Origin of the sequence: Salmonella sp. 3C, from assembly GCF_025426275.1 — a bacterium.
Classification (GTDB): Bacteria; Pseudomonadota; Gammaproteobacteria; order Enterobacterales; family Enterobacteriaceae; genus Salmonella; species Salmonella enterica.
The window spans coordinates 1,556,752-1,614,422 of the sequence record NZ_CP104858.1; the positions used below are offsets into that span (position 1 = coordinate 1,556,752).

The 57,671-nt window shown below is 53.3% G+C and carries 50 protein-coding genes (1 of these 50 running past the window's edge); 33 read left to right on the forward strand and 17 right to left on the reverse strand.

Translation table 11 applies throughout. The features are described from left to right. Together N7E69_RS07415 and avtA are read left to right on the forward strand one after the other, a co-directional pair. Positions 1–1,225, forward strand: partial view of an alpha-amylase gene (locus N7E69_RS07415; RefSeq protein ID WP_000761308.1) — the 3' portion only. The gene continues 803 nt to the left of window position 1, outside the view; the window shows 1,225 of its 2,028 coding nt (coding positions 804–2,028); the start codon falls outside the window, past its left edge; its stop codon occupies positions 1,223–1,225. 173 nt (positions 1,226–1,398) lie between these two features. Further along, positions 1,399–2,649: a valine--pyruvate transaminase gene (gene avtA, locus N7E69_RS07420; protein ID WP_000144381.1), complete on the forward strand. Its 1,251-nt coding sequence runs from the start codon at positions 1,399–1,401 to the stop codon at positions 2,647–2,649. Between the two features lie 36 nt (positions 2,650–2,685). On the opposite strand, the gene N7E69_RS07425 is transcribed toward avtA, so the two are convergent. Together N7E69_RS07425 and yiaJ are read right to left on the reverse strand one after the other, a co-directional pair. Next, the gene (locus N7E69_RS07425) at positions 2,686–3,159 is read right to left on the reverse strand and encodes a 4Fe-4S dicluster domain-containing protein (protein WP_001078822.1); all 474 of its coding nucleotides are present in this window, start codon (positions 3,157–3,159) and stop codon (positions 2,686–2,688) included. Positions 3,160–3,275: 116 nt separating this feature from the next. Further along, positions 3,276–4,076 (reverse strand): IclR family transcriptional regulator YiaJ, encoded by an 801-nt coding sequence (gene yiaJ / locus N7E69_RS07430; RefSeq protein WP_000081338.1) that lies wholly within the window; start codon positions 4,074–4,076, stop codon positions 3,276–3,278. Positions 4,077–4,305: 229 nt separating this feature from the next. Between yiaJ and yiaK the strand changes: the two genes are divergently transcribed. The 10 genes from yiaK (at position 4,306) to araD (ending at position 13,327) form a co-directional block, all read left to right on the forward strand. Beyond that, the gene (gene yiaK, locus N7E69_RS07435) at positions 4,306–5,304 is read left to right on the forward strand and encodes a 3-dehydro-L-gulonate 2-dehydrogenase (RefSeq protein ID WP_000869008.1); all 999 of its coding nucleotides are present in this window, start codon (positions 4,306–4,308) and stop codon (positions 5,302–5,304) included. An 11-nt stretch (positions 5,305–5,315) separates the two neighbouring features. Then, entirely contained in the window at positions 5,316–5,780 is a 465-nt protein-coding gene (locus tag N7E69_RS07440; protein ID WP_000576102.1) for a YhcH/YjgK/YiaL family protein, read from the forward strand. A gap of 23 nt (positions 5,781–5,803) precedes the next feature. Continuing rightward, positions 5,804–6,736, forward strand: coding sequence for a DUF4862 family protein (locus N7E69_RS07445; protein WP_000794979.1), 933 nt, complete (start codon positions 5,804–5,806; stop codon positions 6,734–6,736). A 138-nt stretch (positions 6,737–6,874) separates the two neighbouring features. Next, positions 6,875–7,348, forward strand: coding sequence for a 2,3-diketo-L-gulonate TRAP transporter small permease YiaM (gene yiaM, locus N7E69_RS07450; protein WP_000832316.1), 474 nt, complete (start codon positions 6,875–6,877; stop codon positions 7,346–7,348). 2 nt (positions 7,349–7,350) lie between these two features. Next, complete coding sequence (yiaN, locus tag N7E69_RS07455) at positions 7,351–8,628, forward strand: 2,3-diketo-L-gulonate TRAP transporter large permease YiaN (protein ID WP_000301822.1); 1,278 nt, start codon at positions 7,351–7,353, stop codon at positions 8,626–8,628. 11 nt (positions 8,629–8,639) lie between these two features. Beyond that, complete coding sequence (gene yiaO / locus N7E69_RS07460; RefSeq protein WP_000766337.1) at positions 8,640–9,626, forward strand: 2,3-diketo-L-gulonate TRAP transporter substrate-binding protein YiaO; 987 nt, start codon at positions 8,640–8,642, stop codon at positions 9,624–9,626. Between the two features lie 3 nt (positions 9,627–9,629). Next, positions 9,630–11,126 (forward strand): FGGY-family carbohydrate kinase, encoded by a 1,497-nt coding sequence (locus N7E69_RS07465; protein ID WP_000074096.1) that lies wholly within the window; start codon positions 9,630–9,632, stop codon positions 11,124–11,126. Further along, entirely contained in the window at positions 11,123–11,785 is a 663-nt protein-coding gene (gene ulaD / locus N7E69_RS07470) for a 3-keto-L-gulonate-6-phosphate decarboxylase UlaD (RefSeq protein ID WP_000089527.1), read from the forward strand. Before N7E69_RS07465 ends, ulaD begins: the two co-directional genes overlap by 4 nt. Next, entirely contained in the window at positions 11,778–12,638 is an 861-nt protein-coding gene (locus N7E69_RS07475) for an L-ribulose-5-phosphate 3-epimerase (RefSeq protein ID WP_001244035.1), read from the forward strand. Before ulaD ends, N7E69_RS07475 begins: the two co-directional genes overlap by 8 nt. Next, the gene (gene araD, locus N7E69_RS07480) at positions 12,632–13,327 is read left to right on the forward strand and encodes an L-ribulose-5-phosphate 4-epimerase (RefSeq protein ID WP_000893174.1); all 696 of its coding nucleotides are present in this window, start codon (positions 12,632–12,634) and stop codon (positions 13,325–13,327) included. Before N7E69_RS07475 ends, araD begins: the two co-directional genes overlap by 7 nt. Positions 13,328–13,487: 160 nt before the next feature. Here araD and N7E69_RS07485 read toward each other — a convergent pair whose 3' ends face one another. Next, entirely contained in the window at positions 13,488–14,303 is an 816-nt protein-coding gene (locus N7E69_RS07485; RefSeq protein WP_000891818.1) for a helix-turn-helix domain-containing protein, read from the reverse strand. 263 nt (positions 14,304–14,566) lie between these two features. Here N7E69_RS07485 and N7E69_RS07490 point away from each other — a divergent pair, with 263 nt between their 5' ends. Next, complete coding sequence (locus N7E69_RS07490) at positions 14,567–16,522, forward strand: glycoside hydrolase family 127 protein (RefSeq protein ID WP_001101501.1); 1,956 nt, start codon at positions 14,567–14,569, stop codon at positions 16,520–16,522. A gap of 117 nt (positions 16,523–16,639) precedes the next feature. Here the strand turns inward: N7E69_RS07490 and aldB are convergent, their stop codons facing one another. Further along, complete coding sequence (gene aldB, locus N7E69_RS07495; RefSeq protein ID WP_000183988.1) at positions 16,640–18,178, reverse strand: aldehyde dehydrogenase AldB; 1,539 nt, start codon at positions 18,176–18,178, stop codon at positions 16,640–16,642. Between the two features lie 168 nt (positions 18,179–18,346). Here aldB and N7E69_RS07500 point away from each other — a divergent pair, with 168 nt between their 5' ends. Then, positions 18,347–19,228, forward strand: coding sequence for an ROK family protein (locus N7E69_RS07500; RefSeq protein WP_001188275.1), 882 nt, complete (start codon positions 18,347–18,349; stop codon positions 19,226–19,228). Between the two features lie 284 nt (positions 19,229–19,512). On the opposite strand, the gene selB is transcribed toward N7E69_RS07500, so the two are convergent. From selB to N7E69_RS07515, 3 genes are all read right to left on the reverse strand, one after another. Then, positions 19,513–21,363, reverse strand: a complete 1,851-nt coding sequence (selB, locus tag N7E69_RS07505) for a selenocysteine-specific translation elongation factor (RefSeq protein WP_000582391.1) — start codon at positions 21,361–21,363, stop codon at positions 19,513–19,515. Further along, complete coding sequence (gene selA / locus N7E69_RS07510; protein ID WP_000200194.1) at positions 21,360–22,751, reverse strand: L-seryl-tRNA(Sec) selenium transferase; 1,392 nt, start codon at positions 22,749–22,751, stop codon at positions 21,360–21,362. The genes selB and selA overlap by 4 nt, the downstream gene beginning before the upstream one ends. 98 nt (positions 22,752–22,849) lie before the next feature. After that, complete coding sequence (locus N7E69_RS07515) at positions 22,850–23,458, reverse strand: glutathione S-transferase (RefSeq protein WP_000766688.1); 609 nt, start codon at positions 23,456–23,458, stop codon at positions 22,850–22,852. 475 nt (positions 23,459–23,933) lie between these two features. Between N7E69_RS07515 and mtlA the strand changes: the two genes are divergently transcribed. From mtlA to mtlR, 3 genes are all read left to right on the forward strand, one after another. Next, on the forward strand, positions 23,934–25,850 hold the full coding sequence (mtlA, locus tag N7E69_RS07520; RefSeq protein ID WP_000093287.1) for a PTS mannitol transporter subunit IICBA: 1,917 nt from the start codon (positions 23,934–23,936) through the stop codon (positions 25,848–25,850). A gap of 230 nt (positions 25,851–26,080) precedes the next feature. Then, positions 26,081–27,229, forward strand: a complete 1,149-nt coding sequence (gene mtlD, locus N7E69_RS07525; protein WP_000645383.1) for a mannitol-1-phosphate 5-dehydrogenase — start codon at positions 26,081–26,083, stop codon at positions 27,227–27,229. Continuing rightward, positions 27,226–27,816: a mannitol operon repressor MtlR gene (gene mtlR / locus N7E69_RS07530; protein ID WP_000193201.1), complete on the forward strand. Its 591-nt coding sequence runs from the start codon at positions 27,226–27,228 to the stop codon at positions 27,814–27,816. Before mtlD ends, mtlR begins: the two co-directional genes overlap by 4 nt. 9 nt (positions 27,817–27,825) lie before the next feature. Here mtlR and N7E69_RS07535 read toward each other — a convergent pair whose 3' ends face one another. Next, on the reverse strand, positions 27,826–28,035 hold the full coding sequence (locus N7E69_RS07535; protein ID WP_001062554.1) for a hypothetical protein: 210 nt from the start codon (positions 28,033–28,035) through the stop codon (positions 27,826–27,828). A gap of 290 nt (positions 28,036–28,325) precedes the next feature. On the opposite strand from N7E69_RS07535, the gene N7E69_RS07540 reads away from it, so the two are divergent. The 7 genes from N7E69_RS07540 to trmL all read left to right on the forward strand — a co-directional run bounded on the left by N7E69_RS07540 (position 28,326) and on the right by trmL (position 38,382). Further along, a complete protein-coding gene (locus tag N7E69_RS07540) occupies positions 28,326–28,688 on the forward strand; it encodes a YibL family ribosome-associated protein (RefSeq protein ID WP_000665687.1) in 363 nt (120 codons plus the stop codon). A 487-nt stretch (positions 28,689–29,175) separates the two neighbouring features. Then, positions 29,176–29,859: a DUF3251 domain-containing protein gene (locus N7E69_RS07545; RefSeq protein WP_000549460.1), complete on the forward strand. Its 684-nt coding sequence runs from the start codon at positions 29,176–29,178 to the stop codon at positions 29,857–29,859. Between the two features lie 43 nt (positions 29,860–29,902). Then, on the forward strand, positions 29,903–33,931 hold the full coding sequence (gene sadA / locus N7E69_RS07550) for a trimeric autotransporter adhesin SadA (protein ID WP_001675591.1): 4,029 nt from the start codon (positions 29,903–29,905) through the stop codon (positions 33,929–33,931). Between the two features lie 298 nt (positions 33,932–34,229). Next, positions 34,230–35,885 carry an L-lactate permease gene (gene lldP / locus N7E69_RS07555; RefSeq protein WP_001055305.1) on the forward strand — a complete coding sequence of 552 codons (1,656 nt, stop codon included), beginning with the start codon at positions 34,230–34,232 and terminating at the stop codon, positions 35,883–35,885. After that, positions 35,882–36,658, forward strand: a complete 777-nt coding sequence (gene lldR / locus N7E69_RS07560; protein WP_000636696.1) for a transcriptional regulator LldR — start codon at positions 35,882–35,884, stop codon at positions 36,656–36,658. The genes lldP and lldR overlap by 4 nt, the downstream gene beginning before the upstream one ends. Next, complete coding sequence (gene lldD / locus N7E69_RS07565; protein WP_000586988.1) at positions 36,655–37,845, forward strand: quinone-dependent L-lactate dehydrogenase; 1,191 nt, start codon at positions 36,655–36,657, stop codon at positions 37,843–37,845. The genes lldR and lldD overlap by 4 nt, the downstream gene beginning before the upstream one ends. 63 nt (positions 37,846–37,908) lie before the next feature. Then, positions 37,909–38,382: a tRNA (uridine(34)/cytosine(34)/5-carboxymethylaminomethyluridine(34)-2'-O)-methyltransferase TrmL gene (gene trmL / locus N7E69_RS07570; protein ID WP_000932336.1), complete on the forward strand. Its 474-nt coding sequence runs from the start codon at positions 37,909–37,911 to the stop codon at positions 38,380–38,382. Between the two features lie 67 nt (positions 38,383–38,449). Here the strand turns inward: trmL and N7E69_RS07575 are convergent, their stop codons facing one another. After that, on the reverse strand, positions 38,450–39,454 hold the full coding sequence (locus N7E69_RS07575; RefSeq protein ID WP_001537635.1) for a LacI family DNA-binding transcriptional regulator: 1,005 nt from the start codon (positions 39,452–39,454) through the stop codon (positions 38,450–38,452). Between the two features lie 318 nt (positions 39,455–39,772). Here N7E69_RS07575 and N7E69_RS07580 point away from each other — a divergent pair, with 318 nt between their 5' ends. Together N7E69_RS07580 and N7E69_RS07585 are read left to right on the forward strand one after the other, a co-directional pair. Next, the gene (locus N7E69_RS07580; protein ID WP_001218249.1) at positions 39,773–40,969 is read left to right on the forward strand and encodes an L-talarate/galactarate dehydratase; all 1,197 of its coding nucleotides are present in this window, start codon (positions 39,773–39,775) and stop codon (positions 40,967–40,969) included. A 73-nt stretch (positions 40,970–41,042) separates the two neighbouring features. Beyond that, positions 41,043–42,353 (forward strand): MFS transporter, encoded by a 1,311-nt coding sequence (locus tag N7E69_RS07585; RefSeq protein ID WP_001092098.1) that lies wholly within the window; start codon positions 41,043–41,045, stop codon positions 42,351–42,353. 82 nt (positions 42,354–42,435) lie between these two features. On the opposite strand, the gene cysE is transcribed toward N7E69_RS07585, so the two are convergent. From cysE to N7E69_RS07610, 5 genes are all read right to left on the reverse strand, one after another. Further along, positions 42,436–43,257, reverse strand: a complete 822-nt coding sequence (gene cysE, locus N7E69_RS07590; protein ID WP_001112114.1) for a serine O-acetyltransferase — start codon at positions 43,255–43,257, stop codon at positions 42,436–42,438. A gap of 77 nt (positions 43,258–43,334) precedes the next feature. Next, positions 43,335–44,354, reverse strand: a complete 1,020-nt coding sequence (gene gpsA, locus N7E69_RS07595) for an NAD(P)H-dependent glycerol-3-phosphate dehydrogenase (protein WP_001076596.1) — start codon at positions 44,352–44,354, stop codon at positions 43,335–43,337. Then, positions 44,354–44,821, reverse strand: a complete 468-nt coding sequence (secB, locus tag N7E69_RS07600; protein WP_000003370.1) for a protein-export chaperone SecB — start codon at positions 44,819–44,821, stop codon at positions 44,354–44,356. The genes gpsA and secB overlap by 1 nt, the downstream gene beginning before the upstream one ends. Positions 44,822–44,864: 43 nt before the next feature. Further along, the gene (gene grxC, locus N7E69_RS07605; protein ID WP_001273795.1) at positions 44,865–45,116 is read right to left on the reverse strand and encodes a glutaredoxin 3; all 252 of its coding nucleotides are present in this window, start codon (positions 45,114–45,116) and stop codon (positions 44,865–44,867) included. Positions 45,117–45,202: 86 nt separating this feature from the next. Then, positions 45,203–45,634 carry a rhodanese-like domain-containing protein gene (locus N7E69_RS07610; protein ID WP_001156179.1) on the reverse strand — a complete coding sequence of 144 codons (432 nt, stop codon included), beginning with the start codon at positions 45,632–45,634 and terminating at the stop codon, positions 45,203–45,205. Positions 45,635–45,881: 247 nt separating this feature from the next. Here N7E69_RS07610 and gpmM point away from each other — a divergent pair, with 247 nt between their 5' ends. From gpmM to N7E69_RS07625, 3 genes are read left to right on the forward strand one after another with little or no spacing between them, the layout of a single operon-like run. Then, positions 45,882–47,426, forward strand: coding sequence for a 2,3-bisphosphoglycerate-independent phosphoglycerate mutase (gpmM, locus tag N7E69_RS07615; RefSeq protein ID WP_000116582.1), 1,545 nt, complete (start codon positions 45,882–45,884; stop codon positions 47,424–47,426). Between the two features lie 33 nt (positions 47,427–47,459). Next, entirely contained in the window at positions 47,460–48,719 is a 1,260-nt protein-coding gene (envC, locus tag N7E69_RS07620; RefSeq protein WP_228770042.1) for a murein hydrolase activator EnvC, read from the forward strand. Positions 48,720–48,722: 3 nt separating this feature from the next. Next, a complete protein-coding gene (locus tag N7E69_RS07625) occupies positions 48,723–49,685 on the forward strand; it encodes a divergent polysaccharide deacetylase family protein (RefSeq protein WP_001135519.1) in 963 nt (320 codons plus the stop codon). Here N7E69_RS07625 and N7E69_RS07630 read toward each other — a convergent pair. The 3 genes from N7E69_RS07630 to kbl form a co-directional block, all read right to left on the reverse strand. Then, positions 49,672–50,706: a glycosyltransferase gene (locus N7E69_RS07630; RefSeq protein WP_000798209.1), complete on the reverse strand. Its 1,035-nt coding sequence runs from the start codon at positions 50,704–50,706 to the stop codon at positions 49,672–49,674. The two genes, N7E69_RS07625 and N7E69_RS07630, sit on opposite strands and share 14 nt — an antisense overlap. Positions 50,707–50,999: 293 nt before the next feature. Beyond that, entirely contained in the window at positions 51,000–52,025 is a 1,026-nt protein-coding gene (gene tdh, locus N7E69_RS07635; RefSeq protein ID WP_000645990.1) for an L-threonine 3-dehydrogenase, read from the reverse strand. A 9-nt stretch (positions 52,026–52,034) separates the two neighbouring features. Next, entirely contained in the window at positions 52,035–53,231 is a 1,197-nt protein-coding gene (gene kbl, locus N7E69_RS07640; protein WP_001213790.1) for a glycine C-acetyltransferase, read from the reverse strand. A gap of 202 nt (positions 53,232–53,433) precedes the next feature. Here kbl and rfaD point away from each other — a divergent pair, with 202 nt between their 5' ends. The 4 genes from rfaD to rfaL are packed head-to-tail and all read left to right on the forward strand — an operon-like array spanning position 53,434 to position 57,622. After that, positions 53,434–54,366 (forward strand): ADP-glyceromanno-heptose 6-epimerase, encoded by a 933-nt coding sequence (gene rfaD, locus N7E69_RS07645; protein ID WP_000587775.1) that lies wholly within the window; start codon positions 53,434–53,436, stop codon positions 54,364–54,366. 2 nt (positions 54,367–54,368) lie between these two features. Then, positions 54,369–55,415: an ADP-heptose--LPS heptosyltransferase RfaF gene (gene rfaF / locus N7E69_RS07650; RefSeq protein ID WP_000699201.1), complete on the forward strand. Its 1,047-nt coding sequence runs from the start codon at positions 54,369–54,371 to the stop codon at positions 55,413–55,415. Continuing rightward, positions 55,415–56,368, forward strand: a complete 954-nt coding sequence (rfaC, locus tag N7E69_RS07655) for a lipopolysaccharide heptosyltransferase RfaC (RefSeq protein ID WP_001264616.1) — start codon at positions 55,415–55,417, stop codon at positions 56,366–56,368. Before rfaF ends, rfaC begins: the two co-directional genes overlap by 1 nt. A gap of 39 nt (positions 56,369–56,407) precedes the next feature. Further along, positions 56,408–57,622 carry an O-antigen ligase RfaL gene (gene rfaL / locus N7E69_RS07660; RefSeq protein ID WP_000958457.1) on the forward strand — a complete coding sequence of 405 codons (1,215 nt, stop codon included), beginning with the start codon at positions 56,408–56,410 and terminating at the stop codon, positions 57,620–57,622. Positions 57,623–57,671 lie beyond the last annotated feature (49 nt).

Genomic DNA, 57,671 nt, shown 5'->3' on the forward strand with positions numbered 1-57,671 from the left:
TTACGCCTATCACGGCTATTACACTCAGGACTGGACGACGCTGGATGCCAATATGGGCAACGAAGCCGATCTCCGCGCGCTGGTCGACGGCGCGCACCAGCGCGGCATCCGTATTTTATTTGACGTAGTAATGAATCATGCCGGTTACGCTACGCTGGAGGATATGCAGGAGTATCAGTTTGGCGCGCTCTATTTATCCGGCGCGGAACGGCAAAAAATTCTCGGCGATCGCTGGACAAACTGGCGACCCGCCGCCGGACAAAGCTGGCACAGCTTTAACGACTACATCAACTTCAGCGACAGCGCCGCCTGGGAAAAATGGTGGGGGAAAAAGTGGATTCGTACCGATATTGGCGACTACGACAGTCCGGGATTTGACGATTTAACCCTGTCGCTGGCCTTCCTGCCGGATATAAAAACGGAATCTACCACGCCTTCCGGTCTACCCGCGTTCTATGCCAACAAACCCGATACTAAAGCAAAGTTCATTGAAGGCTATACGCCACGGGATTATCTGACTCACTGGTTAAGCCAGTGGGTGCATGATTACGGCATTGACGGGTTCCGGGTCGATACTGCCAAAAACGTTGAGCTTCCTGCCTGGCAACAGCTAAAAACCCAGGCCAGCGCGGCGTTACATGAATGGAAGCAGGCCAATCCGGACAAAGCGCTGGATGATAGCCCGTTCTGGATGACTGGCGAAGCGTGGGGCCACGGCGTCATGAAAAGTGATTATTATCGCTATGGTTTCGACGCGATGATCAATTTTGATTATCAGGAGCAGGCGGCGAAAGCGGTCGATTGCCTGGCGGAAATGGGGCCAGTCTGGCAGCAGATGGCGGATAAAATGCAGGATTTCAACGTATTAAGTTACCTCTCCTCGCATGATACGCGCCTTTTCCGTGAGGGCGGTGATAAGGCGGCGGAACTGCTGCTGCTTTCGCCAGGCGCGGTGCAGATCTTTTACGGCGATGAATCCGCTCGTCCCTTCGGCCCCACCGGCTCCGACCCGCTGCAAGGCACCCGTTCAGATATGAACTGGCAGGACGTGAGCGGAAAGTCAGCCGCAGCCGTCGCGCACTGGCAGCGTATTAGCCAGTTCCGCGCCAGACATCCCGCCATCGGCGCAGGCCAACAAACCACGCTGACGCTAAAACACGGGTACGGTTTTGTACGCCAGTACGGCGACGATACGGTGATGGTCGTCTGGGCGGGCCGCCGCTAATCGTGGCGCTACCGGTCTCCTCGCGTACCGGTAGCCCCTTCAAAATAAAAAACTAACCTGATAAAAATTTGTAGCATAAAACATCAATACTACCGCCTGACCCCCATTTGCGCCCCGCCATTTGTAGCGTTATGGTTATCCACTTTGACAGACAGTTCGATAGATCACCCGTTATGACATTTTCACTTTTCGGCGATAAATTTACCCGCCATTCAGGCATTACCCGCCTGATGGAGGATCTCAACGACGGCTTACGCACGCCAGGCGCCATCATGCTTGGCGGCGGTAACCCGGCACACATCCCTGCAATGCAGGATTATTTCCAGACGCTACTGACAGATATGGTAGAAAGCGGCAAAGCCGCTGATGCGCTTTGTAATTATGACGGTCCCCAGGGAAAAACGGCGCTACTGAATGCACTGGCCGTACTGCTACGTGAAACGCTGGGATGGGATATCGAACCACAGAATATTGCGCTGACAAATGGCAGTCAGAGCGCGTTTTTCTACTTATTTAATCTCTTCGCCGGACGTCGCGCCGACGGCAGTACGAAAAAGGTACTATTCCCGCTTGCGCCGGAATACATCGGCTATGCAGATTCCGGTCTGGAAGACGACCTCTTCGTTTCGGCGCGCCCGAATATTGAGCTGCTGCCGGAAGGCCAGTTTAAGTATCACGTCGATTTTGAGCATCTGCACATCGGCGAAGAAACGGGGATGATTTGCGTCTCGCGCCCGACCAACCCAACCGGTAACGTTATCACCGACGAAGAGCTGATGAAGCTGGACAGACTGGCGAATCAGCACAACATCCCACTGGTGATTGATAACGCTTACGGTGTACCGTTTCCGGGCATTATCTTTAGCGAGGCGCGCCCGCTGTGGAACCCCAATATTATCCTATGCATGAGCCTCTCGAAGCTGGGGCTGCCCGGTTCCCGCTGCGGGATTATCATCGCCAATGATAAGACGATTACCGCCATTGCCAACATGAACGGCATCATCAGCCTTGCGCCCGGGGGCATGGGCCCGGCGATGATGTGCGAAATGATTAAGCGTAACGATCTGCTGCGGCTGTCGGAAACGGTTATCAAACCTTTCTACTATCAGCGCGTTCAACAGACGATCGCGATCATTCGTCGCTATTTATCCGAAGAACGCTGCCTGATTCATAAACCGGAAGGCGCAATATTTTTGTGGCTGTGGTTTAAAGATCTGCCGATTACCACCGAGCTACTCTATCAACGCTTGAAAGCGCGCGGCGTGCTGATGGTGCCAGGCCACTATTTCTTTCCCGGACTGGATAAACCCTGGCCGCACACACACCAGTGTATGCGGATGAACTACGTGCCTGAACCGGACAAAATCGAGGCGGGCGTAAAAATTCTGGCAGAAGAGATTGAACGCGCCTGGCGTGAAGGCTGACGGTTATTCCGGTCATCATGCAGGCCGGAACGACGTTCAGAAAGGTTGAGAATAGAGGCGCTGGCGCTGCACATTTGTTGCGTCAACGCACTGTAACGCACTGGTCGGGCAGGCTTCCACGCACGCCGGCCCCGCTTCCCGATGCCAGCAAAGATCGCATTTAATCGCCTGCGCGCCTGACGCGGACGCCACCACAGTCATCGCGCCAAACGGGCAAGCCAGCATACAGCTTTTACAACCAATGCAGCGCGATGACGTCACGAAGATATGCCCCCGATCACGGCGAATCGCCTGTACCGGGCAGACATTCGCGCACGGCGCGTCCTCACACTGATGGCAGACCGTGGCCGTGGTGAAGCTATCCTCTTTTATCACCCGGATACGCGGCACAAAGTCCGCCGTCGTCACCGCCGCGCTATTCTGCTGTTCCTGGTGCGACACCACGCAGGCGACCTCGCAGGTACGACACCCGATACACGCCGACGCATCCGCCATAATAAACCGGTTCATTGTTCTCCCCCTGCGTTAAAACGCCAGAATGCCAGAGAGCCATTCCCCGCCGCTTTGATCCCACTACGCAAACGGACAAATTTTGTCAGATGCCTGATAAAACCTGGCGAGCTGTCTTATTCGCGAACGGTAAATCCCAGCTCATTAGAGATAGCCTGTGCGGTTTCACGCAACGGTTTGAGCAGATTTTTCTCGCCGATCTGTTTTAGCCGTGACGTCGACAGTGAAATAGAAATGGCGTAAGGCACTCGATGGTGAATATCAAACACAGGCACAGCAATACAGGAAACGCCTAGTTCATTTTCTTCGCGATCCATCGCCATGCTGGTTTCACGAATTTGCGCCAGCTCATCGTACATTGCTGGTAAATCGGTAATGGTATTACGAGTCAGCGGCTGGATCTGATCTTTATGGCTTTCCCAGTAAGACGCCACATAATCCGGCTGACCAAACGCCATATAAATTTTCCCCATCGCCGAGCAGTACAGCGGCATATGCTGGCCAATGTAGGCACGCGTGCGCAGCATACCGGTGGTCGGTTCCAGCTTATAAATCAGGATAGCGTGGTCATCTTCACGGCTGGAAAAATTCACCGTCTCGCCGGTGGCCAGGTTGAGCGCCTCAAGGTGCGGTGCCGCAACGTGGATGATATTCAGCGATGACAGGGCTTTTTGGCCGACGGCAATAAACTTTGTCGTCAGACGGTAGCTTCCGGCCGCCGGCGCTGGCGTCACGTATCCGCAGGATTGAAGCCCCTGCAACAAACGATGGACGGTACTCTTGTTCAACCCCGCCAGCTCCGACAGGTGCGCCAGTGGGCAACCGTTCGGGTAGTTACTCAAAATTTCTATCAACATCAGGCCACGAAACAGGCTCTGACTCCCCGCAGGCTTCTCTTTATCGTTGTTCTGGCTCATCAGAAAACTCTCTCCTTTCTTGGGCGATCAGATGGTAGCTCAAAGTGTGTTGCAGTTCACGATATCAGCATAAAAAACATAACCCGATGATTTTAATCGTTTTTAAAAAGCTTCTCTGGCGTTGCCATGTCAATTTTTGATCTATATATTTGGAACTAAATTTCGCATTATGAAATTTATCGACAAAAAAACATACTAAAATTTCTAACAATCGACCAGGAGAACAGGGATGAAAGTAACTTTCGAAGAGTTAAAAGGGGCCTTCTACCGCGTCTTGCGGTCGCGGAATATTGCGGAAGATACCGCCGACGCCTGCGCGGAAATGTTCGCTCGCACCACCGAGTCCGGTGTCTATTCCCACGGCGTGAACCGCTTTCCCCGCTTCATCCAGCAACTGGATAACGGCGACATTATTCCTGATGCTAAACCGCAGCGAGTTACCAGCCTCGGCGCCATCGAACAGTGGGATGCTCAGCGCGCTATCGGCAACCTGACGGCGAAAAAGATGATGGACCGGGCCATCGAGCTGGCTTCCGATCATGGTATTGGCCTGGTGGCGTTACGTAATGCTAACCACTGGATGCGCGGCGGCAGCTACGGCTGGCAGGCGGCGGAAAAAGGCTATATCGGCATTTGCTGGACCAACTCCATCGCCGTCATGCCGCCGTGGGGGGCGAAAGAGTGCCGTATCGGTACCAATCCGCTGATCGTCGCTATCCCTTCCACGCCGATCACGATGGTGGATATGTCGATGTCGATGTTCTCCTACGGAATGTTAGAAGTTAACCGTCTGGCGGGCCGCGAACTGCCGGTGGATGGCGGTTTCGACGATAACGGTCAGTTGACCAAAGAACCGGGCGTTATCGAGAAAAATCGCCGCATTTTACCAATGGGTTACTGGAAAGGATCTGGTCTGTCGATTGTGCTGGACATGATTGCCACCCTGCTTTCCAACGGCTCTTCCGTTGCCGAAGTGACCCAGGAAAACAGCGATGAGTATGGCGTCTCACAGATTTTCATCGCCATAGAAGTGGATAAGCTGATCGATGGCGCAACCCGCGATGCCAAACTGCAGCGGATTATGGATTTCATCACCACTGCTGAACGCGCCGACGACAACGTCGCGATTCGGCTGCCCGGCCACGAATTTACCAAATTGCTGGATGACAACCGCCGTCACGGTATCACCATTGACGACAGCGTCTGGGCCAAAATTCAGGCGCTGTAAGGAGCCACATCATGATTTTTGGACATATTGCGCAGCCTAATCCGTGCCGGCTACCGTCGGCCATAGAGCAGGCGCTCGATTTCCTGCGCAATACGGACTTTCGCACGCTGGAACCTGGCGTAGTGGAAATCGACGGCAAAAATATCTTCGCGCAGATTATCGATATGACCACCCGCGATGCTGCTGAAAATCGTCCGGAAGTCCATCGCCGCTATCTGGATATTCAGTTTCTGGCATGGGGCGAAGAGACAATTGGGGTTGCCATTGATACCGGTAATAATCAAATCAGCGAGTCATTATTAGAACAGCGCGATATTATTTTTTATCACGACAGTGAACATGAATCATTCATTGAAATGATACCGGGAAGTTATGCCCTGTTTTTCCCGCAGGATGTTCATCGTCCCGGTTGTAATAAAAGCATTGCTACGCCGATACGGAAAATAGTCGTAAAAGTCGCCATAGACGTTTTATAAAATAGAGTTTACTGGAGCACAAAATGAAAAATAATACCGGTTATATTATCGGTGCGTACCCTTGTGCACCCTCATTTCACCAGAAGAGTGAAGAGGAAGAGACGGAATTCTGGCGGCAACTCTCTGATACTCCGGATATCCGGGGGCTGGAGCAGCCTTGTCTTGAACATCTTCACCCGCTCGGCGACGAGTGGTTATTGCGCCATACACCAGGGAACTGGCAAATCGTGGTCACCGCGATAATGGAAACCATGCGCCGCCGTAGCGAAAACGGCGGTTTTGGATTAGCGTCCAGTGACGAGGAACAGCGTAAAGCCTGCGTGGAGTACTATCGTCATCTGCATCAGAAGATCAATAAAATCAATGGGAACAATACCGGCAAAGTCATAGCCCTTGAGCTTCATGCCGCCCCGCTGGGGGGCAATCCGAACGTGGCGCAGGCAACCGACGCCTTTGCGCGCTCATTAAAAGAGATTGCCAACTGGGACTGGTCCTGCGACCTGGTGCTTGAACACTGCGACGCGATGACCGGCCCCGCACCGCGCAAAGGATTCTTACCGTTAGTAAACGTACTGGAAACTATTGCCGACTATGACATAAGCGTCTGCATTAACTGGGCGCGCTCGGCTATTGAAGGGCGGGATACCTCTCTACCGCTGATCCATACGCAGCAGGCCAAACAGGCTGGAAAACTCGGGGCACTGATGTTCTCCGGTACAACGCTGGATGGAGAATACGGCGAATGGCAGGACCTCCATGCTCCGTTTGCACCTTTCTGTCCACAAAGCCTGATGACGGAGAAACATGTTCAAGAACTCATTACCGCCGCCGCTCCCGAACTGTTGCAGTTTACCGGTATTAAATTGTTGGAAATCAATGCCAGTGCCGATATTAATCACCGCATAAATATATTACGCGATGGTATTAACATAATGAAAAAGGCCACACGCCGCTAACCTGAATTAAACATCATCACCTTAATTCTCGGCCTGCAACTCAACGTTGCGCCGACCTAATATAAACCAAACATAAGAAATTAAGTTCCACTATTCAGCATCGAAAGAGATAAGTTTCTATAACCTGATGGAGTCGTTATGAAGCGGGTACTTGAGGGCATACTTGCGGTATTAATTGCCGTACTTTCCTGCATTGTATTTATTAACGTTATTTTACGTTACGGTTTTGAGAGCAGTATTTTGTCGGTAGATGAACTATCACGTTATCTATTTGTATGGCTGACGTTTATTGGCGCCATCGTTGCATTTATGGATAACGCTCACGTTCAGGTCACTTTTGTGGTGGAAAAACTTTCGCCAGCGAATCAGCGTCGACTCTCGCTGCTGACACATTCGCTGATTTTATTGTTATGCCTCGCATTAGGCTGGGGCAGCCTGCAAAAAGCGTTGCAGGACTGGAGCGATCACTCGCCAATCCTCGGTTTACCGATCGGCCTGATGTATATCGCCTGTCTGCCCACAAGCGTTGCCATCGCGTTAATCGAGCTGCGTCGGCTTTATCACTTAATAACGCGTAACGATTCCTTTCAACAACCACAGCAAGGAGCCTAATCATGGCCGTGGTGATATTTCTCTGCTGCCTGCTCGGCGGGATCGCGATAGGTTTACCCATCGCCTGGTCGCTGCTGCTTTGCGGCGCTGCTCTGATGGCATACCTGGATATGTTTGACGTGCAGATTATGGCGCAAACCCTGGTTAACGGCGCGGACAGTTTCTCCCTGCTGGCTATTCCCTTTTTTGTTTTGGCCGGTGAAATCATGAACGCGGGCGGCCTGTCAAAGCGAATTGTCGACCTGCCGATGAAGCTGGTCGGCCATAAACCCGGCGGCCTGGGCTACGTGGGCGTTATTGCGGCAATGATTATGGCCAGCCTTTCCGGCTCTGCGGTAGCAGATACCGCTGCGGTCGCCGCGCTGCTGGTGCCGATGATGCGCTCCGCAAACTACCCGATCAACCGCTCCGTTGGGTTAATCGCTTCCGGCGGGATCATTGCGCCAATTATTCCACCCTCGATTCCTTTTATTATCTTCGGCGTTTCCAGCGGCTTGTCGATCAGCAAGCTGTTTATGGCCGGGATCGCACCGGGCATCATGATGGGCGCGGCGCTTATGCTCACCTGGTGGTGGCAGGCCGGGCGATTAAATCTCCCTTCTCAGCCTAAAGCAACACCGCGTGAAATCTGGCAATCATTGGTTTCAGGTATCTGGGCGCTGTTTTTACCGGTGATTATTATCGGCGGCTTCCGTTCCGGACTTTTCACGCCAACGGAGGCAGGGGCGGTTGCCGCGTTTTACGCCCTCTTTGTCGCCGTTGTTATCTATCGGGAATTAACGTTTTCCAGTCTCTACCACGTGCTGGTCAATGCCGCCAAAACGACGTCAGTCGTCATGTTTCTGGTGGCCGCGGCCCAGGTATCCGCCTGGCTGATTACGATCGCGGAATTACCCATGATGGTGTCAGATTTGCTGCAGCCGCTGGTCGACTCTCCGCGACTCTTATTTATCGTCATTATGATCTCAATTATGGTCGTCGGTATGGTGATGGATTTAACGCCAACGGTGTTAATTCTTACCCCTGTATTATTGCCATTAGTTAAAGAAGCCAATATTGACCCGATTTATTTCGGCGTCATGTTCATTATTAACTGCTCTATTGGATTAATCACACCGCCCGTTGGCAACGTCCTCAACGTTATTTCCGGGGTAGCAAAATTGAAATTTGATGACGCGGTAAGAGGCGTATTCCCTTACGTTGTCGTACTGATGTCGCTGCTGGTTTTATTTATTTTTATTCCCGAGCTAATTATCACACCGCTTAAATGGATTAATTAAAGGATAATATTATGAAATTACACGTTATTGCTCGTTCATTATTGATAGCTGGTCTGACGGTTTTCAGCGTGTCGTCTCTGGCGGCGCAATCTTTACGTTTTGGTTATGAAACACCGCAAACTGACTCCCAACATATTGCCGCGAAAAAATTTAACGAATTATTAAAAGAAAAAACTAACGGCGAATTAACGCTAAAACTCTTTCCTGACAGCACATTAGGTAACGCCCAGGCAATGATCAGCGGGGTGCGCGGCGGAACTATTGATATGGAAATGTCCGGTTCGAACAATTTCACCGGCCTGGCCCCTGTATTCAACTTACTTGATGTCCCCTTCCTGTTTCGCGATACCGCGCATGCGCATAAAACGCTCGACGGCAAAGTCGGCGATGAACTGAAAAAATCACTCGATTCAAAAGGGTTAAAAGTGCTGGCCTACTGGGAAAACGGCTGGCGCGACGTCACCAACTCCCGCGCGCCGGTAAAAACGCCGGGCGATTTGAAAGGCTTAAAAATCCGCACTAACAACAGCCCAATGAATATCGCGGCCTTTAAAATCTTCGGCGCGAACCCTATTCCGATGCCGTTCTCCGAAGTCTATACCGGCCTCGAAACCCGTACGATTGATGCCCAAGAACACCCTATCAACGTCGTGTGGTCAGCGAAATTCTATGAGGTACAGAAATACCTCTCCCTCACTCATCACGCCTATTCGCCTCTGCTGCTGGTGATCAATAAAGCCAAATTCGACGCTTTAAGCCCGCAGTTCCAGGAGGCACTGCTGAGTTCCGCCAAAGAAGCGGGTGACTATCAGCGCAAACTGGTCGCCGAAGATCAGCAAAAAATTATCGATGGCATGAAAGAAGCCGGAGTTGAAGTCCTGACCGATATCGACCGTAAAGCCTTCAGCGATGCGCTGGGCAGCCAGGTGCGCGATATGTTCCTGAAAGACAACCCGCAGGGCGCCGATCTCCTGAAAGCCGTGGACGAGGTGCAATAAGTCATGAGCAACTACTGGCTGGGGTTAGATTGTGGTGGGAGTTGGCTAAAAGCCGGGTTGTACGATGGCGCAGGCCGGGAAGTAGCGGTGCAACGCCTGCCGCTGCACGCTTTAAGCCCGCAGCCAGGCTGGGTTGAACGCGATATGACCGAACTGTGGCAACAGTGCGGCTCGGTCATCAGCAAACTGCTGACGCACACGGGGGTGAGCGGCTCACAAATCCGCGGTCTGGGTATTTCCGCTCAGGGTAAGGGCCTGTTCCTGTTAGATAAAAGCGATCGGCCATTAGGTAAAGCGATACTCTCTTCCGACCGTCGCGCCATGGAAATTGTCCAGCGCTGGCAAAAAGAAGCGGTTCCGCAAAAACTCTACCCGCTGACTCGGCAAACCCTGTGGACCGGGCATCCGGTCTCCCTTTTACGCTGGGTAAAAGAGAATGAGCCGCAGCGCTACTCGCAGATAGGCAGCGTCATGATGACGCATGACTATCTGCGCTGGTGCTTAACCGGCGTGAAAGGCTGTGAGGAGAGCAACATCTCCGAGTCCAACCTCTACAACATGGCGACGGGCCAGTACGACCCGCGTCTGACCGAGTGGCTGGGCATCAGTGAAATCGACAGCGCGCTGCCCCCCGTGGTGGGTTCAGCCGAAATCTGCGGGGAGATCACCGCTCAGGCAGCCGCCATCACCGGTCTGGCGGCGGGCACCCCCGTCGTCGGCGGCCTGTTTGATGTGGTTTCCACCGCCCTTTGCGCCGGTATTGAGGATGAATCAACGCTCAATGCGGTGATGGGCACCTGGGCCGTCACCAGCGGCATCGCTCACGGCCTGAGCGACCATGAGGCCCATCCTTACGTCTATGGCCGCTACGTCAATGACGGGCAGTATATCGTTCACGAAGCCAGCCCGACCTCCTCCGGCAACCTCGAATGGTTTACCGCCCAGTGGGGCGACCTCTCTTTTGACGAGATCAACCAGGCGGTCGCCAGCCTGCCGAAAGCCGGTAGCGACCTCTTTTTTCTGCCGTTTCTCTACGGCAGCAATGCCGGACTGGAGATGACCTGCGGCTTTTACGGCATGCAGGCGCTGCACACCCGCGCCCACCTGCTGCAGGCGATTTATGAAGGCGTGGTCTTCAGCCATATGACCCACCTCAACCGCATGCGTGAACGCTTTACCGACGTTTGCGCCCTGCGCGTTACCGGCGGCCCGGCCCACTCCGACGTCTGGATGCAGATGCTGGCGGACGTCAGCGGTTTACGCATTGAGCTGCCGCAGGTGGAGGAGACCGGCTGCTTCGGCGCGGCGCTGGCTGCCCGCGTCGGCACCGGCGTATATCGCGATTTCCGCGAGGCCCAACGCGACCTGCAGCACCCGGTGCGCACGCTGCTGCCGGACATGACCGCGCACGCCCTCTACCAGCGCAAATACCGCCAATACCAGGATTTGATTGAAGCACTACAGGGCTATCACGCCCGTATTAAGGAGCACGCATTATGAGCCGACCATTACTGCAACTGGCGCTCGACCACACCAGTCTGGAAGCAGCCCAACGCGATGTCGCCCTGCTACAGGATCATGTCGATATCGTTGAGGCCGGAACCATCCTTTGTTTAACCGAAGGCCTTAGCGCGGTGAAAGCCCTGCGAGCGCAGTGCCCGGAAAAAATCATCGTCGCCGACTGGAAAGTGGCCGATGCTGGTGAAACCCTGGCGCAGCAGGCTTTTGGCGCTGGCGCCAACTGGATGACTATCATCTGCGCCGCGCCGCTCGCGACCGTCGAGAAAGGCCACGCCGTCGCGCAATCCTGCGGCGGTGAAATTCAAATGGAGCTGTTCGGCAACTGGACGCTGGACGACGCCCGAGACTGGTATCGCACCGGCGTGCGTCAGGCGATTTATCATCGCGGACGCGATGCGCAGGCCAGCGGGCAACAGTGGGGAGAAGCGGACCTGGCACGCATGAAGGCGTTGTCCGACATCGGCCTTGAACTATCGATTACCGGCGGCATTACCCCAGCGGATCTGCCGCTGTTCCGCGACATTAACGTTAAGGCATTTATCGCCGGACGCGCGCTGGCAGGTGCCGCCCATCCGGCGCAGGTCGCCGCCGAATTCCACGCCCAAATTGACGCCATTTGGGGAGAAAAGCATGCGTAATCATCCATTAGGTATTTACGAGAAAGCACTGGCGAAAGATCTCAGTTGGCCAGAGCGGCTGGTGCTGGCAAAAAGCTGCGGTTTTGATTTTGTTGAGATGTCGGTGGATGAAACCGACGAACGTCTCTCACGCCTGGAGTGGACCTCGGCCCAACGCGCTTCGCTGGTGAACGCGATGCTGGAAAGCGGCGTCGCCATCCCGTCGATGTGCCTCTCCGCCCATCGTCGCTTCCCTTTTGGCAGCCGCGACGAAGCGGTACGCCAGCGGGCGCGTGAAATCATGACCAAAGCCATTCGCCTGGCGCGCGATCTCGGTATCCGCACCATCCAGTTGGCAGGTTACGACGTCTATTACGAAGAGCACGACGAAGGCACCCAGCAACGTTTCGCCGAAGGGCTGGCGTGGGCGGTGGAACAGGCCGCAGCGGCGCAGGTGATGCTGGCGGTGGAGATCATGGATACCGCGTTTATGAACTCCATCAGCAAGTGGAAAAAGTGGGACGAGATGCTTTCGTCACCGTGGTTCACCGTTTATCCAGACGTCGGCAACCTCAGCGCCTGGGGGAACGACGTGACCGCCGAGCTGAAGCTGGGTATCGACCGTATCGCCGCAATTCATCTGAAAGATACGCTGCCGGTGACCGGCGATAGCCCCGGCCAGTTCCGCGACGTGCCGTTTGGCGAAGGATGCGTTGATTTTGTGGGCATTTTTAAAACGCTGCATGAGCTGAATTATCGCGGTTCATTTCTGATTGAGATGTGGACAGAGAAAGCCAGTGAGCCGGTGCTGGAAATTATCCAGGCCCGCCGCTGGATTGAATCACGGATGCAGGAAGGAGGTTTCACATGTTAGAGCAACTGAAAGCCGAGGTGCTGGCGGCCAACCTGGCCCTCCCGGCGCACGGGCTGGTCACCTTTACCTGGGGCAACGTCAGCGCGGTCGATGAGACGCGCAAGCTGATGGTCATTAAGCCTTCCGGCGTCGAATATGAGGTGATGACCGCCGACGATATGGTGGTGGTAGAGATCGCCAGCGGTAAGGTCGTTGAAGGCAACAAAAAACCCTCGTCCGATACCGCGACCCATCTGGCGCTCTATCGCCGCTATCCGCAGATCGGTGGGATCGTGCATACCCATTCCCGCCATGCGACGATCTGGTCGCAGGCCGGGCTCGATCTGCCCGCCTGGGGCACCACCCACGCCGACTATTTCTATGGCGCGATCCCCTGTACCCGACTGATGACCGTTGAGGAGATTAACGGCGAGTACGAGTATCAGACCGGCGAGGTGATTATTAAAACCTTTGAAGAGCGCGGTCTGGATCCGGCGCAAATCCCGGCGGTATTAGTTCATTCACACGGCCCGTTTGCCTGGGGTAAAAATGCCGCCGATGCCGTCCACAACGCCGTGGTGCTTGAGGAGTGCGCCTATATGGGGCTGTTCTCGCGCCAGCTGGCCCCCCAGCTGCCGGATATGCAGCCTGAACTGCTCGATAAGCACTATCTGCGTAAACATGGCGCGAATGCCTATTACGGGCAGTAATACCGGCAGTCACAGCCTGTGTCGGATGGCGGCTGCGCCTTATCCGACCTACAAGATGTGCAATATCAATACGTTGTGATGAACTCTTGTAGGCCCGATAAGCAAAGCGCCATCGGGCATTCAGTTTGCAACCGCGTTGTCAGAGGGCCAAAGATTATACTCAAGAATTAACGTGTTCCTTACTGTAGCGCCGCTTCCAGGCGGTAGGCGTCAGGCCGGTGTGCTTGCGGAAGATCTGGCGAAAGTAACCAACGTCATTAAAACCGCACCGTTCCGCCACCTCTTTTAACGAACGCGCGTCGCTAATCAGCAACTTTTCCGCCTCGCGCACCCGCTGGCGGTGGATGGCTTCCGTTAGCGTAAGGTGAAATACCCGCCGATAAACGCGTCCCAGATAATCCACATTGCAATGCAGTTCTTTCGCCAGAACCGAGCTGGAAAGCGGCAGGTGATAGTGCGTTCGAATCAACTGCTGTACTTTCCAGGCCAGCGACACGCCAGCGGCCTCGGCGTTTTCATTCTGCCGGGCGTCAACGGTGAGCTGCTGCAAAATCAGCAGCACGATGAACTCCAGCGCCGGGCTGCGCTGGTGCTTTTCCTGCTCGTTCATAAACTGGCGAAAAAGCGCAATCAGCGCCTGCGGATCGGCAACCTGGGTATGCTGCGGCACGGAAAGATGCGTCAGCCAGCGCGGGTTGCTGTCCGGCGCTTTGACCTCAAAATGGAGCCAGTAAAATTTAAGATCGGCGGGAAACTCCTCAACGCCAATATGGCGGCGATGCGGCCAAAGCAACAGGCTTTCCCCGGCTTCGACACAGAAAACACATTCTTCTTCCTGAATTTTCAGGCAGCCTTTTTCCACAAATATAATTTCCCACGATTGCAGACGCCTGGCAGGATGACGCCCAATGCCGCGAGAAATAAATAATCCGCCGTTTTGGACTTTAATCGGTAATGTCATGGATAATTCGAGCATTAATATGTCATTTCCCGCTCATTCAGCACCGTATTTCATATTAGCTTTTGATTATTAACTAAAAATAGTCATTTCACTCGATCCATCTCACATTTTTAAATACGGGTCGGAATCGTCATCTTTTTTTACTCTTTTATCGCCTTGTCGCTCACCGCTATCTGGGCAAAATGAATCAGGTCATAACGCGAAAATAAAAATTACTGCCATAAAATACCCCGTCAGCGAGGAATATCTATGACCTCTACAGCCTTAAGGAGCACGAAATGAACGTACTGGAAGTCGATCTGCATAAACTGACGGTCAGCGATCCGTTCCTCGGACAGTATCAACAACTGGTTCGCGATGTGGTTATTCCTTACCAGTGGGATGCGTTAAACGATCGTATTCCAGAGGCTGAACCCAGCCATGCCATTGAAAATTTCCGCATTGCCGCAGGCCAGCAGACGGGCGACTTTTACGGCATGGTCTTTCAGGACAGCGACGTGGCGAAATGGCTGGAAGCGGTTGCCTGGTCACTGTGCCAGAAGCCCGATCCAGCGCTTGAGAAAACCGCCGATGAGGTGATTGAACTGGTGGCCGCCGCGCAGTGTGACGATGGCTATCTCAATACGTACTTTACGGCAAAAGCCCCGCAAGAACGCTGGAGCAACCTGGCGGAGTGCCACGAGCTTTATTGCGCCGGGCACCTGATTGAAGCGGGCGTCGCCTTCTTTCAGGCCACTGGCAAGCGTCGGCTGCTAGACGTCGTTTGTCGCCTGGCCGATCATATCGACAGCACTTTCGGCCCTGGCGAAAATCAGCTGCACGGCTATCCGGGCCACCCGGAAATTGAGCTGGCGCTGATGCGTCTGTATGAGGTAACAGAGCAGCCGCGCTATATGGCGCTGGCAAGCTACTTTATCGGGCAGCGCGGCGTCCAACCGCACTTCTACGACGAAGAGTACGAAAAACGCGGCCAGACCTCGTACTGGCATACCTACGGCCCGGCGTGGATGGTCAAAGACAAAGCCTACAGCCAGGCGCATCTGCCAATTTCGCAGCAGCAGACGGCCATTGGCCACGCGGTACGTTTTGTCTATCTGATGACTGGCGTGGCGCATCTCGCTCGCCTGAGCAACGATGAAGGCAAACGCCAGGACTGCCTGCGCCTGTGGAAAAATATGGCGCAGCGTCAGCTGTATATCACCGGCGGGATTGGCTCGCAGAGCAGCGGCGAAGCCTTTAGCAGCGATTACGATTTACCGAATGATTCGGTCTATGCGGAAAGCTGCGCTTCAATCGGCCTGATGATGTTCGCCCGCCGGATGCTGGAAATGGAAGCCGATAGCCAGTACGCCGACGTGATGGAGCGCGCGCTGTACAACACCGTCCTCGGCGGTATGGCGCTGGATGGCAAGCATTTCTTCTACGTCAACCCGCTGGAAGTGCATCCAAAATCGTTAAAATTCAACCATATTTACGATCACGTTAAGCCCATCCGCCAGCGCTGGTTTGGCTGCGCCTGCTGCCCGCCGAATATCGCCCGCGTGCTCACCTCCCTTGGTCACTACATCTACACGCCGCGTGCGGATGCGCTGTACATCAATATGTACGTGGGTAACAGCATGGAAATACCGGTTGGAAATGGCGCGCTCAAACTGCGGATTGGCGGGAACTACCCGTGGCAAGAGCAGGTGAAGATCGCCATCGACTCTGTGCAGCCGGTACGTCACACGCTGGCGCTACGTCTGCCGGACTGGTGCCCTGAGGCAAAAGTGACGCTCAACGGGCTGGAAGTGGAGCAGGATATTCGCAAAGGTTATCTGCATATCCGTCGGACCTGGCAGGAGGGCGATACGATAACCCTGACGCTGCCGATGCCGGTTCGCCGCGTGTATGGCAATCCGCTGGCGCGTCACGTCGCCGGTAAGGTCGCCATTCAGCGCGGGCCGCTGGTCTATTGCCTTGAGCAGGCCGATAACGGCGAAGAACTGCATAATCTGTGGTTACCGAAAGAGAGTGAGTTCCGGGTCTTTGAGGGCAAAGGGCTTTTTGCGCATAAGATGCTGATTCAGGCTGAAGGCGAGAAGCAAAGCGCCCTAGATGCGCAGCATCAGGCGTTGTGGCACTACGATAACGCGCCGTCATCGCGCCAGCCGCAGACGCTAACGTTCATTCCGTGGTTTAGCTGGGCCAACCGTGGCGAGGGCGAAATGCGGATTTGGGTTAACGAGCGGTAATACTGTGCCGGATGGCGACTGCGCCTTATCCGGCCTACAAGATTTGCAATATCAGTATATTGCGATGAATTTTTGTAGGCCCGATAAGCGCAGCGCCATCGGGCATTACCTCTTGCGTCAGAACAGCCCCAGCGGCTTATCGGAATAGCTCACCAGCAGGCACTTGGTTTGCTGGTAGTGTTCCAGCATCATCTTATGCGTTTCGCGCCCGATGCCCGACTGCTTATAGCCGCCGAACGCAGCATGTGCCGGATAGGCGTGATAGCAGTTGGTCCATACGCGCCCGGCCTGAATGCCGCGCCCCATCTTATAGGCCAGATTGCCGTTGCGGCTCCAGACGCCAGCGCCCAGGCCGTATTGGGTATCGTTAGCGATTTCCAGCGCCTCCTCCATGGTTTTAAAGGTGGTTACCGCCAGCACCGGGCCAAAGATCTCCTCCTGAAAGACGCGCATATTGTTCTTACCAAACAGAATGGTAGGCTCAAGGTAATAGCCCTCTTTAAGTTCGCCATCCAGCTCCTTGCGTCGCCCACCGGTCAGAATATCGGCCCCCTCTTTTTTACCGATATCGATATAATTGAGGATAGTCTCAAGCTGGCCGTGGGAGACCTGCGCCCCCATCTGTGTACCGCTATCTAGCGGGTTCCCGCTGCGAATGCTCTCTACCCGGCGAATAGCGCGCTCCATAAAGCGCTCATAGATGGACTCCTGGACCAGCGCACGGCTTGGACAGGTACACACCTCGCCCTGGTTAAAGGCAAACAGGGCAAATCCCTCCAGCGCTTTATCAAAGAACGCATCTTCCTCATCCATCACGTCAGCAAAGAAGATATTGGGCGATTTACCGCCTAACTCCAGCGTCACAGGAATAATATTCTGCGTGGCGTACTGCATGATCTGTTGACCCACTTCCGTCGAACCGGTAAACGCCACCTTCGCGATACGTTTCGAGGTCGCCAGATATTCGCCAATCTCGCCGCCCGCGCCGTTCACGACGTTGACGACGCCCGGCGGTAACAGATCGCCAATGACTTCCATTAACAGCAGAACGGAAAGCGGCGTCAGGCGTGCCGGTTTAAGCACCACGCAGTTACCCGCCGCCAGCGCTGGCGCCATTTTCCAGCTTGCCATCAACAACGGAAAGTTCCACGGGATTATCTGCCCCACGACGCCAAGCGGTTCGTGAAAATGGTAGGCCACGGTTTCGCTATCAACTTCGCTAATCCCGCCCTCCTGCGCACGTATACAGGAGGCGAAATAGCGGAAATGATCGATCGCCAGCGGTACGTCGGCGGCGCTGGTTTCACGAATCGGTTTACCGTTATCCCAGGTTTCCGCTGTCGCCAACAGTTCGAGGTTTTGTTCCATCCGATCGGCGATCTTAAACAAGATAGCGGCACGGTCTTGTACTGACGTATGCGCCCACTTATCTTTCGCCTTATGCGCGGCGTCGAGCGCTAAATCGATATCTTTTTTACCGGAGGAAGCGACTTCACATAGCGGCTGGCCGGTCACTGGCGTCAGGTTTTGATAATATTCGCCGTCGGCGGGCGCAACCCAGTCACCACCAATAAAATTGTCATAGCGGGCTTTTAACTTCAGTGGGTACCCGTATTCACCTGGCTGAATACGTGTTGAAGGGGGATTGTTCGTCATGACCAACTCCTTATTGTAAAGGTACTCCACAAGGGTAGACGGTGCTGGTGAATTTTTCGCCAATGATTTCCCGCTTTACGACAGCAATCACGAATTACTTTCCTTTACGTTTCTCCGTCTGGTTTTAGCCATACTAAACAGGTGCCTGTTTAACGTACGGAGAACACTATGCAGCAATATATCGGTATTGATGTGGGAGGAACTCACGTCAAATATGGCGTGATTAACAGTGACGGCGAAGAATTAACCCATCATCAATTCGATACGCCAGAGGACGCCTCCACGTTTACCCGCAAATGGCAGGATGTGGTGGCGCGTTGCCAACAGGACTATGACATTGCGGCAATCGGGGTCAGTTTCCCTGGCCATATTAATCCCCATAACGGTCATGCGGCAAAAGCGGGCGCGCTGGCTTACCTGGATGACGTCAACCTGATGGAGTTGTTCAGCGGGCTGACCGATCTGCCGCTGGTCGTGGAGAACGACGCGAACTGCGCGGCGCTGGGCGAAATGTGGCGAGGTGCCGGGCAGCATTATGAAAACATGGTCTGTATCACCATTGGAACCGGCATTGGCGGCGGTATTATCGTCGGACGAGAACTGTATCGCGGCGCGCATTTTCACGCCGGTGAATTCGGCGTCATGCCGGTCGGGAACAATGGCGAAAGTATGCATAAAATCGCGTCAACCAGCGGATTAATGGCGTCGTGCCGCCAGGCGCTGGCGCTGCCTGCCGAAGAGATGCCGCCTGCGGATGTGATCTTCGAACGAATGGCGACCGATGTTCATCTGCGTGAGGCGGTCAATGACTGGGCGCGTTATCTTTCACGCGGCGTTTACAGCGTGATCTCTATGTTTGATCCGGGCGTGGTGCTGATCGGCGGAGGAATAAGCGAACAGGAAAAGCTCTACCCGCTCCTGACGCGGCATCTTGAAACGTTTGAAATGTGGGAGGCGCTCCAGGTGCCGATTCAGCCCTGCCAACTGGGAAATCAGGCGGGCAGGCTGGGCGCCGTCTGGCTGGCGCAGCAAAAGCTCGATCGAAGCTAACGTGTTACGCCTTATCCGGCCTGCATCGTCTACGCAGGCCCGGTAAGCGTCCGCGCCACCGGGCAAAGGCGTTACATCGCCGTGCGATAAAGTTCCACAATCTCATCGTGAGTCGCCTGAATAAGGCGCAAAGAATATGGGTAAAATTATCCTGATAACAGGTTCACGCTGGCTATTTTAAGAAGCCAGAAAAATAAAAAGCACATCTGGTTCATTTCCTGATGTGCTTTTTATAAAGCAACGCAATAATTGTATTGCTTCATTTGTTATTTAATTTAACCATTTCATTCTTTTTGCGGAAATAATAACGCATCACGTAATAAATGATCATTCCCACGACGTCGTGTAAATCCAATCCGGTCAAAATATTCAAGGATCTGAATGGCCAGTTTCCGCCCTACATTCAGCCTGTCGCGAAAATCCGCCGCACACGTTGATCCTCTCTCTTGATCCAGCTCGCGGATCATATTGGCGAAAGCGACAATCCGATCGTTACGATAGTACCGATCTTTTACGATCGCGGTAATGATGCCTTGCTGCGCCGCCTGCCGCAGCACCAGCCGCATCAATTGTTCTTCCGTTCCGGTCTCTTTCGCCAGATCGCGTACCCACCAGGGCTCATCGCCAAATAGCGGTTCAACTTTTTGCCAGACGGCCTGCTGCTCATCGCTAAATCCCGCTTTATGATCCGGCAGATGCAACCAACCGTGATGGCTATGAATCAGGCCGTCGTCGCGCATCCGCTCGATCAGCATCAGAACCAGCGCTTCATCCTCCATCGGCAGGGCCATGCGGCGTAAACGCTCGCGTCCCGGCCCCGGTTCATCGCGGTGCTGTTCGTGGTAGGTCGCCAGCGTATCAAGAATCTTACGCTGCCAGCGGGCGGCGACGGGCGCGCTTAACAAATTGTCTCCAGCCTGGATAAAACCATGTTGCTCAATAAGCTGACGCATACCGAGAGGATTAAGCTGACGCGCCCAACCGAAATCCGGCAGGTTGACGGCGCCGCGTTCCAGATGAATGGCCAACGCCGCGCTATCGTCCTGCGCGGCGGCAAGCGTTGAAAGCCAGTGCAAATAATCTGGCTTACGTTTACCGCGACGCGGCGCCTTAAGCGTCACCACGCGTGCGCCGGCAAGGGTGGCACGTGCGGAAATATCACGCAGCACCAGTCTGTCATTATCGGCCAGCCACAACGGCGTATCAAAGATCAGCTCGGCCAGCCCGCCTTCCAGCAAAGAGACGCGACCGGTCACATGGCTGGCAGCATGGTGAATATGTAGCGGTTGCCATTGGGAAAGCGGCGCATGAAGCGCCAGAGAAACGATCACCCGGGAAAAAGCCTCCCCCGCCGGCGCATCGGAAAGCAGCCAGTCGCCGCGGTTAAGCTGCTCCTTCTCCGCATCGCCCGCAATATTGAGCGCAATACGTTGCCCGGCATACGCATGGTCGGTAGGCTGATTTTGCGCGTGTAGACTTCGTACGCGCATCGGCGTATTAACGCCGGTCAACCATAGCGTATCGCCCACGTTTACCTCTCCGCTCAGCGCCGTTCCGGTCACCACCAGTCCCGCCCCTTTCACCGTAAACGCACGGTCGATAGCCAGACGGAAGCGATGCTGCGCGGCGTGCGAACGTGCAGGAAGCTGCTGTAAATGAGCGCGAAGTTCTGCAATACCGCGTCCTTCATTGGCGGCGGTGACAAATAAAACGGTATCGGCGAAGCCATAGTTGTCGAGCGCCGCCAGTACCTCTTCACGTACTTCACCGATACGCGCCTCATCCACGCGATCGGCTTTGGTCAGCGCGACGGTGAGCTGGAGATTGCCCGTCAGTTGCAGGATCTGTAAATGCTCGCGCGTTTGCGCCATGACGCCGTCATCACAGGCGACCACCAGCAAAGCGTGATCAATACCGCCTACGCCCGCCAGCATGTTAGAGAGGAATTTTTCATGTCCAGGCACATCGATAAAGCCCAGCACACGACCATCCGGCTGCGGCCAATAGGCGTAGCCCAGATCGATAGTCATCCCGCGTTTTTTCTCTTCCGGCAGGCGATCGGCATTGACTCCGGTAATCGCCTGGAGCAACGTCGTTTTACCGTGGTCTACGTGTCCGGCAGTTGCAATAATCATTTCAGCATCATCTCCATAAACCGGCTTTCGTCTTCAAGACAGCGCATATCCAGCCATAAACGGCCATCATAAATTCGGCCAATGACCGGTACAGGCAGCGTGCGCCAGCGGGCCGCCAGCGCCTCCAGCCGACTACCACGCCCGTCGTGCGGGGTAAAGGTCATGGCGGCGCTGGGAAGGCGGTCTACTGGTAATGAACCGCTGCCGATTTGCGACAGGCAGGGTTTAACCTCCAGCGCAAATTCATCGCCGTAACGTGCCGCCAGCCGCGCCTGTAACCGCTGCGCTTGTTCGCGAATCGACGCTTCACTGCGAGTTAACAGACGCAGGGTGGGTAATTTCTCCGCCAACGCTTCCGGGTGCAGATACAGACGTAACGTTGCCTCCAGCGCCGCCAGCGTCATTTTATCAGCGCGCAGAGCGCGCTTCAGCGGATGGCTTTGCAGTTGGGCAATCATCGCTTTTTTGCCGACGATAATCCCGGCCTGCGGCCCGCCCAGCAACTTATCGCCGGAGAAGCTTACCAGGCTGACGCCTGCGGCAATGAGCTGCTGCGGCATCGGCTCTTTGGGTAAGCCATATTGACTTAAATCCACCAGCGAACCGCTGCCCAGATCCGCCACCACCGGAATATCCAGCTCTCGCCCGATTTCCGCCAGTTCCGCTTCCTCTACCGTTTTGGTAAAGCCCTCAATGCTGTAATTACTGGTATGCACCTTCATCAACAGCCCGGTATTTTCATTTACCGCCTGACGGTAATCTTTCGCGTGCGTCCGGTTGGTGGTGCCCACTTCATGCAGCGTACAGCCCGCCTGGCGCATAACATCCGGAATACGAAACGCGCCGCCGATTTCGACCAGCTCGCCACGCGAAACTACCACCTCTTTGCCGCTGGCGGTCGCCGCCAACATCAGCAATACCGCCGCCGCATTGTTATTGACGATACAGGCGTCCTCCGCCCCGGTGATTCGGCATAACAGCGTCGCCAGCGCCCGGTCGCGATGCCCCCGCCCGGCGCCATCTAAATCGTATTCCAGCGTCACCGGCGCGCGCATCGCCTGCGTTACCGCCTCAACCGCTTCTTGCGCCTGCAATGCGCGGCCAAGATTGGTGTGCAACACCGTCCCCGTCAGGTTAATCACCGGGCGCAGCGCGCTTTGCGCCGCATTTTCCAGCCGGAGTTTCGCCTCTTGCGCCCAGTCTGCGTACCAGTCGGGAAGTGTTTGCGTATTCCGGATGACGTCGCGCGCGTCGTCAAGCATCCGCCTAAGCAGATCAACCACCTGGGTATGGCCATACCGATCGCGCAGAGAAAGAAAAGCGCTATCGTGCAATAAACGATCGATAGCAGGAAGCTGGCTGTAGAGTGTACGCGTTTCGCTTGTCATGAAAATGCCTGGCTGTTGGTGGCCCTCTCCTGGCGGGAGAGGGATATCGACATAAGGGGGATTGTAACGTGAGTTTGCTCAGGCGGACATAATGCGCGTCAAGCCTTTGGCGCTTCGGTGCGGGCAAAGCTTTCGCGCTGAAAAAGTGTTTCGACCAGTTTGACCAGGTGGGGGCGGCTAACGCACCAGCCAGGCGCGACCCGGCGGAAGTTGAGATAGCCTACCGCACAGGCAATCGCGATAGTCGCCAGATTGACCGTATCCGTTTTTAGTGTCCCGTCGCTCAGATAACTTTCGAGCATATCCAGGCTGCGGTTGATTTTTTCCCGCTGGCGCAACAGTTCCGTTTCCGATTGTTGCGCCGCCGGGCGCGCCTGTTCGCGTACAGAAACCAACGCTGCATCCATAATACCGTCAGCCAACGCTTCAAGCTGGCGAACTTTAAGCGCTGCCATCGGGTCACGCGGGAGCATCGCTGGCGCGATATCCAGCAGCTCAATATATTCCGCGATGATCGGCGAATCGAACCAATACTCCCCTTTCTCCGTCACCAGCGCTGGCACCTTACCCAGAGGGTTGTATTGCGCCACGCCGTTATTCGCCTCGTAGGGTAGTTCATTAATAAATTCGAAGGTGATGCCTTTTTCGAGCAGCAGAACAGAGATTTTGCGCACAAAAGGGCTGGTGTAGCTACCGATGAGTTTCATGCCGTGTCCTTTTTGCCAACCAGTAAAAATCATAGTATGGCTCAAATAAGACGAAAAGAGACGCAAAAGGAGGTTGCTGAATGACATAACGTGAGAGGGCTCGCGACAAAATGTTTGCCGGATCGTATTGACGTTACCCGGGCTTAAAATTTATTGTGAAGAGGATCACAAAAATTCAACAAAGCACCAAAATAAAAATGTGAAATATCTCACATAAAATGGCCTTTTAAGGGCTAAAAATGAGATTCGTTGTTTTTTTACACAGCCACTTTGTGATCAATATCACATCAATTACCTCTCTACCCCCTATATTTATGTGACACAAATCACATAAATTGTCCCTGTCTGGACAGTTGAACGATTCAGTGCCAGATTGCGCAGTATCTACACTACAGGGTCCGGCTACCTCTGCCGCTACATTAACAAACCTCGGGCTTTCAGCCTGCGCGACAGCAACATAAGAAGGGGTGTTTTTATGTCATCCGATATTAAGATCAAAGTGCAAAGCTTTGGTCGATTCCTCAGCAATATGGTGATGCCTAATATCGGCGCGTTTATCGCGTGGGGTATTATCACCGCATTATTTATTCCAACAGGGTGGTTGCCTAACGAAACGCTGGCGAAACTGGTTGGTCCGATGATCACCTACCTGTTGCCGCTGCTCATCGGTTATACCGGCGGTCGTCTGGTTGGCGGCGAACGCGGCGGCGTAGTGGGCGCTATCACTACCATGGGCGTTATTGTCGGCGCGGATATGCCGATGTTCCTCGGCTCGATGATCGCCGGTCCATTAGGCGGCTACTGCATTAAGAAATTCGACAGTTGGGTAGACGGTAAGATCAAATCCGGTTTTGAGATGCTGGTGAACAACTTCTCCGCTGGCATCATCGGTATGATCCTCGCCATCCTGGCGTTCCTCGGTATTGGTCCGGCGGTTGAAGTCCTGTCCAAAATTCTGGCGGCGGGCGTTAACTTCATGGTGGCGCACGATATGCTGCCGCTGGCGTCCATTTTTGTTGAACCGGCGAAAATCCTGTTCCTCAATAACGCGATTAACCACGGCATCTTCTCACCGCTGGGTATCCAGCAGTCCCATGAGATGGGTAAATCCATCTTCTTCCTGATTGAAGCTAACCCGGGTCCGGGGATGGGCGTCCTGCTGGCGTACATGTTCTTCGGTCGCGGCAGCGCTAAACAGTCTGCGGGCGGCGCGGCCATCATCCACTTCCTGGGCGGTATCCACGAAATTTACTTCCCGTACGTGCTGATGAACCCACGCCTGATTCTGGCCGTTATCCTTGGCGGTATGACCGGCGTATTCACCCTGACCATCCTGAACGGCGGTCTGGTCTCTCCGGCGTCTCCGGGTTCCATTCTGGCGGTACTGGCGATGACGCCAAAAGGCGCTTACTTCGCTAACATCGCTGCCATCGTGGCGGCAATGGCGGTCTCCTTCGTGGTTTCTGCAATTCTGCTGAAAACCAGCAAAGTGAAAGAAGAAGATGACATTGAAGCGGCCACCCGTCGTATGCATGACATGAAAGCGGAATCTAAAGGCGCCTCTCCGCTGGCGGCTGGCGACGTGACCAACGACCTGAGCCATGTGCGTAAAATCATCGTGGCTTGCGATGCCGGTATGGGTTCCAGCGCGATGGGCGCAGGGGTACTGCGTAAGAAAGTACAGGATGCAGGCCTGAGCCAGATCTCCGTCACCAACAGCGCCATTAACAATCTGCCGCCGGATGTGGATCTAGTCATTACTCACCGTGACCTGACCGAGCGCGCGATGCGTCAGGTACCGCAGGCGCAGCATATTTCGCTGACCAACTTCCTGGATAGCGGCCTGTACACCAGCCTGACCGAACGTCTGGTTGCCGCACAGCGCCATAATACTAATGAAGAGAAAGTCCGCGACCATCTGAAAGACAGCTTTGAGGAGGGTGATAACAACCTGTTCAAACTGGGTGCGGAGAATATCTTCCTGGGCCGTAAAGCCGCTAACAAAGAAGAGGCGATTCGCTTTGCCGGTGAACAACTGGTGAAAGGCGGCTATGTTGAGCCGGAATACGTCGAGGCGATGCTGGACCGCGAAAAGCTGACGCCGACTTACCTCGGTGAATCCATCGCAGTACCGCACGGTACAGTAGAAGCTAAAGACCGCGTGCTGAAAACCGGCGTGGTGTTCTGCCAGTATCCGGAAGGCGTACGCTTCGGTGAAGAAGAAGACGATATTGCCCGTCTGGTCATTGGTATCGCCGCACGTAACAATGAGCACATTCAAGTGATTACCAGCCTGACCAACGCGCTAGATGATGAATCCGTGATCGAACGTCTGGCGCACACCACCAGCGTGGATGAAGTGCTGGAACTGCTGGCAGGTAAAAAAGCTTAACAGTTAAGTATCCCCAAAATAGTTCGAGCTGCAGGAAGGCGGCAACGCAGTGAATCCCCAGGAGCGTACATAAGTACGTGACTGGGGTGAGCGAGGAGAGCCAACGCATCTGCAGTTCGAAATATGAAGGCGATATCCTCTCCCTTGTGGAGAGGGTTAGGTTGAGGGGAAATCTATGCAGTCCCTCACCCTAGCCCTCTCGGGTAAAAACATTAATGAAGGTTAATACTATGAAAGCATTACATTTTGGCGCAGGTAATATCGGTCGTGGCTTTATCGGCAAACTGCTGGCTGACGCGGGGATACAACTGACGTTTGCGGATGTAAACCAGGTCGTACTCGATGCCCTGAATGCCCGTCATAGCTATCAGGTTCATGTTGTGGGTGAAAATGAGCAGGTGGATACCGTTTCCGGCGTCAACGCTGTCAGCAGCATCGGCGATGATGTTGTCGACCTGATTGCCCACGTTGATTTAATCACCACTGCCGTGGGTCCGGTTGTGCTTGAGCGTATCGCTCCGGCCATCGCTAAAGGGCTGGTAAAACGTAAGGCGCAGGGCGTGGATGCCCCGCTGAATATCATCGCCTGTGAAAATATGGTGCGCGGCACCACGCAGCTCAAAGGTCATGTGATGAACGCGCTGGCGGATGGCGATAAAGCCTGGGTTGAACAGCACGTTGGCTTTGTCGATTCCGCCGTTGACCGTATTGTGCCGCCTTCCGCTTCCGCCACCCATGACCCGCTGGAAGTGACGGTAGAAACCTTCAGCGAGTGGATCGTCGATAAAACCCAGTTTAAAGGCGCATTGCCGACCATTCCGGGGATGGAGTTAACGGATAACCTGATGGCATTTGTCGAACGTAAACTCTTCACGCTGAACACGGGTCATGCTATAACCGCGTACCTCGGCAAATTAGCCGGTCATCAGACCATTCGCGACGCTATTCTCGATGAGAGTATTCGCGCGGTGGTGAAAGGCGCGATGGAAGAAAGCGGCGCGGTGCTGATCAAACGCTACGGTTTTGATGCCGACAAACATGCGGCATACATTCAGAAAATCCTCGGTCGTTTTGAAAACCCGTATCTGAAAGATGACGTCGAACGCGTAGGTCGTCAGCCGCTACGCAAACTCAGCGCGGGCGACCGTCTGATCAAACCGCTGCTTGGCACCCTGGAATATGGTCTGCCGCATGTGAATCTGGTCAAAGGGATCGCGGCGGCGATGCATTTCCGTAGCGATGAAGATCCGCAGGCGCAAGAGTTGGCGGCACTGATTACCGAAAAAGGCCCGCAGGCCGCGCTGGCGCAAATTTCCGGGCTGGATGCCAATAGCGATGTGGTGGCGGAGGCGGTTAACGCATATAACGCGACCAAATGACGCAGAACCCGGCGCAGGTTAGCCTGCGCCCAAATAACAGATTGTCAGATATGCAGGCAATAATGGAACAAACCCAGGCCTTTGAAAATCGTGTGCTTGAGCGTCTGAATGCTGGCAAAACCGTACGGAGCTTCCTGATTACCGCCGTCGAGTTATTGACCGAGGCGGTGAACATTCTGGTGCTCCAGGTGTTTCGCAAAGACGACTATGCCGTGAAATACGCTGTGGAACCGTTGCTGGACGGCGACGGGCCGCTGGGCGATCTTTCGGTACGTCTGAAACTTATCTATGGCCTGGGCGTACTCAGCCGCACCGAATATGAAGATGCGGAGCTGTTAATGGCGCTGCGCGAAGAGCTGAATCACGATGGCAATGAGTACGCCTTTACCGACGATGAAATCCTCGGGCCGTTTGGCGAACTGCACTGCGTCATGGCGCTACCGCCGCCGCCGCATTTTGATACGTCCGACGCGGCGCTATACGCCATGCAAATTCAGCGCTACCAGCAGGCGGTGCGTTCGACGATGGTCCTCTCTCTGACCGAGCTGATTTCTAAAATCAGCTTAAAAAAGGCCTTTCAAAAGTAAATCCCGCCGTTAACCTCTTTCTTCTTCTTTTGGTCGGTACAGCCGCCGGTAATATTCCAGACGCTGCAAATAAATGGGCGCGCTCTCCGACGGCACCTCGGAAGGAACATAATCACGCGGCGGCGTTTTATTCAGGTATTCACGGAACGCCTGGCTGGACGCCATAAAATCGACGGCTTTATCAATAAGAAGTGGTACGATCTCACCTATTTTTGCCATGATAGATCCTCCATGTGGGACCCGCGTCTGACTCCCGCGGTCGCTTATTTGAGTTTAGGATCAATTTAGCGTTGTCATTGAGGAAAATGTGCTTAATCGCTTTTCTTGTCGGCAAAAAGGCGCTTCATCTTTTCTTTCGAAAAAAAATATTTTATTATCAATGAGATAAATAAATAATTAGCGATGTAATACTTACCGTAATTGATTATCTTTACGTCATGAGTTGTGAAGAATCACTCACTGCGCGCATACTATAGGATATCTATCCCATTTCTATCAGAAGCTATCCCATGAAAGAAGTCGAAAAAAACGAAATTAAACGCCTGAGCGATCGTCTTGACGCTATTCGCCACCAGCAGGCAGGTCTCTCTCTGGTTGAATCCGCCGATAAATACGCGGAGCTGGAAAAAGAAAAAGAGACGCTAGAAGCAGAAATTATCCGTCTGCGCGAAGTACACAGCCAGAAACTGAGTAAAGAAGCGCAGAAGCTGATGAACCTGCCGTTTCGCCGCGCGATCACTAAAAAAGAGCAGGCCGACATGGGCAAGTTGAAGAAAAGCGTGCGTGGCCTGATTGTTGTCCACCCGATGACGGCGCTGGGCCGGGAAATGGGGCTCAAAGAGATGACAGGTTTCGCGAAGAGCGAGTTCTAAACCTTCCGCATCCCAGGCTCTCAGGACACCCGTTGTACGGAGGATGTCTTGAGAGCATCGGGCTATATTCCGAATTTTTCATGGAAGTATTTACACCGATTATATACAAGTTCATTTTTAACGGTAATCCCTGCTTTTTCAGGATGAAAAATCCCACTATCGTGCCTGTTTGTATTTATACAATGAATTTTTTCATCCTCTTTTCTCATACCCCGCAGAATATGATTGACCCGCAAAATTAAATAACATTATCATCCCTGAAAAAAATCCCCATACATAAACATTATAATTATATTTTTATAAAGCATTGCTATGAGCAATTGATAAATAACGTCGGGTTTTTGCGCGCTTCTATAGAAGCGACGAATGTTTTCATTCTAACCATACGTTAATGAGTTATTGGCAATACTCGCTGAATGATGAGCTAGTTGTATAAATAACAGGTTAACTATTTATATTATATAAATTATTAACAAGGATATTTCATATGCACAAAAATGGAAAATTTATCTCCCTGCTTGCGTTGGGATTCACATTCTTTTTATCTGGTTGTGATTACTTCGCAGATAAACACCTTGTTGAAGAAATGAAAGAACAACAAAAAGAACAAGAAACAAAGATAAACCTGTTAGAAAAACAACAAAAAGAACAAGAAGCAAAGATAAATCTGTTAGAAAAACAACAAGCTACGATTATCAACACAACCAAAAAGGTCACCGAAGTCGTTGGCCGCGTTGAACGCAAACAACGGCTATTCGACTATACAGAACTGGACCCATCACAAACGCACTATTTTATTATTAACAACGGCAATATCGGATTAGCCGGGCGTATTCTATCTATTGAGCCAATAGATAATGGAAGTGTTATTCATCTTGATTTAGTTAACTTACTCAGCATTCCGGTATCAAACCTTGCGTTTAATATGACATGGGGTACGAAAAAACCTTCCGAGGCAAAAGATCTGCCTCGCTGGAAACAACTCCTGCTCAACACGAAAATGGACTCGACAATCGAACTCTTACCGGGAGCATGGACAAACGTCACGCTAACATTAAAAGGCGTATCGCCCAATAATCTTAAGTATCTAAAAATAGGTATTGACATGGAGAATGTCATATTCGACAGCATACAACCTATTAACGATACAAAAAAGAAGCCAAAAAAATAATAGCCATTGATACAATTATTTTAGAAAAGGAAATTACTCATTCATGAATAGAATATTTAAAGTCCTCTGGAATGCCGCTACGGGAACATTTGTTGTCACCAGCGAAACCGCAAAAAGCCGCGGCAAAAAAAACGGCCGCAGAAAGCTGGCAGTTTCCGCACTCATCGGTCTTAGCAGCATTATGGTTTCTGCGGATGCACTGGCCAACGCAGGAAACGATACAGGCGACGGCGTTACTCCAACGGGTACCCAGACTGGAGGAAAAGGGTGGATTGCAATTGGTACCGATGCCACAGCCAATACTTACACCAACGTTGATGGCGCAAGCGCCGCAATGGGTTATAAAGCCTCCGCGATGGGGAAATGGAGTACCGCCATTGGTTCCTACAGCCAGTCCACCGGCGACTCTTCGTTAGCGCTTGGCGTAAAATCGGTTTCAGCCGGTGACCGGGCCATTGCAATGGGCGCCTCATCCTCAGCCAGTGGAAGTTATTCAATGGCAATGGGCGTGTATGCCAATTCGAGCGGCGCAAAATCGGTTGCGTTAGGTTATAAATCTGTCGCGAGCGGAGCAACTTCCTCTGCATTAGGTTATCAAGCTACTGCGAGCGGCGACGACAGCGCTGCATTTGGTAATGGCGCAAAAGCGATAGGCACCAACTCAGTTGCCCTTGGCTCGGGCTCTGTCGCCCAGGAAGACAATTCCGTCGCCGTGGGTAACAGCACCACTCAGCGGCAGATCACCTACGTTGCTAAAGGCGACATCAATTCCACCAGTACCGATGCCGTTACAGGTGCGCAAATTTATTCTTTAAGTCAATCCGTCGCCGACCGACTCGGCGGAGGGGCTTCCGTTAATAGTGATGGTACAGTGAATGCCCCCCTCTACGAGGTAGGCACAGGCATCTACAATAACGTAGGCAGTGCATTAAGCGCACTTAACACTTCTATCACTAACACAGAGGCCTCTGTCGCAGGATTAGCCGAAGACGCGCTGTTGTGGGATGAAAGCATCAGCGCCTTTAGCGCTAGCCACACGGGAAACGCCAGCAAAATCACCAATCTGGCGGCGGGTACCCTGGCCGCTGACAGCACCGACGCCGTTAACGGCTCCCAGTTGTTTGATACAAATGAGAAAGTGGATCAGAACACCGCTGATATCACCACCAATACCAACAGCATCAATCAGAACACCACTGATATTGCCACCAACACCACCAATATCAACAACCTGAGCGATTCCATCACCACGCTCACCGATGATGCCCTGCTTTGGGATGCAGCCTCTGGCGCATTCAGCGCTAAGCACAACGGAAGCGACAGTAAAATCACCAACCTGGCGGCGGGTACCCTGGCTGCGGACAGCACCGATGCCGTTAACGGCTCTCAGCTGTTTGCCACCAACGAAAATGTGTCTCAGAACACCACGGATATCGCTGCCAATACAACCAGCATCAATCAGAACACCACTGATATCGCCACCAACACCACCAGCATCAACAACCTGAGCAATTCCGTCACCACGCTCACCGATGATGCCCTGTTATGGGATGCAGCCTCTGGCACATTCAGCGCCAGCCGTAGCGGAAGCACCAGCAAGATCACCAATCTGGCGGCGGGCACCCTGGCCGCGGACAGTACAGACGCGGTGAACGGCTCACAATTGTATGAAACCAACCAGAAGGTGGATCAAAACACCTCTGCTATCGCAGATATTAATACGTCCATCACCAATCTTAGCTCTGACAACCTGAGCTGGAATGAAACAACGAGTTCGTTCTCTGCCAGCCACGGAAGTAGCACGACAAACAAAATCACCAACGTTGCTGCCGGAGAGCTGTCTGAAGAAAGTACCGACGCGGTTAACGGATCGCAGCTGTTCGAAACCAATGAAAAAGTGGATCAGAACACGACCGATATCGCCGCCAATACCACTAACATCACTCAGAACAGCAGCGCGATTGAGAACCTGAATACTTCTGTCTCCGACATTAATACATCCATTACCGGCCTCACTGATAACGCTCTGTTATGGGACGAAGACATCGGCGCTTTCAGCGCAAACCACGGTGGAAGCACCAGTAAAATAACCAATGTCGCCGCCGGGGCGCTTTCTGAGGACAGTACGGACGCGGTAAACGGCTCACAGTTGTATGAAACTAACCAGAAGGTGGATCAAAACACCTCTGCTATCGCGGATATCAATACGTCCATCACCAATCTTGGTACCGATGCACTGAGCTGGGATGACGAAGAAGGCGCGTTCAGCGCCAGCCACGGTACCAGCGGTACCAATAAGATAACCAATGTAGCAGCAGGTGAAATCGCCAGTGACAGTACTGACGCTGTTAATGGCTCTCAGCTCTATGAAACTAACATGCTGATTTCTCAGTATAGTGAATCTATTAGCCAACTAGCCGGCGATACCAGCGAAACCTATATCACGGAAAATGGTACCGGCGTGAAATACATCCGTACGAATGATAATGGGCTTGAAGGCCAGGATGCATACGCAACGGGTAACGGCGCAACGGCAGTAGGTTACGACGCCGTCGCCTCTGGCGCTGGCAGTCTGGCTCTTGGCCAAAACAGCAGCAGCAGCATTGAGGGCAGTATCGCTTTGGGCAGTGGCTCCACCTCTAACCGCGCTATTACAACCGGTATACGAGAAACGAGCGTAACAAGCGATGGCGTCGTCATTGGCTACAATACAACAGACAGAAAGTTGCTGGGCGCGTTGTCATTGGGGACGGATGGAGAAAGCTATCGTCAAATTACCAACGTTGCTGACGGCTCTGAAGCGCAAGATGCGGTAACAGTTCGTCAGTTACAAAATGCCATTGGTGCGGTCACTACTACACCGACCAAGTACTACCACGCAAACTCAACGGAAGAAGATTCACTGGCTGTCGGAACTGACTCACTGGCAATGGGTGCGAAGACCATCGTCAATGCTGATGCAGGTATTGGTATTGGTCTGAATACACTGGTGATGGCTGATGCCATCAACGGTATTGCTATCGGTTCTAACGCACGCGCCAATCATGCAAACAGTATTGCAATGGGTAATGGTTCTCAGACCACTCGCGGCGCACAGACTGACTACACCGCCTACAACATGGACACACCGCAGAACTCTGTCGGTGAGTTCTCTGTCGGCAGTGAAGACGGTCAACGTCAGATCACTAACGTCGCGGCGGGTTCGGCAGATACCGATGCCGTTAACGTGAGTCAATTGAAAGTAACGGACGCGCAGGTTTCCAGGAATACCCAGAGCATTACTAACCTGAATACTCAGGTATCGAATCTGGATACCCGCGTCACCAATATCGAAAACGGCATTGGCGATATCGTCACTACCGGTAGCACCAAGTACTTCAAGACCAACACCGATGGCGCAGATGCAAATGCCCAGGGTGCGGACAGCGTCGCGATTGGCTCTGGCTCTATTGCTGCCGCTGAAAACAGCGTGGCGTTAGGCACAAATTCCGTCGCAGATGAAGCTAATACTGTGTCTGTCGGCTCTTCTACTCAACAACGCCGTATTACCAACGTTGCCGCAGGGGTGAACAACACTGACGCGGTTAATGTGGCGCAACTGAAAGCCTCAGAAGCAGGCTCCGTGCGTTATGAAACCAATGCAGATGGCTCGGTTAACTATAGCGTGCTCAACCTGGGAGACGGGAGTGGCGGCACCACTCGGATCGGCAATGTTTCTGCGGCGGTGAATGATACGGATGCGGTGAACTATGCGCAATTGAAACGCAGCGTCGAAGAAGCAAACACCTATACCGACCAAAAAATGGGTGAAATGAACAGCAAAATCAAAGGCGTAGAAAACAAGATGAGCGGCGGTATCGCCTCAGCGATGGCGATGGCCGGTCTGCCACAAGCCTACGCCCCGGGCGCCAACATGACCTCGATTGCTGGCGGTACGTTTAATGGTGAAAGTGCCGTCGCCATTGGTGTCTCCATGGTAAGTGAAAGCGGGGGCTGGGTGTATAAATTGCAAGGAACCAGCAACAGCCAGGGCGATTACTCTGCGGCCATTGGCGCGGGCTTCCAGTGGTAATGAAGTAACAACACTCCCGACATCAAAGGCAATGGCATAATGCCATTGCCTTTTCACTTCCCTTTGCTGTCCTCTCCCCTCAATTGGCCCTACCAATTTTAGCCAGTTACCACAGCCTACTCACATTTCATTAAATTAACTCTACAATACCGTTGCCAATAAATAACATCTGGTTAACTATTTGTTGTCATTATCCATACACAACAATATTGGCAGGACCACTTTTACACATAATGTGACCCCAACGAGATGAGCAAAGATTCATCCCATTATGCGTGTGGTTCTCAGGAGACCTGCAATGAACCTCTGGCAACAAAACTATGACCCGGCGGGTAATATCTGGCTTTCCAGCCTGATCGCATCGCTCCCAATCCTGTTCTTCTTTTTCGCCCTGATTAAACTCAAGCTGAAAGGCTATGTTGCCGCTTCGTGGACGGTGGTTATCGCGCTCGCCGTCGCGCTGCTGTTCTATAAAATGCCGGTCGATCACGCGCTGGCATCGGTCGTGTATGGCTTCTTCTACGGGCTATGGCCGATAGCCTGGATAATCATCGCCGCGGTCTTTGTCTATAAAATTTCGGTCAAGACCGGGCAGTTTGACATTATTCGCTCGTCAATTCTGTCGATTACCCCCGACCAACGTCTGCAAATGCTGATTGTCGGCTTCTGCTTCGGCGCGTTCCTTGAAGGCGCGGCGGGTTTCGGCGCGCCGGTGGCGATAACCGCCGCGCTGCTGGTGGGTCTGGGCTTTAATCCGCTGTATGCGGCAGGGCTGTGCCTGATTGTAAACACCGCGCCTGTCGCCTTTGGCGCGATGGGGATCCCGATTCTGGTTGCCGGACAGGTCACGGGCCTGGACAGCTTTGAAATCGGTCAGATGGTCGGTCGTCAGCTACCGTTCCTGACCATTATCGTGCTGTTCTGGATTATGGCGATTATGGACGGCTGGCGCGGCGTGAAAGAAACCTGGCCTGCGGTGATGGTCGCTGGCGGCTCGTTTGCTATCGCCCAGTATCTCAGCTCCAACTTTATCGGGCCGGAACTGCCGGACATCATCTCTTCACTGGTGTCTCTGGTGTGTCTGACGCTGTTCCTCAAACGCTGGCAGCCGGTACGCATCTTCCGCTTCGGCGATATGGGCGCGTCGCAGGTCGATCAGACGCTGGCCCGCACCCGCTATACGACAGGGCAAATTGTTCGCGCCTGGTCGCCGTTTCTGTTCCTGACCGCCACGGTCACTCTCTGGAGCGTACCGCCGTTTAAAGCGTTGTTTGCCCCCGGCGGCGCGCTGTATGACTGGGTAATTAACGTTCCGGTACCGTATCTCGATAAACTGGTCGCCCGTATGCCGCCGGTCGTACACGAAGCGACCGCTTACGCGGCGGTGTATAAATTTGACTGGTTCTCCGCCACCGGCACGGCGATCCTGTTTGCCGCGCTGTTGTCTATCGTCTGGCTGAAAATGAAGCCCTCAGCCGCAATCCAGACCTTTGGCAGCACGCTGAAAGAGCTGGCGTTGCCGATTTACTCCATCGGCATGGTGCTGGCGTTCGCGTTTATCTCGAACTATTCCGGGCTTTCCTCCACGCTGGCGTTAGCGCTGGCGCACACCGGCAGCGCCTTCACGTTCTTCTCGCCGTTCCTCGGCTGGCTGGGTGTCTTCCTGACCGGTTCGGATACCTCATCTAACGCGCTGTTTGCCTCTCTACAGGCTACCGCGGCGCAGCAAATCGGCGTCTCTGATGTACTGATGGTGGCGGCGAACACCACTGGAGGCGTAACCGGGAAGATGATCTCGCCGCAGTCTATCGCCATCGCCTGCGCGGCGGTGGGACTGGTAGGGAAAGAGTCCGATCTGTTCCGTTTTACCGTCAAACACAGCCTGATCTTCACCTGTATGGTGGGCGTGATCACTACGCTTCAGGCCTATGTTTTAACCTGGATGATTCCGTGATTGTGATGCCAAAACGCCTGTCAGACGAGATTGCCTCTCGCGTGCGGGCGCTGATTGAAGAACAAAACCTGGAAGCGGGCATGAAATTGCCCGCCGAGCGCCAGTTGGCTCTACAGCTTGGCGTATCACGCAACTCTTTACGCGAAGCGCTGGCGAAGCTGGTCAGTGAAGGCGTGCTGGTGAGTCGTCGCGGCGGCGGGACATTTGTCCGCTGGCAGCACGAAACCTGGTCTGAACAGAATATCGTGCAACCGCTGAAAATGCTGATGGCGAACGATCCGGACTACAGTTTCGACATTCTGGAGGCCCGCCACGCCATTGAAGCCAGTACGGCCTGGCACGCCGCCATGCGTGCCACCGCTGCCGACAAAGAGAAAATCAGACTCTGCTTTGATGCGACGCTCAGCGAAGACCCGGATCTCGCCTCCCAGGCCGACGTGCGCTTTCATCTGGCGATCGCGGAAGCCTCGCACAATGTGGTGCTGTTGCAAACCATGCGCGGTTTCTTCGACGTCCTGCAATCCTCCGTCAAACAGAGTCGCCAGCGTATGTATCTCGTTCCGCCCGTATTCTCAAAGCTGACGGAACAACACCAGGCAGTGATGGACGCCATTCTGGACGGTAACGCCGAGGGCGCGCGTAAAGCGATGATGGCGCACCTCAGTTTTGTCCACACCACGATTAAACGATTTGATGAAGACCAGGCCCGCCAGGCGCGTATTACCCGCCTGCCCGGCGACCATAATGAGATGACCAGGGAGAATAAATCATGATTATTTCAGCAGCCAGCGATTATCGCGCCGCAGCTCAGCGCACGTTGCCTCCTTTCCTCTTCCACTACATCGACGGCGGCGCGTATGCGGAATATACCCTCCGCCGAAATGTGGAAGACCTGTCGCAAGTCGCTCTGCGCCAGCGCGTGCTGAAAAATATGTCCGATTTAAGCCTGGAAACGACCCTGTTTAACGAAACGTTGTCGATGCCGGTGGCATTAGCGCCGGTAGGCCTGTGCGGCATGTACGCCCGTCGCGGCGAAGTACAGGCCGCCGCCGCCGCAGACGCAAAGGGCATTCCGTTCACCCTTTCCACCGTCTCCGTCTGTCCGATTGAAGAAGTTGCACCAACCATTAAGCGCCCGATGTGGTTCCAGCTTTATGTACTGCGTGACCGGGGCTTTATGCGCAACGCGCTGGAACGTGCAAAAGCGGCGGGCTGCTCCACGCTGGTCTTTACCGTGGATATGCCAACGCCGGGCGCGCGCTACCGTGACGCCCACTCCGGGATGAGCGGCCCAAACGCGGCCATGCGCCGTTACTGGCAGGCGGTGATGCACCCTAAATGGGCGTGGGATGTCGGCCTGAACGGTCGCCCGCATGATTTAGGCAATATTTCCGCCTATCTGGGTAAACCGACCGGCCTTGAGGACTATATCGGCTGGCTGGCAAATAACTTCGATCCGTCCATCTCCTGGAAAGATCTGGAGTGGATACGCGAATTCTGGGACGGCCCAATGGTGATCAAAGGGATCCTCGATCCAGAAGATGCCCGCGATGCGGTACGTTTCGGCGCTGACGGTATCGTGGTGTCGAATCACGGCGGCCGCCAGCTCGATGGCGTGCTCTCTTCCGCCCGCGCCCTGCCCGCCATTGCCGATGCGGTGAAAGGCGATATCGCCATTCTGGCGGATAGCGGGATCCGTAACGGGCTGGATGTCGTGCGTATGATTGCGTTGGGGGCCGATACCGTACTGCTGGGTCGGGCCTATCTCTACGCGCTGGCGACGGCAGGAAAAGCGGGTGTCGCCAACCTGCTGGACCTGATTGAGAAAGAGATGAAGGTCGCCATGACCCTGACCGGCGCGAAATCCATTAGCGAAATCAGTGGCGATTCACTGGTGCAGGAACTGGGGAAAAGTTTGCCCGCCGCGCTGGCGCCAATGAGCAAAGGCGATGCCGCCTGAACGCCTGGCGCGTGAGAGCCCGGTAAATTTCTGCTATTCTGCCCCCGCATTTAAGGGGGCATCATGCTTAACATCGTACTCTTCGAACCAGAAATCCCGCCGAATACCGGCAACATCATTCGTCTTTGCGCCAATACCGGCTTTCGTCTGCACATCATCGAACCGATGGGGTTTACCTGGGATGATAAGCGCTTACGCCGCGCAGGGCTGGACTATCACGAATTCGCCGCGGTTCAGCGCCATCACGATTATGCCGCCTTTGTCGCCGCCGAAAACCCGCAGCGCCTGTTTGCGTTGACGACAAAGGGCACGCCCGCCCATAGCGCCGTAAGCTATCAGGATGGCGATTATTTGATGTTTGGCCCGGAAACGCGCGGCCTGCCCGCCAGCATTCTCGATGCGTTGCCTAAAGAGCAGAAGATTCGCATTCCGATGATGCCGGATAGCCGTAGCATGAACCTGTCGAATGCGGTGTCGGTGGTGGTGTATGAAGCGTGGCGCCAGTTAGGATACTCCGGCGCGGTATTACGGTCGTAATATATTCAATGCCGGATGGCAGCTGACGCCTGATCCGGCCTGGCCGATCCCGATGGCATGTTCCCGTTTATGCGGACTCTCGCTCAATCAAATGAAAGCCAATATCCACAATAGCTTCTGCGCACGGTTTCTGTTCAATACGATCGGCCAACAGCGTAGCGGCGCGCTGGCCAATGGCGCGTCTGTCAACGCTTACGGTAGTAATTGACGGTCGATTGCTGGCGGCAAAATCAAGGTCGCCAAAACCAATAACCGCTAAATCATGCGGGATGCGCAAACCACGGCTTTCCGCCTCCATCATCGCCCCCTGGGCCAGGGTATCAGAACTGCAAACAATGACATCAAACGTCCCTTCGTCAAAAAGCTGGCTTAAACCGCTGCGCCCCAGCGAAAGCGATGCCGGAAGGGGGACATCTACCTGCGGTACGGCATGAATAGCGTGGCGTTGAAGAACACTACATAACCCCTGCTTACGTTGCGCGGCTCGGCGATCGGCGGTCCACAACAAGCCGGGACGACGATAGCCCTTACTCAAAAGATACTCCCCCGTCGCCTGCCCGACTTTTTCATGGGAAAAACCGACCAGCATATCAAGCGGCGTGGGCGTTAAGTCCCAAATTTCCACCACCGGAATAGCCGCGTTCAGGATGACCTTTTTCAGTTCTATCGTGTGATGGATCCCGGTAAGCACCACGCCATCGGGGCGGCGGGAAAGCAGTGTCGCCACCAACTCCGCTTCCGTTTGTTCGGTATATCCCGCCACGCACAGCAATATGTGATATCCGCGTCGGGCCAGTTCATCGCTCAGCGACTGGATGGTATCGACAAACATGTTGTTGTTAATTTGCGGCACGACGACAGCGATTAATTTACTCCGTCGCGACGCCAGACCACCGGCTAACGCGTTGGGTATGTAGCCTGTGACGCGAACCGCCTGCATGACTTTCTCAACCGTTTTGGGGCGAACCAGTTGTGGCGAATTCAATGCCCGGCTGACTGTCATCGGAGACAGCCCGGCGCTACGTGCTACATCTTCCAGCGTCGGCGCACGAGGTGATTTGGTTCTCTTCACGTCTGATGCCCCTGCAAAGATTGGCTGATTTATCCGCGCATTATTCATCATGCCTGCGGCTATTGCCAGCTTCGCATCAGGAAAGGCCGTAAATACAGTAGCTTATCAAGCTCAGTCATTACAAAATGATAGCGCAATCATTTTGTATTATGCATTTCCCCAGATATTTTTGGATCGTGATCCATTTTGCAATAAATCCTGCTTTTTATACGACATATGTGATCAAATGTTCAAATCAACATCAACTTTCTGGATCCTGCGTTCGCTTAATAATAAAAATGTTATCGCAATCATTTTGTGATTATCAGGAGAAAAAAAATGGCTTTAAGCGCGAATTCCGACGCCGTAACGTATGCAAAAGCGGCGAATACCAGAACCGCGGCAGAAACCGGCGATCGTATCGAATGGGTGAAGCTATCACTGGCTTTTCTACCGCTGGCGACGCCAGTGAGTGACGCGAAGGTACTGACCGGTCGCCAGAAACCTTTGACCGAAGTGGCAATCATCATTGCCGAAATCCGCAGTCGCGATGGCTTTGAGGGCGTTGGTTTTAGCTACTCTAAACGTGCTGGCGGCCAGGGTATTTATGCTCACGCCAAAGAGATAGCCGATAATCTACTGGGCGAAGATCCCAATGATATCGACAAAATATACACCAAGCTGCTGTGGGCCGGAGCCTCGGTGGGGCGTAGCGGGATGGCGGTACAGGCTATCTCCCCTATCGATATCGCCCTATGGGATATGAAGGCTAAACGTGCCGGTCTGCCACTGGCAAAACTGTTGGGCGCGCACCGCGACTCCGTTCAGTGTTACAACACCTCAGGGGGGTTCTTGCATACACCGCTCGATCAAGTGCTGAAAAATGTGGTGATTTCCCGCGAAAATGGCATTGGCGGTATTAAGTTGAAAGTCGGACAACCCAACTGCGCTGAGGATATTCGCCGCTTAACCGCAGTACGTGAAGCGCTTGGGGATGAGTTCCCGTTAATGGTTGACGCTAACCAGCAGTGGGATCGCGAAACGGCTATCCGCATGGGGCGTAAAATGGAACAGTTCAATCTTATCTGGATTGAAGAACCATTAGATGCTTACGACATTGAAGGCCACGCCCAGCTTGCCGCCGCGCTGGATACGCCTATCGCCACCGGGGAAATGCTGACCAGTTTCCGGGAACACGAGCAGTTGATTCTGGGCAATGCCAGCGATTTCGTTCAGCCAGATGCGCCGCGTGTCGGCGGTATCTCTCCGTTCCTGAAGATTATGGATCTGGCGGCGAAACACGGGCGTAAGCTGGCGCCGCACTTTGCGATGGAAGTACACCTGCACCTTTCCGCAGCGTATCCCCTGGAGCCGTGGCTGGAACATTTCGAGTGGCTGAACCCATTATTCAACGAGCAACTTGAGCTGCGCGATGGCCGCATGTGGATTTCCGATCGTCATGGTCTGGGTTTCACGCTCAGTGAACAAGCGCGCCGCTGGACACAATTAACATGTGAATTTGGCAAACGCCCTTAACCCGACTGGCGGGAATCCGTCCCGCCTCTCTTACCTTACAGGATGCATTCTGCCCTTATCTGAGGAGTAGATAATGAACACAATAATAAAGCGCACAAAAGTGCGTCATACCATTCTTATATTTTTATTTCTTGCTACCGTATTTAATTATGCGGATCGCGCAACTCTATCCGTAGTTGCCCCAATAATGAATAAAGAATTAGGTTTTGATCCGGAAGCGATGGGCCTGGCCTTCTCCTCATTTGGTATTGCCTATGTCATTATGCAACTACCCGGCGGTTGGCTATTAGACCGCTACGGTTCACGACTGGTTTACGGTTGCGCATTGATTGGCTGGTCGTTAGTAACCATGTTTCAGGGAACGATCTATCTGTATGGCAGCCCATTAATTGTACTGGTTATTCTACGTCTGCTGATGGGCGCGATTGAAGCGCCTGCCTTTCCGGCGAACAGTCGTTTAAGCGTACAATGGTTTCCCAATAATGAACGAGGTTTCGTTACTTCAGTTTATCAGGCTGCGCAATATATCTCGCTGGGCATTATCACCCCGCTAATGACGATCATTCTGCATAATTTAAGCTGGCATTTTGTCTTCTATTATATTGGCGCTATTGGCGTGATGCTCGGTATATTCTGGTTAATGAAAGTCAAAGATCCGATGCACCATCCAAAAGTTAATCAAGCGGAAATTGACTATATTCGTAGCGGTGGTGGCGAGCCCTCTCTGGGCTGTAAAAAGGAGCCGCAGAAAATAACGTTCGCGCAGATTAAAACCGTCTGTGTTAACCGGATGATGATCGGTGTTTATATCGGGCAATTCTGCGTCACCTCTATCACCTGGTTCTTCCTGACCTGGTTCCCGACCTATCTGTACCAGGCGAAAGGCATGTCGATTCTGAAAGTCGGTTTTGTGGCCAGTATTCCAGCCATTGCCGGTTTTATTGGCGGCCTGCTCGGCGGCGTGTTCTCCGACTGGCTACTCAAACGCGGCTATAGCCTTACCGTCGCGCGGAAACTGCCTGTTATCTGCGGTATGTTGCTCTCTTGCGTAATTGTGATCGCCAACTACACCTCTTCAGAATTTGTGGTCATTGCGGCGATGAGTCTGGCCTTTTTTGCCAAAGGGTTTGGTAACCTGGGCTGGTGCGTACTCAGCGACACCTCGCCGAAGGAAGTTCTGGGTATTGCCGGCGGCGTATTTAACATGTGCGGCAATATGGCAAGCATCGTTACGCCGCTGGTCATCGGCGTGATTCTTGCCAATACTCAGTCGTTCGACTTTGCCATTTTATACGTTGGCTCGATGGGACTTATTGGTCTCATTTCATATCTGTTTATCGTCGGCCCGCTGGATCGCATTACGCTGACATCATCCGCAGCCTGATTGTCCACATTGCGAATTCTTCGCTCCGCTGTTCCGGGATTGCACTCCATCGGAACAGCGTTTTTTAGTTGTACCGCGCAATTCAGATGCCGTCGCCATACTCAAACGTATGGTGTAGCCCGTTGAAATGCTGGTCCATATCCATCGACGGCTTATCGCTGCCCGGCTTGCCGACAATACGCGCCGGAACGCCTGCGGCGGTAGTGTGCGGCGGGACAGGCTGTAAAACGACGGAACCTGCGCCAATTTTCGCGCCGCGCCCCACCTCGATATTGCCAAGAATTTTCGCGCCCGCGCCAATCATCACGCCTTCGCGGATTTTAGGATGACGATCGCCGCTCGTTTTCCCGGTACCGCCCAGGGTGACGGATTGCAAGATCGACACATCATCTTCAATAACCGCCGTCTCCCCCACCACAATACCGGTGGCATGGTCGAGCATAATCCCGCGGCCAATTTTCGCTGCCGGGTGAATATCCACCTGAAACGAGACCGAAACCTGATTTTGCAGGAAGATAGCCAGCGCGCGGCGACCTTTATTCCACAACCAGTGACCAATGCGGTAGGCCTGTAGCGCATGAAAGCCTTTCAGATATAACAGCGGCGTGGAGTATTTATCCACCGCCGGATCGCGAGTGCGCACGGCCTGAATATCGCAGGCTGCCGACGCGATCATTTCCGGGTCGGCGGCATAGGCTTCTTCAACTACTTCACGGATAGCGATAGCGGGCATGATGGGCGAAGCCAGTTTATTTGCCAGCATATAGCTCAGCGCACTGCCCAGATTTTCATGCTTGAGTAGCGTGGCGTGATAAAAACTGGCCAACATAGGCTCACAGTCAGCTAAAGCGCGGGCTTCAGCTTTAATATTCTTCCAGACGATTTCCAGTTCTTCACACGGCATGGCTTACTCCAGACGGGCAGAAAACGACCAACCCGTTCTGTGCGGGTTGGGTCGTTTATGCAAACAGTTCCTTACGGCTAGTGGCGACTCAGCTCTTCCTTGCGGGCGCGACCTAATAACGTTAATGCTGCCTCGCGCGCGTTTTTTCCGCAATACAATACTTGATAAATTTCCTCGGTTATTGGCATTTCAACACCAAAACGGTGCGCCAATTCACGAACTTCTTTCGTATTGCGATAGCCTTCGACCACCTGGCCAATCTTATCCTGCGCGCCTTTAACGTCCATGCCCTGGCCAAGCATCATGCCAAAACGACGGTTGCGCGACTGGTTGTCGGTACAGGTCAGCACCAGATCGCCTAAACCCGCCATCCCCATAAAGGTGGCGGGATCGGCACCAAGCGCTGCGCCAAGCCGCGACATTTCGGTCAGTCCACGCGTGATTAGCGCCGTGCGGGCGTTCGCGCCGAAGCCGATGCCGTCAGACATCCCCGCGCCAATCGCAATCACGTTTTTCACCGCGCCGCCAAGCTGCACGCCGATAAAATCCGCATTGATATAGACGCGAAAACTTTTTCCGCAGTGCAACAGTTGCTGGAGATCGTCGGCAAAGGTCTCATCGGTTGAGGCCAGCGAGATTGCCGTCGGCAAACCCGCCGCCAGCTCTTTAGCGAACGTCGGACCGGAAATCACCGCCAGCGGGATTTGATCGCCTAACGCCTCGCGAGCGACATCCTGCAACAGGCGCCCCGTTTCCGCTTCCAGGCCTTTGGTCGCCCATACCAGACGCGCATCCGGACGCATCAGCGGTTTAATCTGCCGCAGCACGTCGCTGAAAACATGGCTTGGCACCACCACCAGAATGTTACGACTGGCCGCCAGCGCGGTTGCTAAGTCGCTTTCCAGGTGTAACGTATCGGGAAAAGGCACATCGGGAAGGAACGCGACGTTGCAGCGATCGTGCTCCAGGGTCGCGATATGTTTTGGGTCGTGGCCCCACAGGACAACCTGGTGGCCGTTTCTCGCCAGAGTGATGGCAAGAGCGGTGCCGTACGAGCCGGCACCGATGACTGTCATTGACGCATTACTTTGGTTCATCAGGCATCCTGATGTTCTTCAGTACCTTCGCCAGCCTGCTGCTGCAAATAGTTCATGAACAGCGCATCAAAGTTGACCGGCGCAAGGTTCAGTTGCGGGAACGTACCGCGTGAAACCAGGCTGGTGATGCACTCGCGAGCATACGGGAACAGAATGTTCGGGCAGTATGCACCCAGGCAATGCGCCATCTGAGTACCTTCAATACCGCTGATGGAGAAAATACCGGCCTGCTGAACTTCGCACAGGAACGCGGTTTCTTCCCCCAGGGAAGCCGTTACGGTAACACGCAGCACAACTTCATAAACGTCATCCGCCAGTTGGGAAGATGCCGTATCAAGATCCAGTTTAACCTCTGGCTGCCAATCTTTCTGGAAAACATGCGGTGCGTTTGGCGCTTCGAAAGAAACATCCTTGGTATAGATACGTTGGATCTGGAAAGCCATTTCAGTGTTATTTTGTTCTGACATGTGTAAAACCCTTTAGTGTTGTCCTTAAATACTTGAGTACGCCTTAACGCAACAGCGGATCCAGTCCACCACGCGCATCCAGCGCATACAAGTCGTCACAACCGCCAATGTGCTGTGCATCAATAAAAATTTGCGGAACCGTCGTTCGGCCACTACGTTTGATCATCTCTTCACGCTTCACGGCGTCGCCGTCAATCGCAATTTCCTGGAAACTCACGCCCTTGCTGTTTAACAGCGCCTTTGCACGATGGCAAAACGGGCAGGTTGCTTTGGTGTAGATTTCAATATTGGCCATGACTTCGCTCCTGTTTTTTTACCCGATGGATTTCATGTCGACGCAAAGGCAAGTCATTCCCCTTGCGCCATGAAAACGACGGGTAATCACTTACCGCGCACCAGAGGCAGATTCTCGCCGCTCCAGCCTGCTACGCCTTCTTTCAACACAAAGACCTTTTCAAAGCCGGCTTTTGTCAACGCGTTAGCGGATTCCTGGCACTGCATACCAGAACCGTCGACCACGATAATCGGCTTGTCTTTGTGCTTTTCCAGTTCGCCAACATTGTTGGCTTTGATTTCGCTCGGCAGCAAATTGGTCGCGCCAGCGATATGGCCTTTACGGAAATCGTCACGTTGACGTAAATCCACAACAACGGCGTCCTCTTTGTTGATAAGGCGCGTGGCTTCGCCGCGTGTAATCACCTTAACTTTTGAAGTCAGACCTTTGAACGTGGTAAATAAAACCGCCACCAGTAACGCAATCCAGGCGATACTCAGTATGGGATGACGGCCAACAAATTGCATAATTTCTTGCATGGGGGGTAACAACTCCCGACGTAGTGATTAAAAAACCAGGAAAGGAGTATACCTGCGCAGTGGCGCAAATACAGCCAGAGCGTGCACTGGAATGCATTTTTGCGGGGCGCTACGAAAAAAAATCACGCTATTACTTGCCTTCTCACGCCAGCGCGATCCCTTTCTTTGATCTTCTGAGGCTATTTTATCGATTCAGCTGTAGTAAAATTACGCAATTATTTTGTCTATTGAGTATGAGGTTGTCGCAATGTCGGTTTCTAAAAAACCTATGGTACTGGTGATTCTGGATGGCTACGGCTACCGTGAAGAACAGCAGGATAACGCTATCTTAAACGCCAAAACCCCGGTGATGGATGCTCTGTGGGCAAAACGTCCGCATACCCTGATCGACGCATCCGGTCTGGAAGTGGGTCTGCCTGACCGCCAGATGGGCAACTCCGAAGTGGGCCACGTTAACCTGGGCGCAGGCCGCATCGTTTATCAGGACCTGACGCGTCTGGACGTTGAAATTAAAGAACGTACTTTCTTTGCTAACCCAGTCCTGACCAATGCGGTAGACCAGGCGAAAAACGCCGGTAAAGCGGTTCATATTATGGGTCTGCTGTCCGCGGGCGGCGTCCACAGCCACGAAGATCACATTATGGCGATGGTGGAGCTGGCCGCAGAGCGCGGCGCAGAAAAAATCTATCTGCACGCCTTCCTCGATGGTCGCGACACGCCGCCGCGCAGCGCTGAAGCCTCGCTGAAAAAATTCGAAGACAAATTCGCCGCGCTGGGCAAAGGCCGCGTGGCGTCTATCGTCGGTCGTTACTACGCTATGGACCGCGACAACCGTTGGGATCGCGTGGAAAAAGCGTATGATCTGATGACCCTGGCGCAGGGCGAATTCCAGGCAGATACCGCTGTGGCTGGCCTGCAGGCCGCTTACGCTCGTGATGAAAACGATGAGTTTGTCAAAGCGACCGTTATCCGCTCCGAGGGCCAGGCTGATGCGGCGATGGAAGACGGCGACACGCTGATTTTCATGAACTTCCGCGCTGACCGCGCGCGCGAAATTACCCGCGCTTTCGTTAATGCTGATTTCGACGGCTTTGCGCGTAAGAAAGTGGTTAATCTGAACTTCGTGATGCTGACCGAATACGCCGCCGACATCAAAACTGCCGTTGCCTACCCACCAGCGTCGCTGGCGAATACCTTTGGCGAATGGATGGCGAAAAACGACAAAACTCAGCTGCGTATTTCCGAAACGGAAAAATATGCGCACGTAACCTTTTTCTTTAACGGCGGCGTAGAAGAACCGTTTGCTGGCGAAGAGCGCATTCTGATCAACTCCCCGAAAGTGGCCACTTATGACCTGCAACCGGAAATGAGCTCTGCAGAATTGACTGAAAAATTGGTCGCGGCGATCGAAAGCGGTAAGTACGACACCATCATTTGTAACTATCCAAACGGCGATATGGTCGGTCATACCGGCGTGATGGAAGCCGCCATCAAAGCGGTGGAAGCGTTGGATAACTGCATTGAACAGGTAACAAAAGCGGTTGAGTCCGTTGGTGGACAACTGTTGATTACCGCGGACCACGGCAACGCGGAGCAGATGCGCGATCCGGCGACCGGTCAGGCGCATACCGCCCACACCAACCTGCCGGTGCCGCTGATTTATGTCGGCGAGAAAAACGTGAAGGCGGTTGAAGGCGGCAAACTTTCAGACATTGCGCCTACCATGCTGTCGCTGATGGGGATGGAAATCCCGCAAGAGATGACTGGTAAGCCGCTGTTCATCGTGGAATAATCCCTCCCCATGAGGGGAAAGGCGATTAACACCATTCAACAGGCCGTGAAACTAAAAACGTTTTCAGTCAGGCCTTTGTTCTACGCCAGCGTACTTAGCGCTGGCGTATTGTTGTGCGCCTTTTCCGCCCACGCGGATGACCGTGATCAACTCAAATCTATTCAGGCCGATATCGCCGCGAAAGAACGCGACGTACGCCAGCAGCAGCAACAGCGCGCCAGCCTCCTGGCACAACTGAAAGCCCAGGAAGAGGCCATCTCGGCCGCAGCGCGTAAGCTGCGCGAAACGCAAAGCACTCTGGATCAGTTAAACGCGCAAATTGATGAGATGAACGCCTCAATTGCCAAACTGGAGCAGCAAAAAGCCAGCCAGGAGCGTAATCTCGCCGCGCAGTTGGACGCCGCTTTCCGCCAGGGCGAACACACCGGCATTCAGCTTATTCTTAGCGGAGAAGAGAGCCAGCGTGGGCAACGCCTGCAGGCCTACTTCGGCTATCTGAACCAGGCGCGCCAGGAGACTATCGCCGAACTGAAGCAGACTCGCGAACAGGTCGCCACGCAAAAAGCCGAGCTGGAAGAGAAGCAAAGCCAACAACAAACGTTGCTGTATGAGCAGCGCGCCCAACAGGCGAAGCTGGAGCAGGCGCGTAATGAACGTAAGAAAACGCTTGCCGGACTGGAGTCGTCTATTCAGCAAGGCCAGCAACAGTTAAGCGAACTGCGCGCCAACGAATCACGCCTACGCAACAGTATCGCGCGGGCGGAAGCGGCGGCCAAAGCGCGAGCGGAGCGTGAAGCCCGCGAAGCGCAGGCGGTACGCGATAAGCAGCAGGAAGCCTCGCGTAAAGGCAGCACCTATAAGCCGACGGAAAGCGAGCGTTCGCTAATGTCCCGCACCGGCGGTCTGGGCGCGCCTCGCGGTCAGGCATACTGGCCGGTACGCGGCCCGATATTGCATCGCTATGGCGAACGGCTGCAGGGTGAGCTACGTTGGAAGGGGATGGTGATCGGCGCGTCGGAAGGCACCGAGGTCAAAGCCATCGCCGACGGCAGGGTGATTCTGGCGGACTGGCTGCAAGGCTATGGCCTGGTGGTGGTCGTGGAGCATGGTAAAGGCGATATGAGCCTTTACGGCTATAATCAGAGCGCGCTGGTCAGCGTAGGCGCGCAGGTACGCGCCGGACAACCTATCGCCCTTGTGGGCAGTAGCGGCGGTCAGGGCAGACCTTCGCTTTATTTCGAAATTCGTCGCCAGGGTCAGGCCGTCAATCCACAGCCGTGGTTGGGAAGATAAGTTTTGCCTCAGTTTCGTCGCTCCATTCTCACGCTGGCCACTTTGCTGGCGTTTGCACATCCCGTTTTCGCTGGCAAGCTCGCCATCGTGATTGATGATTTTGGCTATCGCCCGCACACGGAAAACCAGGTTCTGGCGCTGCCGCCAAACATCTCCGTCGCCGTACTGCCCAACGCGCCGCACGCGCGCGAAATGGCAACTAAAGCGCACAATAGCGGGCATGAGGTGTTAATCCATCTGCCGATGGCGCCGCTAAGCAAACAGCCGCTGGAGAAGGATACGCTGCGACCAGATATGAGCAGCGATGAGATCGAGCGCATTATCCGCGAGGCGGTAAACAACGTGCCGTATGCCGTCGGGCTTAATAACCACATGGGCAGCGCAATGACCTCCAGCCTGTTCGGTATGCAAAAAGTTATGCAGGCGCTGGAACATTACAATCTCTATTTTCTCGACAGCATGACGATTGGCAATAGCCAGGCGATGCGCGCGGCATCCGGTACGGGTGTGAAAGTGATCAAGCGTAAAGTGTTCCTCGACGATACGCAAAACGAGGCGGATATCCGCCGTCAGTTTAATCGCGCTATCGAACTGGCCCGTCGCAACGGTTCCGCTATCGCGATTGGTCATCCGCATCCCGCAACGGTTCGCGTGCTGCAACAGATGGTTTATCGCCTGCCGGCGGATATCACCCTGGTACGTCCAGGCAGCCTGCTCAACGAACCGCAGGTAGATACGTCCCGACCTGGTGTGACGCCGCAGAAAATTGACGCGCCGCGCAATCCCTTCCGCGGCGTGAAGATGTGCAAGCCGAAAAAACCGCTGCAACCGGTCTACGCTACGCGCTTTTTCAGCGTCATCGGCGAGAGCATTACGCAAAGTTCCGTGGTTGTCTGGTTTCAGCACCAGTGGCAAGGCTGGGGGAAAATCGCCGCGCCTAAAAACGTGAGCGCTAAGACAGATTGAGCGCCTTACGGGCCATACGACGGTGTGACAAGGTTTTGTCGCGCCATTGCCACAGCCGGAAAGACCAGAGCAGCGTCTGATAAGCCGCTTTCGCGCTGCGGACGTTAGCCATCATCCGTCTATACATGCCAGAAGTAAAAATTTCGGCAATCATACGCTGGCGGGTCAAAATATCAGGCTCTTTACGTACCGCATGACAAACGCGTAACGCTTCCCAGGTAATTTGCTGGCGAAACTCCGGGTAAATCGGAATACGCCGGGCATAATCACGATTGAGCTTTTCTAATAACCGCGTAATTTTAATATAATGCCGCTGGTAATTAAGATTTTTACTGCCTTGTCTTTGCAAACGGCTTACCGAATTATCATGCAGGAAATATTTATATAATGATTGTTCGGTATAACGTACGCGCGTGGCATTAAACATAACTTCCGTCGACCATAATATGTCCTGATGATGTAGTCCGGGAACGAAAGTAATATTGTTATCGGTAATTAACGCACGTCGATAAACGCCCATCCAGACAACATGCATCCAGCGCCGCGAGGCCAACGCCATACGCAACCAATCCGGTCCGCTTAATACCCCGGTGGAGCGCAGGCGATCGGTCGGAATAGATTGCCAGGCGTGCCCGGTTTTTCGGACGCACCAGTCCGCGTTGCACTGCGCAACGTCCAGATCATCGTTAAGCGCCATGGTCATCAGCGTTTCATACATCTTCGGGTAGACCAGGTCATCTGCATCGACAAAGGCGACATAATCGCCGGTCGCTGCTTGCAGGCCAAGATTACGGGCGACAGATGCGCCAGCATTGGCCTGATGAAGCAGTCGAACATGCGGGTAATGTTCCGCGTAATATTTTGCTATCTCAACGGAATGATCCGTCGATCCATCATTCACAATAATAATTTCCAGCGCCGACCACGTTTGCGCGATTAATGACGCCATGCAAGCATTAAAATCCGCTCCCGCATTATATAACGGGACAATGATACTCACTTTGGTTTTACTATTTTTCATAACGATTACCAGAAAAACCTTAATTTACCCTGCCTTTATACTGTGGCTCTATTAAGAAACTATTAAGCCGCCATAATTAATTTTTACAGTAAAAAGCAAGCACAAAACTCAGAGTAGAGCGTTACGTTAGCGAGTAAAATAAGAGTAAAGCGCAATTACGAATGCTTGATGTCTATGACAATTCTTTACGGCTTTCCAGATTTTCCCTAACAAAAAAGGTTGGCGAATGACACCAACCTTTTACGATGAAACGTATATCAGACCCGATAAATATCATCGGGTCTCTATACATATTAATCCCAGCTCAGAATAACTTTTCCTGACTGGCCTGAACGCATGGCGTCAAAACCTTTCTGGAAATCATCAATAGAGAAACGATGGGTGATAATCGGTGACAAATCCAGACCGGACTGGATCAGCGCCGCCATTTTGTACCACGTTTCGAACATCTCACGACCATAAATACCTTTAATGAACAAGCCCTTAAAGATAACTTTTGTCCAGTCGATAGACATATCTGATGGCGGAATCCCCAGCATCGCAATACGACCGCCGTGATTCATAGTGTCCAGCATGGTACGAAACGCCGGCGGCGCGCCGGACATCTCCAGACCCACATCGAATCCTTCGGTCATTCCCAGCTCCGCCATGACGTCGTTCAGGCTCTCTTTCGCGACGTTGACCGCGCGGGTGACGCCCATTTTGCGCGCCAGCTCCAGACGGTATTCATTGACGTCAGTAATCACCACATGACGCGCGCCAACATGTTTCGCCACCGCGGCGGCCATTACGCCGATTGGCCCCGCCCCCGATACCAGTACATCTTCGCCGACAAGATCGAAAGACAGCGCCGTATGCACCGCATTACCAAACGGGTCGAAAATAGAGGCTAAATCATCAGAAATGTTATCCGGGATTTTAAACGCATTGAACGCCGGGATGACCAGATATTCCGCGAAGCAGCCGGGACGGTTGACGCCCACGCCGGTGGTGTTGCGACACAGGTGAGTACGACCACCACGGCAGTTGCGGCAATGACCGCAGGTGATATGACCTTCGCCGGAGACGCGATCGCCGATTTTAAAGCCTTTCACTTCCTGACCGATGCCGACCACTTCGCCGACATATTCATGCCCCACGACCATCGGAACCGGGATGGTTTTTTGCGACCAGTCATCCCAGTTATAGATGTGAACGTCAGTACCGCAGATGGCTGTTTTACGGATTTTAATCAGCAAATCGTTATGGCCGACTTCCGGTTCCGGAACGTCGGTCATCCAGATGCCCTCTTCCGCTTTCAGTTTGGATAACGCTTTCATCTTACATCCTCAGGCAATCACGCCCAGTTGTTTACCAATACGCGTGAACGCGTCTACCGCACGCGTAATTTGCTCAGGCGTATGCGCCGCAGACATCTGGGTACGAATACGCGCCTGACCTTTTGGTACGACCGGATAGAAGAAACCGGTAACGTAAATGCCCTCTTTTTGCAGTTCGCGGGCAAATTTCTGCGCGACAACCGCATCTCCCAGCATTACCGGGATGATGGCGTGATCCGCGCCTGCCAGCGTAAATCCCGCGGCAGACATCTGCTCACGGAACTGCCGGGCGTTCGCCCACAAGCGATCGCGCAGTTCTGCGCCCGCTTCCACCATCTCCAACACTTTAATAGAAGCCGCCACGATTGCCGGCGCCAGGGAGTTGGAGAACAGATATGGGCGGGAGCGCTGACGCAACCACTCAACGACCTCTTTACGCGCCGCGGTATAACCGCCGGATGCGCCGCCTAACGCTTTGCCCAGCGTACCGGTAATAATATCTACGCGGCCCATTACGTCGCAGTATTCATGGGAACCGCGACCGTTTTCGCCGACAAAGCCTACCGCGTGAGAATCATCAACCATCACCAGCGCATCGTATTTATCGGCCAGATCACAGACGCCTTTCAGATTGGCGATGACGCCATCCATTGAGAACACCCCGTCGGTGGCGATCAGGACATGACGCGCGCCGGCCTCACGCGCCTCTTTCAGCCGCGCTTCCAGCTCTGCCATATCGTTGTTGGCATAGCGATAGCGCTTCGCTTTACACAAACGCACGCCGTCAATGATAGACGCGTGGTTCAGCGCGTCGGAGATAATGGCGTCTTCCGCGCCCAGCAACGTCTCAAACAAGCCGCCGTTAGCGTCGAAACAGGAGGAATACAGAATCGCATCTTCCATGCCGAGGAAGCTTGCCAGCTTTTGCTCCAGCGCTTTGTGGCTGTCCTGGGTGCCGCAGATAAAACGCACGGACGCCATACCGAAACCGTGGCTGTCCATACCCGCTTTTGCGGCATTAATCAGCTCAGGGTGATTCGCCAGCCCGAGATAGTTATTGGCGCAAAAGTTAATAACGTGGCTTCCATCCGCCACGGTGATATCCGCCTGCTGCGCAGACGTAATAATGCGCTCTTCTTTAAACAATCCTTCCGCCCGGGCGGTTTCCAGATCGTTGGTTAACTGTTTGTAAAAATCCCCACGCATTGCGATTCTCCAGACTGGGCAAATTTCAGCACATATTACCCAAAGCGATACGTTGATACGAGATGACGCGTCATCACTTCTTTAAAATGCAGCATAAATCACGCGTATCCTCACGGGTTATCAGTGAATGGATGAATAGTGTTATGATAAGAGCATTCATGTCTGAGACAGTCTCTGACACCATAATTCAAAGGTTACAGTTATGATCATCGTTACCGGCGGCGCGGGCTTTATCGGCAGCAATATCGTTAAGGCCCTGAATGATAAAGGTATCACCGATATTCTGGTGGTGGATAACCTGAAAGACGGCACCAAGTTTGTAAACCTGGTGGATCTGAACATTGCTGACTATATGGATAAGGAAGATTTCCTGATCCAGATTATGTCCGGAGAAGAGCTCGGCGATATCGAAGCTATTTTCCATGAAGGCGCCTGCTCTTCCACCACCGAGTGGGACGGCAAGTATATGATGGATAATAACTATCAATACTCCAAAGAGCTCCTGCACTATTGTCTTGAACGCGAAATCCCGTTCCTCTACGCCTCTTCTGCCGCCACCTATGGCGGTCGCACGTCTGATTTCATCGAATCGCGCGAATACGAAAAACCGCTTAACGTTTACGGCTATTCTAAATTCCTGTTTGATGAATATGTGCGCCAGATCCTGCCAGAAGCGAACTCGCAGATTGTCGGTTTCCGCTATTTCAACGTCTATGGACCACGTGAAGGCCATAAAGGCAGCATGGCAAGCGTGGCATTTCATCTGAATACACAGTTAAACAACGGCGAAAGCCCGAAACTGTTTGAAGGCAGCGAAAACTTCAAGCGCGACTTCGTTTACGTGGGCGATGTGGCCGCCGTTAACCTGTGGTTCCTGGAAAGCGGCAAGTCCGGCATCTTTAACCTGGGCACAGGCCGTGCGGAATCTTTCCAGGCCGTCGCCGACGCGACGCTGGCATACCATAAAAAAAGCAGCATTGAATACATTCCGTTCCCGGATAAGCTGAAAGGTCGCTATCAGGCGTTTACGCAGGCGGATTTAACCAATCTGCGCAACGCGGGCTACGACAAACCCTTTAAGACCGTCGCCGAAGGCGTCACGGAGTATATGGCCTGGCTGAACCGCGACGCGTAAGTATGAAAATTTTGGTCATTGGCCCGTCCTGGGTGGGCGACATGATGATGTCGCAAAGTCTCTATCGCACGCTTAAAGCGCGCTATCCCCAGGCGATAATCGACGTGATGGCGCCAGCCTGGTGTCGTCCGTTGTTATCGCGTATGCCGGAAGTTAACGAGGCGATACCCATGCCGCTGGGCCACGGCGCGCTGGAAATCGGCGAGCGCCGTAGATTGGGCCATAGCCTGCGTGAGAAGCGCTACGATCGCGCCTGGGTGCTGCCAAATTCGTTTAAATCGGCGCTGGTTCCTTTCTTTGCCAATATCCCGCACCGTACCGGCTGGCGCGGCGAAATGCGCTATGGCCTGCTGAACGATGCGCGCGTCCTTGATAAAGACGCCTGGCCGCTGATGGTGGAGCGCTACGTGGCGCTGGCCTATGACAAGGGGGTGATGCGCACGGCGAAAGATCTGCCGCAGCCGCTACTCTGGCCACAGCTCCTGGTTAGCGAGGGTGAAAAGTCGTTGATACGCAGCGACTTTTCGCTATCTTCTGAACGTCCTCTGATCGGCTTTTGCCCCGGCGCGGAATTTGGCCCGGCAAAACGTTGGCCGCACTATCACTACGCCGAACTGGCAAAGCAGCTCATTAACGAAGGGTACCAGGTCGTACTGTTTGGCTCGGCAAAAGACCATGAAGCCGGAAATGAGATCCTGGCGGCGCTGAATAGCGAGCAGCAGGCATGGTGTCGCAACCTGGCGGGGGAAACCCAGCTGGAACAGGCCGTCATTCTGATAGCCGCCTGTAAAGCCATCGTCACCAACGATTCCGGGCTGATGCACGTCGCGGCGGCGCTCGACCGCCCGCTGGTCGCCTTGTATGGCCCAAGTAGCCCGGATTTCACGCCACCGCTGTCTCATAAGGCCCGGGTGATTCGTCTCATTACGGGTTATCACAAAGTGCGTAAAGGCGATACGGCGCAAGGCTATCACCAGAGCCTGATCGATATCACGCCGCAGCGGGTTCTGGAAGAGCTTCATTCGCTGTTGTCGGAAGAGGGCGTTTAATGCGGGTTTTGATCGTTAAAACATCATCGATGGGCGACGTATTACATACCCTGCCTGCGCTTACCGACGCGCAACAGGCTATTCCAGGGATTCAATTTGACTGGGTTGTCGAAGAAGGGTTTGCGCAAATTCCGTCCTGGCACAGTGCTGTCGATCGCGTGATTCCCGTCGCTATTCGCCGTTGGCGCAAAGCCTGGTTTTCCGCGCCCATTAAAGCGGAACGCACAGCCTTTCATCGGGCGGTATGCGCATACCAATACGACGCTGTGATTGATGCGCAGGGGCTGGTGAAAAGCGCGGCGCTGGTGACGCGTCTGGCGCATGGGATAAAGCACGGTATGGACTGGAGTACTGCCCGCGAACCGCTGGCCAGCCTGTTTTATAACCGTAAACACCATATCGCAAAGCAACAACATGCGGTTGAGCGGACGCGCGAGCTGTTCGCCAAAAGCCTGGGATACGATAAACCGCAGTCGCAGGGCGATTATGCCATCGCAAAACATTTTCTGCATTGCCAGCAGGCGGTCAGCGATCCATATGCGGTATTTTTACATGCCACGACCCGCGATGATAAACACTGGCCGGAAGCAAACTGGCGCGAGCTTATCGGTATGGTGGGCAACACCGGATTACGGATAAAACTTCCCTGGGGCGCGCCTCATGAGGAGGCCCGGGCTAAACGACTGGCCGAAGGCTTTGACTATGTGGATGTGTTACCGCGCATGAGCCTGGAGGAGGTCGCCAGAGTGCTGGCTGGCGCAAAATTTGTCGTATCGGTTGATACCGGCCTGAGCCATCTCACCGCCGCGCTCGACAGACCGAATATTACGCTATATGGCCCAACGGACCCTGGGTTAATTGGAGGTTATGGGAAGAACCAAATGGCATGCTGCTCACCAGAAAAAAACCTGGCGAATTTAGATGCCACAAGCGTATTTGGAAAGATTCATTAAAGAGACACTGTCTCATCCCAAACCTATTGTGGAGAAAAGATGCTAACCACATCATTAACGTTAAATAAAGAGAAATGGAAACCGATCTGGAATAAAGCGCTGGTTTTTCTTTTTGTTGCCACGTATTTTCTGGATGGTATTACGCGTTATAAACATTTGATAATCATACTTATGGTTATCACCGCGATTTATCAGGTCTCACGCTCACCGAAAAGTTTCCCCCCTCTTTTTAAAAATAGCGTATTTTATAGCGTAGCAGTATTATCATTAATCCTTGTTTATTCCATACTCATATCGCCAGATATGAAAGAAAGCTTCAAGGAATTTGAAAATACGGTACTGGAGGGTTTCTTATTATATACTTTATTAATTCCCGTACTATTAAAAGATGAAACAAAAGAAACGGTTGCGAAAATAGTACTTTTCTCCTTTTTAACAAGTTTAGGACTTCGCTGCCTTGCAGAGAGTATTCTGTATATCGAGGACTATAATAAAGGGATTATGCCATTCATAAGCTATGCGCATCGACATATGTCCGATTCCATGGTTTTCTTATTTCCAGCATTATTGAATATTTGGCTGTTTAGAAAAAATGCAATTAAGTTGGTTTTTTTGGTGCTTAGCGCCATCTACCTTTTCTTTATCCTGGGAACCCTATCGCGAGGGGCATGGTTGGCGGTGCTTATAGTAGGTGTTCTGTGGGCAATACTGAACCGCCAATGGAAGTTAATAGGAGTTGGTGCCATTTTATTAGCCATTATCGGCGCTTTGGTTATCACTCAACATAATAACAAACCAGACCCAGAACATTTACTGTATAAATTACAGCAGACAGATAGCTCATATCGTTATACTAACGGAACCCAGGGCACCGCGTGGATACTGATTCAGGAAAACCCGATCAAGGGCTACGGCTATGGTAATGATGTGTATGATGGTGTTTATAATAAACGCGTTGTCGATTATCCAACGTGGACCTTTAAAGAATCTATCGGTCCGCATAATACCATTCTGTACATCTGGTTTAGTGCAGGCATATTGGGTCTGGCGAGCCTGGCCTATTTATATGGCGCTATCATCAGGGAAACAGCCAGCTCTACCTTCAGGAAAGTAGAGATAAGCCCCTACAATGCTCATCTCTTGCTATTTTTATCTTTCGTCGGTTTTTATATCGTTCGTGGCAATTTTGAACAGGTCGATATTGCTCAAATTGGTATCATTACTGGTTTTCTGTTGGCGCTAAGAAATAGATAAAAAAAACGCGCTGATACTTATTACGGTATCAGCGCGTTTTCCATCGTCC

What these genes read in the sequence shown, in the direction of transcription:
- N7E69_RS07465 (WP_000074096.1), top strand. Translation starts at nt 9,630, where the DNA reads ATGAGCAACTACTGGCTGGGGTTAGATTGTGGTGGGAGTTGGCTAAAA.
- grxC (WP_001273795.1), bottom strand. Translation starts at nt 45,116, where the DNA reads ATGGCCAATATTGAAATCTACACCAAAGCAACCTGCCCGTTTTGCCAT.
- N7E69_RS07515 (WP_000766688.1), bottom strand. Translation starts at nt 23,458, where the DNA reads ATGAAACTCATCGGTAGCTACACCAGCCCTTTTGTGCGCAAAATCTCT.
- yiaK (WP_000869008.1), top strand. Translation starts at nt 4,306, where the DNA reads ATGAAAGTAACTTTCGAAGAGTTAAAAGGGGCCTTCTACCGCGTCTTG.
- N7E69_RS07500 (WP_001188275.1), top strand. Translation starts at nt 18,347, where the DNA reads ATGCAGCAATATATCGGTATTGATGTGGGAGGAACTCACGTCAAATAT.
- yiaN (WP_000301822.1), top strand. Translation starts at nt 7,351, where the DNA reads ATGGCCGTGGTGATATTTCTCTGCTGCCTGCTCGGCGGGATCGCGATA.
- mtlD (WP_000645383.1), top strand. Translation starts at nt 26,081, where the DNA reads ATGAAAGCATTACATTTTGGCGCAGGTAATATCGGTCGTGGCTTTATC.
- rfaC (WP_001264616.1), top strand. Translation starts at nt 55,415, where the DNA reads ATGCGGGTTTTGATCGTTAAAACATCATCGATGGGCGACGTATTACAT.
- mtlR (WP_000193201.1), top strand. Translation starts at nt 27,226, where the DNA reads ATGACGCAGAACCCGGCGCAGGTTAGCCTGCGCCCAAATAACAGATTG.
- N7E69_RS07545 (WP_000549460.1), top strand. Translation starts at nt 29,176, where the DNA reads ATGCACAAAAATGGAAAATTTATCTCCCTGCTTGCGTTGGGATTCACA.
- N7E69_RS07425 (WP_001078822.1), bottom strand. Translation starts at nt 3,159, where the DNA reads ATGAACCGGTTTATTATGGCGGATGCGTCGGCGTGTATCGGGTGTCGT.
- kbl (WP_001213790.1), bottom strand. Translation starts at nt 53,231, where the DNA reads ATGCGTGGGGATTTTTACAAACAGTTAACCAACGATCTGGAAACCGCC.
- sadA (WP_001675591.1), top strand. Translation starts at nt 29,903, where the DNA reads ATGAATAGAATATTTAAAGTCCTCTGGAATGCCGCTACGGGAACATTT.
- rfaD (WP_000587775.1), top strand. Translation starts at nt 53,434, where the DNA reads ATGATCATCGTTACCGGCGGCGCGGGCTTTATCGGCAGCAATATCGTT.
- cysE (WP_001112114.1), bottom strand. Translation starts at nt 43,257, where the DNA reads ATGCCGTGTGAAGAACTGGAAATCGTCTGGAAGAATATTAAAGCTGAA.
- N7E69_RS07540 (WP_000665687.1), top strand. Translation starts at nt 28,326, where the DNA reads ATGAAAGAAGTCGAAAAAAACGAAATTAAACGCCTGAGCGATCGTCTT.
- N7E69_RS07475 (WP_001244035.1), top strand. Translation starts at nt 11,778, where the DNA reads ATGCGTAATCATCCATTAGGTATTTACGAGAAAGCACTGGCGAAAGAT.
- yiaO (WP_000766337.1), top strand. Translation starts at nt 8,640, where the DNA reads ATGAAATTACACGTTATTGCTCGTTCATTATTGATAGCTGGTCTGACG.
- lldD (WP_000586988.1), top strand. Translation starts at nt 36,655, where the DNA reads ATGATTATTTCAGCAGCCAGCGATTATCGCGCCGCAGCTCAGCGCACG.
- aldB (WP_000183988.1), bottom strand. Translation starts at nt 18,178, where the DNA reads ATGACGAACAATCCCCCTTCAACACGTATTCAGCCAGGTGAATACGGG.
- tdh (WP_000645990.1), bottom strand. Translation starts at nt 52,025, where the DNA reads ATGAAAGCGTTATCCAAACTGAAAGCGGAAGAGGGCATCTGGATGACC.
- lldP (WP_001055305.1), top strand. Translation starts at nt 34,230, where the DNA reads ATGAACCTCTGGCAACAAAACTATGACCCGGCGGGTAATATCTGGCTT.
- gpsA (WP_001076596.1), bottom strand. Translation starts at nt 44,354, where the DNA reads ATGAACCAAAGTAATGCGTCAATGACAGTCATCGGTGCCGGCTCGTAC.
- N7E69_RS07580 (WP_001218249.1), top strand. Translation starts at nt 39,773, where the DNA reads ATGGCTTTAAGCGCGAATTCCGACGCCGTAACGTATGCAAAAGCGGCG.
- yiaM (WP_000832316.1), top strand. Translation starts at nt 6,875, where the DNA reads ATGAAGCGGGTACTTGAGGGCATACTTGCGGTATTAATTGCCGTACTT.
- N7E69_RS07490 (WP_001101501.1), top strand. Translation starts at nt 14,567, where the DNA reads ATGAACGTACTGGAAGTCGATCTGCATAAACTGACGGTCAGCGATCCG.
- selA (WP_000200194.1), bottom strand. Translation starts at nt 22,751, where the DNA reads ATGACAAGCGAAACGCGTACACTCTACAGCCAGCTTCCTGCTATCGAT.
- ulaD (WP_000089527.1), top strand. Translation starts at nt 11,123, where the DNA reads ATGAGCCGACCATTACTGCAACTGGCGCTCGACCACACCAGTCTGGAA.
- N7E69_RS07440 (WP_000576102.1), top strand. Translation starts at nt 5,316, where the DNA reads ATGATTTTTGGACATATTGCGCAGCCTAATCCGTGCCGGCTACCGTCG.
- rfaL (WP_000958457.1), top strand. Translation starts at nt 56,408, where the DNA reads ATGCTAACCACATCATTAACGTTAAATAAAGAGAAATGGAAACCGATC.
- avtA (WP_000144381.1), top strand. Translation starts at nt 1,399, where the DNA reads ATGACATTTTCACTTTTCGGCGATAAATTTACCCGCCATTCAGGCATT.
- N7E69_RS07535 (WP_001062554.1), bottom strand. Translation starts at nt 28,035, where the DNA reads ATGGCAAAAATAGGTGAGATCGTACCACTTCTTATTGATAAAGCCGTC.
- yiaJ (WP_000081338.1), bottom strand. Translation starts at nt 4,076, where the DNA reads ATGAGCCAGAACAACGATAAAGAGAAGCCTGCGGGGAGTCAGAGCCTG.
- N7E69_RS07445 (WP_000794979.1), top strand. Translation starts at nt 5,804, where the DNA reads ATGAAAAATAATACCGGTTATATTATCGGTGCGTACCCTTGTGCACCC.
- mtlA (WP_000093287.1), top strand. Translation starts at nt 23,934, where the DNA reads ATGTCATCCGATATTAAGATCAAAGTGCAAAGCTTTGGTCGATTCCTC.
- rfaF (WP_000699201.1), top strand. Translation starts at nt 54,369, where the DNA reads ATGAAAATTTTGGTCATTGGCCCGTCCTGGGTGGGCGACATGATGATG.
- secB (WP_000003370.1), bottom strand. Translation starts at nt 44,821, where the DNA reads ATGTCAGAACAAAATAACACTGAAATGGCTTTCCAGATCCAACGTATC.
- selB (WP_000582391.1), bottom strand. Translation starts at nt 21,363, where the DNA reads ATGATTATTGCAACTGCCGGACACGTAGACCACGGTAAAACGACGTTG.
- trmL (WP_000932336.1), top strand. Translation starts at nt 37,909, where the DNA reads ATGCTTAACATCGTACTCTTCGAACCAGAAATCCCGCCGAATACCGGC.
- N7E69_RS07630 (WP_000798209.1), bottom strand. Translation starts at nt 50,706, where the DNA reads ATGAAAAATAGTAAAACCAAAGTGAGTATCATTGTCCCGTTATATAAT.
- N7E69_RS07610 (WP_001156179.1), bottom strand. Translation starts at nt 45,634, where the DNA reads ATGCAAGAAATTATGCAATTTGTTGGCCGTCATCCCATACTGAGTATC.
- N7E69_RS07585 (WP_001092098.1), top strand. Translation starts at nt 41,043, where the DNA reads ATGAACACAATAATAAAGCGCACAAAAGTGCGTCATACCATTCTTATA.
- N7E69_RS07485 (WP_000891818.1), bottom strand. Translation starts at nt 14,303, where the DNA reads ATGCTCGAATTATCCATGACATTACCGATTAAAGTCCAAAACGGCGGA.
- gpmM (WP_000116582.1), top strand. Translation starts at nt 45,882, where the DNA reads ATGTCGGTTTCTAAAAAACCTATGGTACTGGTGATTCTGGATGGCTAC.
- araD (WP_000893174.1), top strand. Translation starts at nt 12,632, where the DNA reads ATGTTAGAGCAACTGAAAGCCGAGGTGCTGGCGGCCAACCTGGCCCTC.